The sequence below is a fragment of the Bradyrhizobium sp. SZCCHNRI3043 genome (assembly GCF_032377735.1).
Taxonomy (GTDB): Bacteria; Pseudomonadota; Alphaproteobacteria; order Rhizobiales; family Xanthobacteraceae; genus Bradyrhizobium.
In genome coordinates this window covers 112188-169358 of sequence record NZ_JAUHID010000009.1, presented here as the reverse complement: position 1 = coordinate 169358, position 57171 = coordinate 112188, and the positions used below count along the sequence as shown (strand labels likewise).

The following is a 57171-nucleotide window of genomic DNA, read 5'->3' as shown; positions in this document are numbered from 1 at the left end:
CGGCTCGCGGTGAGCAGCACCAGCGGCACGATCGCGAACGGCAATTGCAGGCTGAGCACGACCTGACTGAGGATCAGGAGCTGCCCGGTGGCCTTCTCGCCGGCCCAGATCGTCACCACCACGGCCGGCACGATTGCGATCATGCGGGTGATCAGCCGGCGCAGCCAGGGCGCGATCCGCCAGTGAAGAAAGCCTTCCATCACGATCTGACCGGACAGGGTCGCGGTGATCGTCGAATTCAGGCCGCAGCACAAAAGCGCGATCGCAAACAGCGTCGGTGCCAGCGTCGACCCGAGCAGCGGCGCCAGGAAGGAATGCGCCTGATCAAGCTCGGCGACGTCGCGTTGTCCGGTCCGGTGGAACGTCGCCGCCGCCAGGATCAGGATCGAGGCGTTGATGGTCAGCGCAAGGCACAGCGCGATGGTCGAATCGATCGTGGAGAGCGTGATCGCCTCGCGCTTGTCCTCTGGGCTGTCACCGTAGCCGCGGGTCTGGACCAGACCCGAGTGGAGATACAAATTGTGCGGCATCACGGTAGCGCCGAGAATGCCGAGCGCCAGATAGAGCATCTCCGGGTTGGCGACCAGCTGTCCGCTGGGGACGAAGCCCTTCACCACCTCGGCCCAGTCCGGCTGCGCCATCGCGATCTGGATCGCGAAGCACAGCGCGATGATGCCGAGCAGCGCGACCACGAACGCCTCGATCCAACGGAAGCCGAAGGCCTGCAGCGCCAGGATCAGGAAGACATCGAGCGCGGTGACGCAGACGCCGATCGACAGCGGCAGCCCGAACAGCAGGCTGAGACCGATCGCAGTACCGATCACCTCGGCGAGGTCGGTGGCCGTGATCGCGATCTCCGCCGACAGCCACAGCGGCAACGAAACCCAGCGCGGCGTCGAATCGCGGCACGCCTGGGCCAGGTCGCGGCCGGTGGCGACGCCGAGCCGGGTGCACAGCGACTGCAGCACGATCGCCATCAGGTTGGACAGCAGCGCGACCGACAATAGCACGTAGCCGAACTTGGCACCGCCGGCGAGCGAGGTCGCCCAATTGCCGGGGTCCATGTAGCCGACCGCGACCAGATAGCCGGGTCCGAGAAAGGCGAGCAGCTTTCGCCAGAGCGACCCCTTGGTTGCGGTTCGCACCGTCGCGAACATGTCGCCGAGAGAGGGCTCACCGCGCTCACCGCGCCAGCCGGAGCGGCTGTCGCTGGGCTGAACCAAGGCTTGCAGTTGCGAAAGATCTGACGGTTTTGCGTCCATTCCGCTATCCTGAACGAAACCGACCTTTAATGCAACTGATTTGCAAGTAGAGGAGCGCTGCAGGCTGGTGCCCGCGAGCGTTGGTATTAATCCAATACCATTCCATCATGGCAGCTGCTCGCCCTTGCCGATTCGCGAGAGCGCCTGAAGCACACACGAATCGGCGCGGCCGGGTCCCCGTCTCCCCACTGACCGGATCCAACATGTCTGCCAACCTTGGCCTCCGACCGATCTCCAACGCGCCTGTTCCTTGCAAGATCTGTGACGGTCCTGCCGACCTCTACGGCGTCGTCGACATGAACCGCCCATGCCAGACGGCGCATGCGTATCGCGCGCCGCTCTCGGGTGTGCCCATCTATTACCGGCGCTGCGCGGACTGCGGCTTTCTGTTCACCGACGCCTTCGACGACTGGAGCATCGAGCAGTTCAAGACCCACATCTACAACGACGGCTACGAAGCCGTGGATCCCGACTATCGGGTCAAGCGCCCGACCGACAATGCGGCGGCCGTCGCCCGCTTCTGGGCGCCACACAAGGCCGGCATGCGGGTGCTCGACTTCGGCGGCGGCAACGACGTGTTCTGCACCGGCCTGCGTGCTCAAGGCTTTGCGGAAGCGGTCACCTATGATCCGATGGTGGCCGAGCACGCCACCCGCCCCGATCGCAAGTTCGATCTCGTCACCTGCTTCGAGACGCTGGAGCACGTGCCCGATCCGCTGGCGACGATCGGAGCCATGGCGGCCTGCGTGGCCGAACCGGGCGCGGTGTTCTACTCGACGTTGACCCAGCCGGACGACTTCGACAGCCAGGGCATGTCCTGGTGGTACATCGCGCCGCGCAACGGCCACATCTCGATCTACACCCAGCATGCGCTGGCGCTGGCTTGGCACCGGTTCGGCTTCAAGACGGCGCCGCTGAATGCCGGCACCCATCTGGCGTTCCGCACGCTGCCCCCGGAATGGGGATTGGCCGAGGCACCGACCGCGGCATAGGCCGTCCGCAGCACGACGGCCGATACCGGAGATCAGGAAGCGGGTGGGCGCAAGGAGGCGGCGTGGTGATGATGGCCGCATCATCACATCAGGTTCCTCTTCATGCCTCCTTCTCCCGCCCTGCCCGCCGGCTTCCACCGCCTCGCCTGGTCGAACCTCACCGCGCAATCGGCCGAGCAGATCGCGCTCGCCGCAGCACCGATCGTCGCGGTGCTCGCCCTCGGCGTTGGCGAGGGCGCGACCGGCCTGCTGCAGACGGCGCTGACCGCGCCCTTCGTGCTGTTCGCGATCCCCGCGGGGCTGCTCGCCGACCGGATGCCGCGGCGGCTGCTGATGGCCCTGGCAGAGACGCTTCGCGCGCTCGCGCTGCTCGCGATCCTCATCGCCTTCGCGTCCGGCGCGCTCACGCTGCCGCTGCTGGCGGCGCTCGGATTCGCGGCGGTGTGCGGCACGGTCGCGTTCAGCGTCGCAGCGCCTGCCCTGGTGCCGAGCCTCGTCGCCCCGGCCCAGTTGGCGTCCGCGAATGCGCGCATCGAGCTTGCCCGCACCATCGCCTTTGCCACCGGGCCCGCGCTGGGCGGCATACTGGTCGGCTGGATCGGCGGCGCTCCGGCCTTCGGCTGCGCCGCGGCGCTCTCGCTGATCGCAGCCATGTGCCTGGCCGGCATCGCCGAGCCCGCCCGTGTGCCGGTGCCGCGCCGCCATCCGCTCGCCGACATCCGCGAAGGCGCCGCCTTCGTGCTGCATCATCCGCTGCTGCGGCCGGTGTTCGTCACCCAGTTCATCTTCAACACCGCGCATTTCCTGCTGCTCGCGGTGTTCGTGCCCTATGCGGTGCACCGGCTCGGCCTGTCGGCGGGAGGCGTCGGCACGGTGCTGTCGATGTTCGGCGTCGGCATGGTGTGCGGCGCGCTGCTGGCGACGCGCATCATGCGGCGGCTACCGTTCGGCACCGTCATCGGGCTCGGCCCCGTCACCGGCTTCGCCGCGGCGCTCATCATGGCACTGACCACGTTCGTCCCCTCGCCCTACCTTGCCGCCCTCAGCTTCTTCCTGCTCGGCGCCGGGCCGATCCTCTGGGTGATCTCGACCACGACGCTGCGGCAGTCGGTGACTCCGGCGGGCCTGCTCGGGCGGGTGTCGGCCATCAACATCCTGAGCTACGGCGCCCGTCCGCTGGGCTCGCTGCTCGGCGCGGTCGTCGGGGGCCGTTACGGCGCCGACATGTGTCTCTACCTCGTCGCCGCCATCTTCGGCCTGCAGGCGCTCGTTATCCTCGCCTCGCCGGTCGTCGCGATCGCGCGCCAGCCGGAGCCGCAGCCCGCCTAGCGATAGACCAGGATCGGCACGGTGGAATGCGTCAGCACCTTCAAGGTCTCGCTGCCCAGGATCGCCGAGACGCCGCGCAGCCCATGCGAGGCCATCAGCACCAGATCGCAATGCTGCTTGCGGGCGGTCTCGACGATCGCCTCATAGGGCTTGTCGTGCTCGACGCAGAGCGTGGCGCAGGCGACGCCGGCCTGCTCCGCGTCGTCCTTCACATGATCGAGGTATTTCGCGGTCTGATCGGCCACCAGCGACTTGTATTGCGCAAGCGCCTTGGTCGCAGCGTGGGGATCGACGACCAGCGAATGCAGCGGCGTCGACACCACCAACGCCGTGACCCTGGCTCCGGTCGCCTTGGCGAGCGCGACACCGTGCTTGATTGCGGCCTTGGAAAGGTCGGACCCATCGGTCGGCAGCAGAATATGTTTGTACATGAGCTTTCACCTCCCGGCAGAGGATGCTGGGCAGACTCGCTTCTGCGGGGCATTGACGTGGGTCAAGGGTGCGACATCTCGTCCGCCAGGTAGTTCTCGTAGGCCCGCGTGGCCGATGCGCTGCCGGCAAGTTCCGGATCGAGCGTGAAGAGATCCTGCGCGCGGCCGATGCCGCGCAGCGCGTAGCGTCCGGTCGACACCAGATAGCGGCGACCTTCGTCGTCGAGCCCCTCGCAGAACTCGGAGGATGCCAACAGTTCGCGATCGACCGAGCGGCACATCGAGGCGATGCGGCTGACCTCGTTGACGGCCGGTCCCACGACGGTGAAGTCGAGCCGGTCCTCGCTGCCGATATTGCCGTAGAACACCTCGCCGACATGCAGGCCGACATAGGCCGAGGTGACGGGCCGTCCCTCGCCGGCGCGCCGCGCGTTCAGCTTCATGATGTTCAGCCGAAAGCGATGCTCGGCGCGCAGCGCAGCGTGACGGGCCGAGGTCATGTCGCCGCCGGTGAAGATCGCCAGCACGCCGTCGCCGATCAGCTTCAGCACGTCGCCGCCCGCCTCGTAGATCGCGTCGATCGATGCCTCCGCATAGTCGTTGAGCAGCGGGATGATCTCGTCCGGCGAGATGCTCTCGCTGATCGCGGTCGAACTGCGCAGGTCGGAGAACCACAGCACCGCATTGATGCGCTCGGTGACACCGCGGGAGATCCGGCCGCGCAGCACCTGCTCCGACGCATCGCGGCCGAGATAGACGCGGCCAAGGGTTCGCACGATATCGACCTGCTGCGCGGATTTGATCGTCAGCGCGAGCAGCGGGACCAGGTCGCGCAATGCGCCGACCTGCGTGTCGGTGAAGCCGCCGTCACGTCGCGTCAGCCAGTTGGAATAGAAGCAGTCCATCTGGCCGAGCGTGCCGGCTTCCCCGAACCGGTGCACGAAGGCGAGATAGTGCCGATGTCCCTGGGCGGAAAGCTCCTCGATGACCGGAAAATCGAGATGCGCACAATTCGTGAAGTCGATGCTGAACTCGTCATGGCCGTTCTCCAGCATGTGGTGGAAGACCGAGCGCCGCCAATTCTGTGCCGCCTCTCCCTCATTGCTGGAGCCATATTCAAAGCTGTCGGCTTCGTTCGTGTCGAAATCGTTCCAGCGGAAGCCACGCCCCTCGAAAATCGGATGCAGCGTATCGATGATCGCAAGGCTGCGCGACAATTCAAGCCCGGCCACGCGGCAGCGCTCGCAGAAGCCGCGCAGGATCTCATTTTCCGGCATGCCGGTCAGGCTCTGAGCCACGAGCCAGTTCGCCACTTCGAGACGGGTCGCCGTGTCCATGGTTTCAGCTCACCAACGCGTCACGATCCGGAAAGCTTCAGGCAGGCCGGCTCACCACCTCGCCGTCCTCCTTGGTGAAGGAGGAGACGGGATGATCGAGCAGGTCGAGCACAAGTTCGGACGGGCGGCAGAGCCGCGCGCCCTTGCTGGTCACCACGATCGGCCGGTTGATCAGGATCGGATGCGCGAGCATCGCCTCGATCAGCTGGTCGTCGGTCCATTTGGAATCGCCCAGCCCAAGCTCGGCATAGGGCGTGCCCTTTTCGCGCAGCACGTCGCGCACCTTGACGCCCATCGCGTTGATCAGCGCAATCAGTTGCTCGCGGCTCGGCGGGCTTTTCAGATATTCGATCACCTCAGGCTCCTCACCCGAGGCGCGGATCATCGCGAGCGTGTTGCGCGACGTGCCGCAGGCCGGATTGTGAAAGATCGTCACGGGCATGGGCTGTCCAGTCGTTGCGTTCCAAAGGCACATTCCCGTGCCATGCGTCTCACCCCACGCATCGTGTCCCTGATGGTGCGGCCGCGATGCGGGAAATGGTCACTGTTACCACGGCGCCGCCGCCGGCCGGAATGGGAACTCCGCCGGTCGAGGGAAATCGCCGGCGCGCTGTGCAGACTGGCTGGCGGGAGCTGACCCATCGCGGCTCACACCACGTCGGCAGGAGCGAGCTTGCAGGCGCAGCCATCGGCCTCGATCTGCAGGGTCGGATGCTGGATGTTGAAGCGATGTGACAGCTCGGCGCAGACGCGATGCAGGAATGCATCATCCGTTCCGCCTGCCCGTACCAGATGCGCCGTCAGCGCGGTCTCGTTGGTGCTCATCGCCCAGATGTGGAGGTCGTGCACCTCGCTGACGCCGTCGAGGGAGGCGAGATATTCGCGCACCTCCGGAAGCGCGATGTCGCGCGGCACGGCGTCGAGCGCCAGATTGACGCTGTCGCGGGCGAGATCCCAGCCACTCAGGAGCACGACGAGCGCGATGACCAGGCTGACCACCGGATCGATCCACAGCCACCCCGTCCAGATCGTGACCAGCGCCGCGACGACCACGCCGAACGACACGGCGGCATCGGCGGCCATGTGCAGGTAGGCGCCGCGAATGTTGAGGTCGGTGTCGCGGCCGCGCATGAACATCATCGCGGTGGCGCCGTTGATGGCGATGCCGAGCGCGGCGACCCACAGCACGGTGGTGCCGGCCACCTCGCCCGGATTGCGCAGGCGATCGAACGCCTCGACGGCGATGCCGCCGACCACCACCAGCAGCAGCCCCGCATTGATCAGCGCCGCCAGGATCGAGGCGCGGCGATAGCCGTAGGTATGGCGGTCGGTCGGCCGCCGGCCCGCCAGCCATAGGGCGCCCCAGGCCAGGAGCAGCGACATCACGTCGGACAGATTGTGGACGGCGTCCGAGATCAGTGCCAGTGAATGCGCGGCATAGCCGAACACAAGCTCGGCGATGACGAAGGCCGTGTTGAGCGACACGCCGATCGCAAAGGCCGCACCAAAGCTCACCGGCGCATGGCTGTGGCCGGCATGGCCGTGGGCATGTGAGGGGCCATGATCATGGGAATGGTCATGGCCGTGATGATGAGAATGCGAGTGCGCCATCCAACGTGCCCCCGGGCGATCGCGCACCTCGCGATCGCCCGCTGCCTGATATAGACGGCCGCTCGACGGATACTATTACGTCGCTACTCGATCGGCCGGTTGAACTTGTTCGACTTCGGCAGCCCCTGCGCGATGCGCCCGGCATCGGCGCGGTTGCCGCGGTAGTCGGCCAGCTCCTTCCAGCTCAGCCCCTGGTCGCGGCCGGCGGAATCCTTCCAGGCCAGTCCCTGCTTCTGCTCGAAGGTGGTGACGTCGGAGAGCTGCGCGCTGGTGTATTTCTGCAGCCGGACGCCGCGGCCGCGCGCCATCTCCGGCACCTGGTCGAGCCCAAACACCACCATCTTGTGGTTGGTGCCGATGACCGCGACCTGATCGCCCGCGACCGTCGTGATCGCGCGCGCTTCCGCCGGCGCGGTCACGTTGAGCACCTGCTTGCCCTTGCGGGTGTTGCTGACACAATCCTCCTCCTTGACCACGAAGCCCTGACCGTCCGAGGCGGCAATGAGGAACTTGCGCTCCCCCTTGTTGACGAACATCGACACGATCGAAGCGTCCTGGTCGAGATCGATGAACATGCGGATCGGCTCGCCGTGGCCGCGCCCGCCGGGCAGCTTGCCGACGTCCAGCGAGTAGAACTTGCCGTTGCTGGCGAACAGCAGCACCTTGGAGGTGTTCTCGGCGAAGAACGCCTGGCCGAGCTGGTCGTCGGTCTTGAACTGCAGGTTCGACAGGTCGGCGACGTGGCCCTTCAAGGTGCGCACCCAGCCCTTGTCGGAGACGACGACGGTGACCGGCTCGCGCTCGATGAAGGCTTCTTCAATAGCGGCGAGATCGTGCTCAGGCGCGTCGGCGAAATTGGTGCGGCGCTTGCCGAGCGGCGTCTTCGGCCCGAACATGTCGCGGACCGTCTTGACCTGCTCGCCGACCTTGGCCCATTGCAGCTCCTCGGATCCGAGCAGCGCATTGATGCCCTTCAGCTCGCCGCGCAGATTCTTGTCCTCGGTGCGGATCTCCATTTCCTCGAGCTTGCGCAAGCTACGCAGGCGCATGTTGAGGATGGCCTCGGCCTGCACCTCGGTGAGCTTGAACGTCTTCATCAGCACCGGCTTGGGCTCGTCCTCGGTGCGGATGATCCTGATCACCTCGTCGATGTTGAGGTAGGCGATCAAATAGCCACCGAGAATCTCCAGCCGGTTCTCGATCTGCTTCTTGCGGTAGTTCGAGCGCCGCAGCAGCACGTCGCGCAGATGGTCGAGCCATTCGCGCAGGCACTCGGCCAGGCCCACCACCTTGGGGATGCGGCCTTTGATCAGCACGTTGAGGTTCAGCGGAATCTTGCTCTCGAGATCGGTGAGCCGGAACAGCGATTCCATCATCAGCGCCGGATCGACGTTCTTCGACTTCGGCTCGATCACGAGCCGCACGTCCTCGGCCGACTCGTCACGGACGTCGCCGACCAGCGGCAGCTTCTTCTCGTTGAGCAGCTCTGCGATCTTCTCGACCAGCCGTGACTTCTGCACGAGATAGGGAATCTCGGTGATGACGACGATCCAGGTGCCGCGGTTGCCCTCCTCCTGCTTCCACTTGGCGCGGACACGGAACGAGCCGCGGCCGGTGGTGTAGGCCTCGATGATCGACTCCTTGGAATCGATCACGGTGCCGCCGGTCGGGAAGTCCGGCCCCTTCACCCAGCGCAGCAGCGCGCGCGACTTGGCGTCAGGCTTCTCGATCAGATGCAGCGCGGCGTCGCAGAGCTCCGCGGCATTGTGCGGCGGAATCGAAGTTGCCATGCCCACCGCGATACCCTGGGCGCCGTTGGCCAGCAGGTTCGGGAAGCCGCCGGGCAGTACGACCGGCTCCTTCGACTGGCCGTCATAGTTCGGCCGGAACTCGACGCCGTCCTCGTCGATGCCTTCCAGCAGCAGCCGCGCGACGTCGGTCATGCGCGCTTCGGTGTAGCGATAGGCCGCCGGATTATCGCCGTCGATATTGCCGAAATTGCCCTGGCCGTCGACCAGCGGATAGCGCGAGGAAAAGTCCTGCGCGAGGCGGACCATCGCGTCGTAGATCGCCTGGTCGCCATGCGGATGGAACGAGCCCATCACGTCGCCGACGATCTTGGCGGATTTCTTGAACGCCGTGCCCGGGTCGAGCCGCAGCAGCCGCATGCCGTAGAGGATGCGCCGGTGCACGGGCTTGAGGCCGTCGCGCGCGTCCGGCAGTGCGCGGTGCATGATGGTCGAGAGCGCGTAGGCGAGATAGCGCTCTTCCAGCGCATCCCGGAGCGTCACCTCGTGAATCTCGGCTGGTTCCGGCGGAATCAGTGATTTTCCCATTCGCGTTGAGCTTTCAGTGGGTTAGCCCTTGAGCCTGAGCTAGCGTGAACGATTTGGGAACAGGCTTTATGCGATGATGCGCTGGGGCGCAATGTCGGCCCTGCCCGGTTCCCCGAGGAAAAAGCCGGGACTTCGGCCGCGGAACCGCAACCCGGCCCGAAAATCATGCAGTTCACGTGACGCCGACGCATGTCGCAACGCTCACGGATTGAGCAGCCGACCCGCGTCCCGTTGAGGTGCAACGATGTCGCACACGAGTCTGTGTAGCTGAGATCGTCACCCGCCGTCGCTAAGGTGACGGCGCTCATCCTCGCCGACGCAACGGCCCTGCGAGGAGAGCCATCGCGCCGCGCCTTGAACGCGGCAGATCCCATCCAGTGAGAAAGGCAGATGCTCCATGGGCTCAGGATTCGTGACGACATCGGACGGCACGCAGATCTTCTACAAGGACTGGGGATCGGGCCAGCCCATCGTCTTCCACCACGGCTGGCCGCTGTCGTCCGACGATTGGGACGCGCAGATGCTGTTCTTCCTCGACAAGGGTTTTCGCGTCATCGCGCACGACCGGCGCGGTCACGGCCGCTCCAGCCAGACGGAGACCGGCAATGAAATGGACACCTACGCCGCCGATGTCGCTGCGCTTGCCGCGAAGCTCGACCTGCGAGACGCGATCCATGTCGGCCACTCCACCGGCGGCGGCGAGGTCGCGCGCTACGTCGCCAAGCACGGCAAGGGCCGCGTCGCCAAGGCCGCGTTGCTCGGCGCGGTGCCACCGATCATGCTGAAGACGGCGAGCAATCCCGGCGGACTGCCGATCGAGGTGTTCGACGGCTTCCGCACGGCGCTCGCCGCCAACCGCGCGCAATTCTTCCTCGATATTCCGACCGGCCCGTTCTACGGCTTCAACCGCGACGGCGCCAAGGTTTCCGAAGGCGTGATCCGCAACTGGTGGCGCCAGGGCATGATGGGCGGCACCAAGGCCCATTACGATTGCATCAAGGCGTTCTCGGAGACCGACTTCACCGAGGACCTGAAGGCGATCGACGTGCCAGTGCTGCTGATGCACGGCGAGGACGACCAGATCGTCCCGATCGACGATTCCGCGCGCATCGGCATCAAGCTGTTGAAGCACGGGACCTTGAAGACCTATCCGGGATTTCCGCATGGCATGGCAACGACGCATGCTGATGTGATCAATGCCGACCTGCTGGCCTTCATCAAGGGGTAGCTCGATCATTGCACTTCGCCGAATGCGCATTCCGATGCCGATGAAGCGATAGATCTCAAATCTTGCTCGTCATGGCCGGGCTTGTCCCGGCCATCCACGCAGCACTGCACACGCCGAACGACGTGGATGCCCGGGACAAGCCCGGGCACGACGAGTTCGGGGCTACCATTGATCCACTATCTCAATTTCCGCGTTGGAGACGTCGTCCTGCCTTCTCGCGACGCGCTCCGCGCCCGAGCTATCAGGATCGATCACCCTCATCTAACAGAGGGCGCAGGGAAGGCCGGACCTCGACTGAGGCCCGTGGCCCGCCTGCGAAAAAAATGCAGGCGGCAGGTACCACAGGTCAGCCGGACGACCCGGCCCTCCCTGCGCGATGGGCTTACGAGTTATACGCAGTCTCCCCGGTGTCCGGCTTGTGAGCCACCGTCGCCCCTGGGATCATCACCCACGGACTTGGCGCCAGCATCGGGGCGCCAGGACGCTGCGATTTCCTCGTCCTGCCGGACACGTTCGTCCGCGCGCACATGCACGCTGCGATCCGACAGGCCACCGCTCCCCGCTTCCTACGTCTCGTGACGATCGCGATGCGCCCCTCATGTGGAGGCGGGATGCGCGGAAACATCGTCCTGATTTGCCCGACGACACAAGCCGTGCGGACTGCGGCAGATTGGCTCGACGGGCAATTGGCGCATGGGAGATCGTTCAATTCTGCATATCAGAAACGGGACCGCACGCAGCTCAGCGCGACCGCGGGAACCGATAGCGCCCAAGGCGCGTTCTCTCCGCATCAACGTAATGCGTATGCGATATCAACCGAAGCACGACCTGCTGGCGGGCATCTTTGCATGAAGAATTTTTCCGATGCGTCCTTTTCGCCTGACGTCATCGCGCTGATGACCGAAGCCCTCAACGCGTCGGTCGCCGCGCTGCCTGAGCCGGTGAGTTCGACGAACGTGAACCTGCTTGCGGAAGCCGTGCTGCGGGCCGCCAAGGCCGGCGAGCGCGACGTCACCGCGATGCAGCGGCTCGCGCTGCTCGAACTGCAGATCATGCCGCGCATGTAAAGCGGATCACAGGCTTTCCTACAGCCGTAAGGCATTCCCAACGCGCTCACTTCGGGACCTCTTGGTTCGAGATGCGCCGCACGCGGCGCTCCTCACCATGAGGACATCGGATCGCGCCTGACGCGCCGCCGGCCTCCTTCTTCCATCCCCCGGCCGCTGCGCCACGTCCCACCCGTTCGCAATTGACAAATCTATTCGTCAATGTCTAATTCCTATCACCGCCGACAGAGCGGAGCAAAACGGGGAGGATCTTCATGCGACGGCAGCTGCTCGCCTGCGCGTTCCTGGCAACGACATCATTCATCGCGACAGGCGCTTCAGCCCAGGTTTCTGACGACGTGGTGCGGATCGGCGTGCTCACCGATCTCTCGAGCTGGGGACGCGACAACAGCGGGCCGGGCTCGGTCGAGGCGGCCAAGATGGCGGTCGAGGAGTTCGGCCCCAATGTGCTCGGCAAGCCGATCGAGATCATCAGCGCCGATCACCAGATGAAGACCGACGTCGGAACGACGGTCGTGCGCGACTGGTTCGACAACGGCAAGGTCGACGCCGTCGTCGACATCCCCAACTCCGGCATCGCGATTGCCGTGCACAACATGGTGCGCGAGCACAACAAGATCGCGCTGCTGTCCGGTCCCGGCGCGAGCTCGCTGACCGACGAGCTGTGCAGCCCGAACACCGTGCATTTCACCTACGATACGTATGCGCTGTCCAAGGTGACGACCTCGGCCGTGATCGGCCAGGGCGGCAAGTCCTGGTACTTCATCACCGCGGACTACGCCTTCGGCCAGCAGTTGGAGAAGGACGCCACGCGCTTCATCAAGGAGCTCGGCGGCACCATCCTCGGCGGCGTCAAGCATCCGACCAACACCGCCGACTTCTCCTCCTTCGCGCTGCAGGCGCAGAGCTCCAAGGCCGACGTCGTCGCCTTCGCCAATGCCGGCCAGGACACCGACAACGCGATCAAGCAGTCCGGCGAGTTTGGCCTGGTGAAGGGCGGCCAGAAGCTGGTGGGCCTCCTGATGTTCGACACCGACGTGCATGCGATCGGGCTCGAGGCAGCGCAGGGCACCTACATGACCACGGCGTCCTATTGGGCGATGGACGAGGCCACCCGCGCCTGGTCGAAGAAGTTCTACGCCCGCGCCAAGGTGATGCCGACCATGATCCAGACCGGCGTCTACGGCTCGGTGCTGCACTATCTCAAGGCGATCAAGGCGGCCGGCACCGATGATCCCAAGGCTGTCATGGCGAAGATGCGCGAGCTGCCGATCGAGGACACCTTCGTTCACGGCGGCAAGTTGCGCGAGGATGGTCGGGTCATCCGCGACATGTACCTCGCCCGCGTCAAGAAGCCGTCGGAGTCGAAGGAGCCGTGGGACTATCTGGAGATCGTCAAGACCGTGAAGGGCGAGGATGCGTTCCGGCCGGTCTCCGAGTCCAAGTGCCCGTTGCTGAAGAAGTAGGAGCGCGCGCATGAGCGGAGCCGATACCAAGGACGGCGACAGCTATGATTGTGACGTGCTGGTGGTCGGCTCCGGCGCGGCCGGGCTGTCAGCGGCGGTTACCGCCGCCCATGCCGGGCTGAAGGTCCTCGTCACCGAAAAGGAGCCGCGGTTCGGCGGCACCACCGCGCGCTCCGGCGGCTGGCTGTGGATCCCCGGGACCTCGCTGGCGAAGGCGTGGGGCATCGACGAGCCGCCCGAGCTGGCGCGCAGCTATCTGCGTCATGAAGCCGGCAACAGTTTCGATGCGGCGCGGGTCGATGCGTTCCTGAGCAAGGGCCCGGAGGCGGTCGACTTCTTCATCGGCAAGACGGCACTCAAGTTCGACATGCCGCTGACCTTCCCTGACTATCACGCCGAGGCGCCGGGCGGCACGCAGGGCGGCCGCTCGATGGTGACGCGGCCGTTCGACGGCCGCGAGCTTGGGCGTCACATCGAGGATCTCGGCCAGCCGCTGCCCGAGCTCACCGTGTTCGGCATGATGCTCGGCTCCGGCAAGGAGATCATCCATTTCATGCGCGCGACCAAGTCGCTGGCGTCAGCGTTCTACGTCGCCAAGCGGCTGTCGAAACATGCGCTGGACGTGCTGCGCCATGGCCGCGGCATGACGCTCACCAACGGGAATGCGCTGGCGGGGCGGCTGGCGAAATCCGCGTTCGATCTCGGCATTCCCCTGTGGCTGTCGTCGCCTGTGGCGGAGCTGATCCGCGACGGCGATGCCGTGCGCGGCGCCGTGGTGACGCGGCAGGGCCGGCGCATCCGAGTGAATGCGCGGCTCGGCGTGGTGCTTGCCTGCGGCGGTTTCCCGCATGATGTCGAGAGGCGCAAGGCGATGTTTCCGCATGCGCCGACCGGCCAGGAGCATGTGTCGCCCGGCCCGGTCGGCAACACCGGCGACGGCTTGCGGCTGGCGGAAGCGGTCGGCGGCCGGGTCGAGGACGGCCTGCCGCATGCGGCGGCCTGGGTGCCGGTCTCCGTCACCACGCGCAAGGACGGCAGCAAGGGCGTGATGCCGCACTTCATCGACCGTGCCAAGCCCGGCGTGATCGCAGTGACCGCGGACGGCGTGCGCTTCGCCAATGAAGGCAATTCCTACCACGACTTCGTGCAGGCGATGGTCAAGGCGGCCAAGCCCGGCCGCGAGATCGCTGCCTGGCTGATCACCGATCACCGCTCATTGCGCCGCTACGGCCTCGGCTGCGTACCACCGTTCCCGATGCCGCTCGGGCATCATCTCAGCACCGGCTATCTCAAGCGCGGCGCGACGCTCGCCGAGCTCGCGCGCGTAGCCGGCATCGACGCGATGGCGCTGGAAGCAACCGTCGCCGCCTTCAACGCCGATGCGGCGCTGGGCCAGGATCCGACCTTCGGCAAGGGCTCGCGCGCCTACAATCGCTACCAGGGCGATGCGCTGCACGGGCCGAACCCGTGCGTGGCGCCGATCAAGGACGGGCCGTTCTACGCGATCAAGATGGTGATCGGCGATCTCGGCACCTATGCCGGCATCCGCACCGACGAGCATGCCCGCGCGCTCGATGCGCAGGGCCAGCCGATCGAGGGGCTGTATGCCGCCGGCAACGACATGGCGAGCATCATGGGCGGCAACTATCCCGGCGCCGGCATCACGCTGGGCCCGGCGCTGACCTTCGGCTACATTGCCGGCTGGCATCTCGCCGAACGCGCCAGGCAAAGGAGCCCCGCATGAGCGACAGTCAGATGTTGGCCGGCAAGCTCGCGCTGGTGACGGGCGCGGCGCACGGCAATGGCCGCGCGATCGCGCTGGGGCTCGCCGGCCGCGGCGCCGACGTGATCATCACCGACATCGACTTGGAGGGCGCCGAGCGCTGCGCCGCCGAGATCCGCGATCACGGCCGCAAGGCGTGGGCACATCGGCTCGACGTCACCGACGCCGCGGGCTGCACCGCATTGGCGGCGCAGTTGCGCACCGAGGTCGGCGCCATCTCCATCCTCGTCAACAACGCCGGCATCATCATTCGCGAGGGCATCGATTCAGCCCGCGCGCCACAGAACTGGCAGCGCGTGCTCGACGTCAATCTCAACGGCGTGTTCAACGTCACCTACGCGTTTCTCGCCGCGTTGCGCGCGACGCGCGGCACCATCGTCAACATCGCCTCCGTCGCCTCGTTCATCGGCATCAGCAACACGCTCGGCTACTCGCCCTCCAAGGGCGGGGTGAAGTCGCTGACTCAGGCGCTGGCGCGCGAGCTCGCCGCCGACGGCATCCGCGTCAACGCGATCGCGCCCGGCGTGATCGCCACCGCGATGACGGAGTCGACCCGCAACGATCCCGAGCGACTCGCCGGCTTCATGAGCCGCACGCCGCTCGGCCGCGTCGGCCAGCCCGAGGAGCTCGCGGGCCCCGTGGCGTTCCTGGTCTCGGACATGGCGTCCTACGTCAACGGCGTGACCTTGCCGGTCGACGGCGGCTTCCTGGCGGTGTAGGCACGGCGCCGGACCAGGGGGCACAACGAGACATGGGACGAGAGAGCCGCGGCATCCAGTCGATCGAGGTCGGCGGCACCCTGCTGCAGGCACTGGCGCGCAGCGGCGAGCCGATGATGCTGCGCGACCTCGCGCGCGAGGCCGGGCTGCCGCCCGCCAAGGCGCATCCCTACCTCGTCAGCTTCTCGCGCATCGGTTTGATCGAGCAGGACGAAACTACCGGACGCTACGAGATCGGCCCGCTCGCGCTCGAGCTCGGCCTGATCAGCCTGCGGCGGTTGTCGGCGGTCCGGATCGCGACGCCGAAGATCGCCGCGCTCGCCGGGGCCATCGATCACGCGGTGTCGCTCGCCGTGTGGGGCACCAACGGCCCGACCGTGGTGCGGCTGGAGGAGCCGAGCCATCCGGTGCACATCGTGATGCGCGTCGGCTCGATCATGGCGCTGCTGGAGACGGCAACCGGCCGGGCCTTCGCGGCGTTCCTGCCGCCCAAGACCGTGAAAGCCGCGCTCGACACCGGCCTCGATCGTCTCGGCGTCGGCTACAATCCCAAGCGCTCACCAAAGAGTCCGAAGGTCGCCGAGATGCTGGCCGAGGTGCGCGCGCAGGGGCTCGCGCGCGCCGTCGGCGATCCGCTGCCCGGCGTCAATGCCTTCGCCGCACCGGTGTTCGATCACGCCGGCCACGTCGCGCTGGTCATCACCGCGATGGGCCCGGCCGGCACCTTCGACGCCGGCTGGCAGTCACCGCTGGCGATGCGGCTGCGTGCCTGCGCGGCCGAGATCTCCAAGCAGCTCGGCCACGGCATCGCGCAGCCGTGAGCCTCAGGCCGCGACGGAGCGCTTCTCCGGCCACGGCTCGGCCCACGCCGGCAGCCGCATCAGGCCATCGAGCCAGCGCACGATGTTCGGAAACGACTCCATCGGCATCTCGGCCTCGCGCCAGTCGGTCGCCATCGAGGCCGCCGCGAAATCGGCGATGGTGAGCCTGTCGCAGGCGATGTGGCTGCGCGCCCGCAGATGCGCATCGAGCACGGCTGCGAAGGTCTTCAGGTTGGCGACCTTGCCGGCCAGCGCGGCACGGTCAGGCACACCGAGGCCGAACGTCTTTCGGACGATGTGCTCGAAATAGAACGGTCCGACCGCCGGCGCCCAATGGCAGTCGTTCCACGCCAGCCAGCGCAGCACCTCGATCTGCTCCTGCGGATCGCGCGCCGGCCACATGTCGCAGCTCTCGCGGATGCAGAGGTGCGCCATGATGGCGGTCGACTCCCACAGCACGGTGTCGCCGTCGACCAGCACCGGCGCCTTCATGTTGGGGTTGAGCGCGGCGAACTCCGGCGTCTTCATCCGGCCGGTGATCTCGATGAACTCGGCGGGAACGCCGAGATGCTTCACCAGCGCCAGCACGCGGCGCGGCGCCTGGGCCTTGATCCAGTAGATCTTCATGACGGGTCTCCATCTCCTGTGCCTTGAAGACGAACGTAGCAGCACCGGATCGACAGTGACGGAGCAAAAATTCAGCGGCGGTTCCGCCGACTCGTACGGTTCCCGTAGCGTCACATCGCGCGCACCGCCGCCCGTGCGGTGAGAATGCACCCCGGCAGGAACGTACCCTCCAGCGAACGCTTGCCCGACGCGCCGCCGCCGCCGAAGCCGGCCGCTTCGCCGACCGCATAGAGGCCGCCGATCGGCGCACCCGTGGTGTCGAGCACCCGGCTCTGCAGATCGGTCTTGAGGCCGCCGAGGCTCTTGCGGGTGATGAGTTGCATGTGAATGGCGATGTAAGGCCCGGCGCCCGGCGCCTGCAGCGGCGCAGGCTTGCAGGTGCGGAGCTTGTCGGGCCCCCATTGCCGCGCGTGCAGGATGCGGCGCAACTGGTCGTCGTTGTGGAGCTTGTCGCCATTCCCAAAGTTCGCGTCGAAGGCGTCGGCGGTGGCCTGCAGCACCTCCGGCTTCACGTCGCCGGTGCCGGTCAGCGCATTCATCTTGGCGGCGAGACCGGCCAGCGTCTCGTCGACCAGGAAGTGCCGGCTCTCGCGCTGCATCTGCCTGACCAGGCGATGATTGCCGAACAGGGTCTCCTTGAGGAACATCGGCATCTGCCGGTCGCGGATGCGCGGATTGTGCTCGGCGCCGGAGATGGCGAACTCCTTGGCGGCGATGCGCCAGTTCAACAGATGCCACGTATACGGTTTCTCCTGCGCCGCGACGCGCTGGCACAGATCATGGGTGTCGAAGCCGGTCACCAGCGGCTCCGGGCCGATGCGCTCGCCGCGATGGTTGAGCCATAGCGCCGATTTGCACGGCACCAGCGACAGGCCATGGCCGTCGAAATGCGGAAACGGATGCGGGATGCCGGCGGCGTAGTTCCACATCTCGCCGGCATGCGTGATCTCGGCGCCGAGCGCCTCGGCCGCGTGGTGATGCAGTTTGCCGTCGGAGAACGGATGCGCGCCATTGAGCATCGCCTGCGGCAGCGGCCGGCGCTTCACCCAGTTGGCGCGGGCCTCCGCATGGCTGCCATTGAGGCCGCCCATCGCCAGCACTGTCAGCGGCCCGGCGATGCGGATTTCGGCGCCCGTCTCCTCGTTGACGGCGACCACGCCCGATACGGCGCCGGCAGCGCGATCGAGGCTGACGACGCAGTGACGGTGCAGCACCATCAGCCGGCCGCCGCTATCGGCCGCACGCATCGCCTCGATCATCACGCGCGTGAGCCGCTGCGAGGTGCCCCAGACGATGTGATAGCGCGGCAGCGCGTTGCCGTTGCCGTGCCGGCCGCGCTCGACCCAGTTCACCGCCGGCATGAACGTCACGCCGTGCGCCAGCAGCCAGTCGTAGACCTCGCTGCGCGAATGCGCGACGTAATAGCGGGCCCATTGCAGCGGCCAGTGTTCGGCGGCGTCGAGCTCGCCAAACCTGATCCAGTCGCGCAACGCGATCTCGGGCGTATCCGGGATCTTCATGCGCGCCTGCAACGGCGTGCCGACCAGCGCCATGCCCCCGAACGCCCACAACGCCAGCCCGCCGAACCGCTCGGGCGTGTCCCGGTCCACGATGGTCACCGACTTGCCGGCGCGCAGTGCCTCCAGCGCGGTGACGATGCCGGCGAGACCGCCGCCGGCGATGACGACATCGGATTGCAGCGTCGCGCTCATGTCACGGCGCGATCTTGCGCTTGAGCATCCGCGCCACCGGCAGCGGGACGCGGTCGAGCGATCCCAGGAGGTGCGGCAAAAGCTTCAGCTTGAGGCCGGTCAGCGCCGGCGGCACCATGGCCTCGATCAGATGCGGCCCCGGCCGCGCCAGCGCCCCCTGCAACGCGGTGGTGAATTCGTCCGGCGTGCTGACGCGGGTCGCGCGCACGCCCATGCCGTCGGCGATCTGCGCGAGCTTGAGGACCGGTCCGTGAAGGTCGAGCTGCGCCCGCGCCTTCGGTCCGATCTCCTCGGCGCCGACCCGCTCCAGCTCGACGTTGAGCACCGAGTAGGACGCATTGTTGAAGATCACGGCGGTGATGTTGAGCCGCTCGCGCGCGATCGTCCACAACGACTGGATCGTGTACATCGAGCTGCCGTCGCCGATCAGCGCGATCACCGGCCGGTCCGGACAGGCGATCGCCGCCCCGATCGCATTCGGCAGCCCCTGCCCGATGGCGCCGCCGGTCAAGGTGATCAGATCGTGGCGCGGCGCGCCCGCGGTGAATTTCGACAGCATCAGGCCGGAGCTGATCGCCTCGTCGACGATGATGGCGTTCTCGGGCAGGAGATGACCCACCGCCTTGCAGACCTTTTCCGCGGTGAGCTTCTTGCCGCGCGGACGCCCGGGCCGCGAGGCCGGCGACAACGCCGGCGTGGCGCGCCCGGCCTCCAGGGCGGCGGCAAGCCTGGTCAGGCTGCACGCGGCGTGCTGCGCCGGCGTCGACAAGGTCAGCACCTTGCAGCCGTCATGCGGCAGATAGCTCTTCTTGCCGGGATAGGCGAAGAACGACACCGGCGCCTTGGCGTCGACCAGGATCAGCGTGTCGATCTCCTTGAGCTGGACCTGCGCCATCTCGGCGAGATAGGCGATGCGCTCGACGGCCGGCAGGCCCGCTCCACGCTGCATGCGCGTCGGAAAGGTTTCGGCGTAGACCTTCACACCGCAGGCCGCGGCGATGCGCGCGGCCGCCAGCAGCGATTCCTCGTGCAGCGCCGTACCACCGAGCAGAAGCGCGCTGCGGCCGCCCGCCTTGATCGCCGCGGCGACGGCCTGCACGGCGGAATCGTCAGCGGGCGCCGGCGGCTCGATCACCGGCGCCGGCTCGGCGACGCCGCCCTCACCCCAGGACACGTCGGCCGGCAGGATCAGCGTCGCGACCTGTCCGGGCCAGGAGCACGCCGCCTTCACGGCCGCCACCGCGTCGCGGCACAGCTCCGATGTCACCTGTGAGGTCCAGACGAATTCCGGCGAGACGTTGCGCGCGACGGTCTCGATATCGGACTGGAGCTGCGCGTCATAAGGGACATGATAAGTGGCGTGGTCGCCGACGATGTTGACGACGGGCACCTTGCCCTTGCGCGCATTGTGCAGATTGGCGAGGCCGTTGCCGAGGCCGCAACCGAGATGCAGCAGCGTTGCCGCGGGCGTGCCGGTCATCCGGGCGTAGCCGTCCGCCGCACCGGTCGCCACCCCTTCGAACAGGCACAGCACGGCGCGCATCTCCGGCGCGGAGTCCAGCGCGGCGACGAAATGCATCTCGGAGGTGCCAGGATTGGTGAAGCAGACCCGAATGCCGGAATTGACCAGGGTCCGTATCAGAGCTTGTGCGCCGTTGGGCATGAGAAAAGCCTGTTGCGGGGAAACTGCCGCAGCTCGGGGCGACTTGGCCGGCCCCGCCATGGCATTTCCCCTGTTTATATTTGCGCCATTTTGGAATTGACGGTCTCAGAAATCCAATGAATTGTTATGGCTTGATCAATGACTTCGGTGCATCGATGTACACTCCCACCCTGCGCCAGCTGCAGCAGTTAGTCTACCTCGCGGAAGAGCGGCATTTCGCCCGGGCGGCCCAGCGCGCCCACGTCACGCAGTCGGCGCTGAGCCGCAGCTTGCAGACCCTGGAGGACGCCGCCGGGATGCGGCTGTTCGACCGCAGCTCGCGCTCGGTGGAGATCACACCGGTCGGCGAGCGACTGGTGGCGCGGGCCCGCTCGCTCCTGTCGAGCGCAGACGACCTTGGCCGCGAGATGCGCCTGCTGCGCTCGGGAGATGCCGGCGAGGTGACGGTGGGCGTCGGCGCGTTCACCGGGCTGACGCTTCTGCCGGATGCCATGGCGCGGCTGTATTCGGAGCACCCGTCCGTGCGCATCATCGTGGTGCAGGACAATTGGCGCGCCCTGATGGAGGTGCTGCAGCAAGGAAAGCTCGATTTCTTCCTCGCGCACATCACCGACATCCGCGCCGACGACAGCCTCGACATCGAGCCGCTCGGCGGCCTTCCAGGACACTTTTACTGTCGGGCAACTCATCCGTTGGCGCGCCGACGGGAGCTTTCGGCACGCGAACTCGCCGGCCAGCACTTCGCCTCCGTTGCGCTGCCACCGGAATTCAGCAGGCGCTTGGAAGCGCTCATCGCTGCGCCGGAGGGCCGCGGCTTCGACGTCGCGCTCGAATCCGAGAACGCGAGCCTGCTGGTGCAAATGGCCATTCGGTCCGACATCGTGCTCGTCGCGGGCGATGCCGTTCTCACCCACGAGCTGGCCTCCGGGCAGTTGGTCCGCCTGAACGTGGCCGAACTGAAAGAGCCGCGCGCGTCGGACCTGCTGATGGCGCAGTTCGGCATCCTGCGGCTGAAGGGACGGACCCTATCGCCCGCAGCGATGATGCTGATGGACCTGGTGCGCGCGCAAGCTGCGCGAACGCTGACCGGACCACGCCGGCCGCCCGCTCCCCGCGTCGCACGTGACATGCATCGGTCTCGACCCGTCCCACGCAAGAAGCCGAGCACAACCGGACGTAATCAATCGCATCATCCCACCAGGGGCAAAGCCTGACTCGGTCGCCGGCCTTGCGCAATCATCTGCTGGCCGCGCTGCGGGACAGCTCCTGCAGAAGCCGTATCGCCTGCTCTCCCTGCGCTTCCGAGACGAACAGGTGATCATGATGAAAGGCCGAGACAGCGTTGACGCTGATGCCCGCCCCTGCGAGGCAGGTCGTGACCGCGGCGAGGAAGCCGACCGCATCGAGCTCTGATAGCACCGACAGCGTGATCAGGCGCGCGACGAACTGATACGGCAGCCCGACCTGCTCGGCGTCCTCGCGCCGGACGATCAGCGTGATCCCTTCGCGCTCTCGAAACACCATCAACGGCGTCAGCTCGACCGGGATGTCGTGATGCGTATCGACAGTGCAGAACACGAACAGGCCGTCCTGCAGCTCCGGAGCCATTGTGCGCAGCAGCGCATCGAGGTTGGGTTCGCCCGCCATGGATCCCAGTCAGTTCGCCGCGAGGCGCTCGCGACCATGCGGCACGGTGAAATCCTGCAGCGGCCCGACCGGGACGATGCCGGTCGGGTTGATGGTGCGATGGCTCTCGTAGTAGTGCCGCTTGATGTGCTCAAAATTCACTGTCGCGGCAATCCCCGGCCATTGGTAAAAATCGCGCGTGTAGGCTGAAAGATGCTGATAGTCGGCGATGCGGCGGATGTTGCACTTGAAGTGGCCGACATAGACGGAATCGAAGCGGATCAGGGTCGTGAACAGCCGGATGTCGGCCTCGGTCATGGTGTCGCCGAGCAGGAAGCGGCGGGTCGACAGCCGCTCCTCCAGCCAGTCGAGCGTGGCGAACAGCGGCCCGATCGCCTCCTCATAGGCTCCCTGCGTGGTCGCGAAGCCGCATTTGTAGACGCCGTTGTTCAGCGTGTCGTAGACGCGCACATTGATGGCGTCGATCTCATCGCGCTGGGCTTGCGGATAATAGTCACCTTGCCTGGCGCCGACGCCGTCGAACGCCGAGTTCAGCATGCGGATGATCTCGGATGACTCGTTGTTGACGATGGTGCGGTTTTGCTTGTCCCAGAGCACGGGCACGGTGACGCGGCCGGAATAATGCGATTCCGCGGCGGTGTAGACCTGATGCAGAAGGCCGGCGTGATTGACGCTGTCGGCCACGACGCCCGGCCCCTCGGCAAACGTCCAGCCCTGCTCGCGCATCAGCCAGTGCACGACCGATACCGAAATCATGTCATCGAGCCCCTTCAGCGCGCGCATGATCAGGGTGCGGTGAGCCCACGGGCAGGCCAGGCTGACATAAAGATGGTAGCGGCCCGCTTCGGCCTCGAAGCCGCCGGTGCCGGACGGGCCCGGACGGCCGTCAGCCGTGACGAAGCTACGGAACGCCGAATCCTTGCGGATGAAACGGCCCCCGGACGCCGCCGTGTCGTACCAGACGTCGTGCCATTGGCCGTCGACCAGGACTCCCATGACGCTCTCCTCCCACAGCGTGGCCTGGGCGGAGGGCCGCAATGTGCCGCCCTTTTGCCTTGGCCCCTCGCATGACAGGAGTACACATCACTCCGCCGCTGCGCCAGCGGAGAGCCCGCGCTTCAAGGCACGGCTCCGCCGAAACACGCGGTCACGACTGGAACGGGATGGTGCGGCCCGGCTGCGCCGCCTGTTCCCGCGTATAGGAGACGCCGTGCACCTTCACGCCCGCGGCATTCAACAGGGTGATGATTCCGCCGCGGTTCGACAGCGCGACCGGCGCGACGATGGGCACCACCAAGGTGGCGCCGCGCGCGATCGTGCCGCTCAGTTGCATGGCGTTCTTCTGCCTGTCCTTGATCTGCCAGCCGGTGAGATCGACGTCGACATCGGCGGTGTTCAGCAGCGTGACCGTCTCCTGCTCCGGCGTGCGCACGTCGTTGACATAGGCCGCGATGATCCGCACCAGCCCATCGGGCACGTCGAGCGGCGGAATGTGGTCACGGTCGGGAGGCGTATGCGGCGCGTTCGGGTGATCGGGATCGGGCGGAAGGATGACCCCTCCGCTGGCATCGTCCGAATGCCAGGCCTGGGTCTGGAATTTCAGGAAGACGGCGACCCATTGCTGCTGGTCGGGAAACTCGAAGAGCAGTCCGCCATCCTGCCAGGGACCGTTGTCCTTGGCGTATTTGCCGGGCGGATTGCCCTGGTTGAAATGGATGTCGTGGATGCCGCGGCCTGGCTTGAAGCCGAAATAGCGGTCGGCCTTGTCCTCCGGTCCCCATGCGACGCCGAAGGCGTAGATGAGAGCCGTCTCGTCCGACATGGCGCGCTGAACGTAGGCGTCGATCTTCTCGTTGAGATCGTTGTCGGGGCCCGCGGCCGACAGCGGCAGCGGCTTCAGCTCCCACGGCTGCATCAGATTGCCCCGGATGAAGTCGAGCGCCACGCCGCCGGGCTTGCTCTCCAATGGATGCAGCCCTTCCGAAAACGCCTTCAGGCCATCGACGATCGGATGTTCGAAGCGCGAGCGGACCAGGAATTCGACCTCGCTGCCATCCTGGGAGCGGACATTGATGGCGATGCGATAGAGCTCACCGTCGGCGGAGACCTGCACCTGATAGTGCGGACTGCTTCCCGTCGCCAGACGATTGTTGATGGGCCGACCCTTGAGAAGCGAATAGTCGTTCAATGGCATGGTCGTCTCCAACTCTGTCCGTAACGATATCTAGGACGAGAACAGCAATCGATCGCGTTCGGCCTGCGACCCCTCGACATAGAAGCGCTCGAACCAGGCCGGCTTGCCGGACAATGCGGTCGGCTTGCGCAGCGTGATCGCGGCAGGCGCGGATGCAGCGCGCTGCCGCTCGGACTTGCCGTGGAACGCGTCGCGCATCCGGTTGCGAAACTGCAGGTGATCGAACACGCGGGTGGCCTCGATCGCATAGGACGTGGCGATCTTTCGGTCCTCGATCATGATGAGATGGTCGCCGTTGCCCTTCTCGCCGCTCGGCGAGAAGTTGCTCGATCCGGTGAACACTTTCGCGGTCGGCAGGCTGAAATCGGTCACCAGGAACTTGTGATGGATGTTACGGCCCTTGCCGCCGGACCATTCGCTGCGGAACGGCTCCGGCGCCTTGCTCGCGAGATAGGCGAAATCGACGAGACCGATCGAGCCGTCGGGCTTGCGCAGCTCCAGGGCGCCGCGCTTGTCGACGGTACCGTAGCTGAAGATCGGCCGCTCCATCACGCGGTCGAACGCCTCCTTGGTCGGACCGTCACCGAGCTGGCTCAGAAATGCGACCGAGTAGAACACCGACGAGGTGGCCTGATCGATCGCGGCCCGGATCGGATTGAGCGAGAGATCAGTGGCCTGATGCGGTGAGAAGCAGAGCTGTACGGTCGGCTTTCCCTCGGTGTGGACGGCGTGCCACTTCTTGGAAAAATCATTCGTCCGGAAGGCCGAGGGGTCCTCGAAGGCGATGTCGAACATCTCGCCGAACAGCCCGGCGACATCAGGCGAATGAAAAACCAGCATGTTGTTGGCCTGAATATAGAGGCCGCGGAAGGTGAAATTGGTCGAGCCGCACAGCACCTTCTCGGGCTTGCCGTTGCGGCGCGTGATCAGGACCTTGTTGTGCTGGAGATTGCTGAAATGCGTGCGCAGCACGGCAGCACCCGCCTGCTTGAAGCGCTTGGCGCTGCGCGATTCCGCGCTGCCGGGCAGCTTGTGGCTGTTATCCTTGGCGTTGGAGTCGTCGATGATCGCGCGCAGCCGCGGGCCGAACTGCTCCAGCAGACCGATCACGTCGGGCTCATTGAGGTCATAGGCCATCACGTCGAGCGTGAGCCCGGGATCCGCCAGGGCTTCTTTCAAGAAGCCGAACAGGAGGTCGTAGGCCTCGAATCCCAGCCACTCGTAGACGCTGTCGCCGGCCTCGTTGGCGAGGTCGAGCTTCTCGAAGCTCGGCCCGTCGCGGCTCTCGACGGGGATGATCTCGGCATTGTTGCCGAACTGATCGCGATAGGCCTGAGACGAGGCGAAGTTGCGGGTGAAACCGATGTCGATGAGGCCATCATAGGTCACGGCGCTCTGCGTGATGTCGAGCGAGAGGCTGGTCCCTGCCACGAGCGTGCCGTCGTTGCGCATGTGCTGCTTGGCGACGCGATACGTATAGACTCCGTCCTTGGGCCGGTAAGGAAAATGGATCCAGCGGAATTTCTGGAACGGCGCCTCGGTCGACGGGAAATTCCGGTTGCCGTCGACCTCCGCGCCGGCCCCGGCCGGATAGGAAAACGCGATCCTGTTGCGCAACTGGGAAAAATCCCGCGCGCCCGGCGACTTCACCTCGATCGAGAATCCGACCAGATCGGGTTCGGGCTCGGCGACGTCGAAGCCGATCATCGTCATGCGCTCTCCACGCCACAGCTTGGACGTGAACCCGTTGCTGGATTTGCTGTTCTCGAAATCGCACATGATCGAAATGCCCCACGGTGATGAAAAAAGGCGCGCACGAAACGCATCTCGCCGAAGGGCTACAATCTTCGCCATGAGCCGCGGACGACGCAACCTCAAAATGATGCGAAACTGGTCATCAACCAGGATTGTTGCATGATCCTACGTCGGTCATGTGAAGGCGGATGTGAATGACGTCACAGTCGGAGACGGTATCCGGATCAGCTTTGCCGTGATGCCGGCGCGTGTGTCGTCAGTCTCGACGTTGGCGAATAAGCGCGAGGGCACATGACGACGAGCGTCGAAAACCGAGCCCTATCGCGGGGCGGGCCTAGCCCGCGTCACGGCGTTGATGAAGCCCTCGCGGGCGTCGGAATGCCCCTGCCCGCGCGGCTCCAACACGTGACGCAGCAGGAACAGGCCGGTCAGCCGGAAACCGTCGAGAAGATCCTGCTGCGACCAGCCATGGCCCTGCTCGCTCTCGCGCAGGAAGGGCGGCAACGGCAGCAGCCGGTCGGCCCATGGCGCGCCGGCCGTGCGCGACACCGCGCCGCCCGACTTCGGGGATACGTAGATCAGGTCCGAGGTCTCGCCGGTCGCAGCGCAGGAGTCGAGATCGAGCCCGAAGCCGAGTTCGGCGAGGATCGCCAGCTCGAAGCGTACGATGTGGACGGCGGCGCCACCCGCATCCTCGAAATCATCGAGCGCATGTTCGAGCCGCAGATACATCTCCTCGTGCGGATCGCGCTCCGGCAACAGCCGGGCCAGCGAGGCAAGATGCGTCACGCCGTAGGCGCCGTGTTGCGCGGAGATCAGCCCCGCCGCCCGCAAGGTCAGCGCGTCGATGGCGTACATGCCGAGATGCTCGTCGAGCCGCGCGCGCCAGATCGCGCGCACCGTGTTGCCCGGCTGCAGCACCGGCCGCATGCGCTTGCCGCTCGCCCCGCGCACGAGACCGAGATGCCTGCCATGTTCGCGGGTCAGCAACTCGACGACGGCCGAGGATTCGCCGTGCCGCCGCACGCCCAGCACGATGCCATCGTCGGTCCATTCCATGAAGCGAGCGGTCCCTCGGCAAACACCGTCATTGCGAGCGAAGCGAAAGCATCCGGCACAGCGCAGGACGTCCGGATCGCGTCACGCGCGAGGCGTCGCGCGCGGTCGCAAATTCCGCATGATCGGCGGCATCAGCCCAGCCGTGTCACGCGTTGAACCAGCCGCGCGCATCGCCCGTGAACGAGTAGTACAATCCCATCGTCGTCAGCGCGCAGGAGATGACCTCGATGCCGGCGTCGAGCGTCATGCCCTTCTGACCAATCACCTGCACCAGGAAGATGTCGGACAGCACCAGCGCCGCCAGCAGCACCCAGCGCGGCCAGTTCTTGCGGCGCTCCGCCGCCAGATAGACGAAATAGAACAGCAGCAGGATGACCACCCCGTTGAGCACGGTCTGCGCGGTGATCATGTCCTCGGTTATGTCGAAGGTCGGCGTCCGGTCCGAGACGGCAACAGACAACGCATCCAGCATCAGCGAGATGTAGAGCAGCACTTCGAACCACAACACGTTGCGCGGCACGCTCATTGTCATTCCCTGGGGAACTCGAGCCCCATTTCCCGGTAGCGGTCGGGATCGTCGCCCCAGTTCTCGCGGACCTTCACGAACAGGAACAGGTGCACCGGCACACCGGTGATCTCTGAGATTTCCTTGCGCGACTGCGCGCCGATCGACTTGATCGTCGCGCCGCCCTTGCCGAGCACGATCTTGCGCTGGCTGTCCCGCTCCACGAAGATCGTCTGCTCGATCCGGATCGAACCGTCCTTGCGCTCGGTCCAGCTGTCGGTCTCGACGGTGGACTGATACGGCAGCTCCTGATGCAGATGCGAATAGATCTTCTCGCGGGTGATCTCGGCCGCGAGGTGCCGCATCGGCGCGTCCGACATCTGGTCCTCGGGATAGTGGAACGGACCGGGAGGCACCATCTCCGCCAAGGCCCGCCTGAGATCGTCGACTCCGTCGCCCGAGATCGCCGAGATCATGAAGGTGCGCGCGAAGGACAGCTTCTCGTTGGCAGCCGCGACCAGCGCCAGCAGCTTCTCGCGCGGCACCAGGTCGACCTTGTTGATCACCAGGATCTTCTCGTGCGCGACCGCGGCCGCCTTGTCGATGATGGACTGCGCCTCGTCGTCGATGCCCTTCTTGGCATCGAGCAGCACGCAGACGACATCGGCGTCATGCGCCCCGCTCCAGGCCGTCGTGACCATGGCGCGGTCCAGCCTGCGCTTCGGCGCGAAGATGCCGGGGGTATCGACCAGAATGATCTGGGACGCCCCCTCGATGACGATGCCGCGGATCAGCGCTCGCGTCGTCTGCACCTTGCGCGAGACGATCGTGACCTTGGAGCCGACCAGCGCGTTGACGAGCGTCGATTTGCCGACGTTGGGCGCGCCGATCAGCGCAACGAAACCGCAGCGGGTCTGGACAGACGGCACGGATTGCTGTTCAGCCGTCATTGCTGCCGCCGCTGACGCCTTCGCGCTCGATCATGACCGATGCCGCCACCTTTTCTGCCGCCCGCTTGGAGCCACCGACGCCTTCAGCGGGCTCCAGGCCCGGCAGGTCGACGGCGACGCGGAACTGCGGATCGTGATGCGGGCCGGTGCGCTCGACCTCCCGGTACACCGGGGTCGGCAGGCCCTTGCCCTGGGCCCATTCCTGCAGCACCGTCTTCGGATCGCGCAGCGGGCGCCGCGGCTTGTGCATGCGCTCGGTCCAGTTGCGCTCGACGAATCCCGCGGCGGCCGCGTAGCCACCGTCGAGGAAGATCGCGCCGATCACCGCCTCGCAGACGTCGCCCAGCACCGACTTGCGCAACCGCGCCCCGGCGCCGGCGCCGACCGCGCCGAGCTTGATGTCGTCGAGCAGGCCGAGCGACTTGGCGACGTCGGCGCAACTCTCCTTGCGCACGAGATCGGCCAGCCGCTTCGACAATTCGCCCTCGTCCGCGCTCGGAAACGAGCGATACAGCATGTCGGACACGATCAGGCCGAGCACGTGGTCGCCGAGGAATTCGAGCCGCTGATAGCTGTCGCCACGCTTCTTGGACGACTTCAGCGCCGAGACGTGGGTGAAGGCGGTGCTGAGCAGTGACGGATCGGCGAAGTGATGACCGATGCGCGCCTCGATCGCGGCATTGGCGGCCTTGTCCGCGGCCTTGGCGCCCTTGGCCGCGCCGGTCCCCGCGCTTTTGGTGCGGCGACTGCCCTTCGCCTTGCTGCGCAGCTTGCCGTCGGGATCGGTCTCGGCAACAAGCTGGGCCGTGTCCGCCGCGTCCGGGCTCGCGATCGCCGATTCGGACTCGACGGTCTTCGTATCCGCCTTGAAGCTCGGCTTCGGATCGGTCTTGGAATCGGTCTTCGACTCGGTCTTGGGCTCGCTCTTCTGCTCAGGCTTGATCTCAGACTTCGGCCGCGACGCGGCCTTGGGCGTCGCCTCCAGCGCACCCGTGCCGGGTTGCGGGCTCGATGCGGCAGCCTGCGTCGTCTGGATTTCGGGTGAGTCGTCGATCATCGGACGAATTTGAAGATTCGATTCCAGCGCACCGATACCGGCCAGCGCCAGAACGCCCAGGCATGCTCGCCTTCGGCAATGGAAAAGAAGATCAGCTGCGCGCGGCCGACGATGTTCTCGAACGGCACGTAGCCGACCTGGCTGAGGAAGCGGCTGTCGGTCGAGTTGTCGCGGTTGTCGCCCATCATGAAGAAGTTGCCGGCCGGCACGGTATACACCGCGGTGTTGTCGACATAGCCGTTGTCGACGCAGTCGAGCGTCTCGTAGCTGACGCCGTTCGGCAGGGTCTCCTTCCAGCGCTTGACGCGCGCGGTCGAGTCGGGCTGCCCGCAGGGATCCTCGCCGATGAAATCGGAGAGCCGCTCGCGCTGCACCGGCTTGTCGTTGACGTAGAGCAGCCCTTCGCGCACCTGGATGCGGTCGCCAGGCAGGCCGATCACGCGCTTGATGTAGTCGGTGGTGTCGTCCTTGGGCAGACGAAACACGACGATGTCGCCGCGGCTCGGCTCCGAGCCGAACATGCGGCCCGAGAACAGCGGCGGCGACAGCGGAATCGAGTAGTGGCTATAGCCGTACGAATATTTCGATACGAACAGATAGTCGCCGACCAGCAGGGTCGCCTTCATCGATCCGGAGGGGATGTTGAACGGCTGGAATAGGAAGGTGCGGATCACCAGCGCAATCAGTAGCGCATGAACGACGACGCGAACGGTTTCACCGAGGCCGCTCTCAGTCTTGGTTCCGGAGGTCACGCTCATCGCTCTTTCAATGTCCCTTGGCGAATGGTCCGACGATTCGCCAGCCGTTGCCGAACACCCCTCCGCCCGCGAACACCATACCGTTCCGCGGCTTAAGGGAGTCTGTCCTGATTCTGGTGGTTAAGGCCAACTCCGGTTTGACCCAGAATCCGCCCGTGATGCAGCCGGTTCAATCCGGCGGGTTTTAGACGACTGCGCGGAGCCGCGCAATCAATCGCCGTATCAAAACTATATAACTCGCTGGAATCGATCGCATTTTTGTTTTTCCTGCGGGGCGGCCGCTCATCAGGATGTCTCGCGGCGCACCGCCGAAATTATGACGAAGGCTTGCGCCAGCGGCCAGTCGTCGGTGATCGACAGGTCGATGCGGGCCTCGTGGCCCTCAGGCGTCAGCGCCTTGAGCCGTTCGGCCGCGCCACCCGTAAGCTGCATGGTCGGCCTGCCCCCGGGCAGATTCACCACCCCCATGTCACGCCACCACACCCCGTGACGGATTCCGGTGCCGAGCGCCTTGGCGCAGGCCTCCTTGGCGGCGAATCGCTTGGCGTAGGTGGCGATCACCATCTTCTCGTTCTTGGCCCGCCGCTCGGCCTTGGCGCGCTCGGCCGCGGTGAAGATGCGGTTCAGGAAGCGCTCGCCATGGCGCCCGATGACCTCGCCGACCCGGCGGATGTCGATCAGGTCGGAGCCGATGCCGATGATCATGCTGATGTCCCCAGCCGCGCGCGGCCGCGATCCATCGCCGCGCGCATGGTCCGCACCGACTGGGGCAAACCCACGAACAGCGCCTCGCCCATCATGAAGTAGCCGATGTTGAGCTCGACGATCTCCGGCAGGGCCGCGATCCGCTCGGCGGTGGCATAGTCGAGCCCGTGTCCGGCATGGACTTCGAGCCCGGCCGCATAGGCCTGCCGGGCGCCGGTCACGATCCGCTCCCACTCGGCAGCCGCCTTGTCATCATGGCCGTCGGTGATGGCATCGCACCAGCCGCCGGTGTGGATCTCGATCACGGGCGCGCGCAACCGGGCCGCCATCTCGATCTGCGCCGGGTCGGCGGCGATGAACAGCGAGACCCGGATGCCGGCATCGCTCAGCCGGGCGATCGCCGGTGCCAGCGCCTTGTGCTGGCCGACCACGTCGAGGCCGCCCTCCGTGGTCAGCTCCTCGCGCCGCTCCGGCACCAGGCAGCAGGCGTGCGGCCGCGTCGCGAGCGCGATCCGCACCATCTCCTCGGTGGCCGCCATCTCGAAATTCAGCGGCTTGGAGATCTCGGCCTTCAGCCGCGCCATGTCGTCGTCGCGGATGTGCCGGCGGTCCTCGCGCAGATGCGCCGTGATGCCGTCGGCCCCGGCCTCGATCGCGAGCAGCGCGGCGCGCACCGGATCGGGGCTACGACCGCCGCGGGCATTTCGCAAGGTGGCGATGTGGTCGACGTTGACGCCGAGGCGCAGCTTCGGAGGATGTGACTTAGACGGATCGGACATGGGCCGGCTCGCAGGACTTTCGAGTAGACTACGGCTTGTTTAGCGCATCCCGGAGCAGAACGCCGCTGCCATCCCCGCAGATTAGCCATTCACCCGGTCGACCCGCGCCACGATGGTCTTGGCGCGCAACTGGTTGATGATCGCCGAGAGATGCTTGAGGTCATAGACCTCGAGATCGATCGTGAGCTCGGTGAAGTCAGGCGAGCGGCGGCTCATGCTGATGTTGTCGATGTTGCCGTCGTGCTCGGCGATCACGGTCGCGACCTGGGCGAGGCTGCCGGGCTCGTTGACGTTCTCGACGCGAATGCGCGCCGGGAAGCGCTGCGGGGAGGTCTCGTCGACATCCCAGCGCACGTCGAGCCAGCGCTCCGGCTCCTCCTCGAAATCCTTCAGCGCCGGCGACTGGATCGGATAGATCGTGATCCCCTCGCCCGGCGTCACGATGCCGACGATGCGGTCGCCCGGCACGGCGCCGCCATTGGGCGCGAACTTCACCGGCAGGCCGGAATTGAGCCCGCTGATCGGGATCGCAAACGGGCCGCGGTGGGGCTCGGCCGCAGGCGCGGCAGCCTTGGCTGCCGGCGCGGCGGCCGTCTTCTTGGCGCCGTAGCGCACGACGCGCTCTTCCTTGTAGTCCGGATACATCGCACGCGCGACGTCGGAGGCCTTGATCTCGCCGCGTCCGACCGCCGCCATCACGTCGTCGATCGAGGCGCGGGCCAGGCGCGGCAACGCCCCTTTCAGCTTGTCGTCGGCATATTCGAGCTTGGTGCGCTCGAACAGGCGCTCGACGATGCGGCGGCCGAGCCCGGCATATTGATCGCGCACGGCGGTGCGGGTGGCGCGCCGGATCGCCGCGCGGGCCTTGCCGGTGACGGCGAGCGTCTCCCAGGCCGAGGGCGGCGCCGACTGCGCGTCCGAGGTCAGCACCTCGACCTCGTCGCCGTTCTGCAGTTCCGACGACAGCGCGGCGAACTTGCCGTTGATCTTGCAGCCGACCGCGCTGTTGCCGACATCGGTATGCACGGCATAGGCGAAGTCGATCACGTTTGCGTGGCGCGGCAGCGCGATCAGCTTTCCCTTCGGCGTGAAGCAGAACACCTGATCGTGAAACAGCTCCAGCTTGGTGTGCTCGAGGAACTCCTCCGGATTTGCGCTCTCCGAGAGGATGCCGATGGTGTGGCGCAGCCACGCGAATGCGTTCGATTCGCGTTTGAGCCGTTCGGTCGGCGAGCCGATGTCGTCCTTGTAGAAGGCATGGGCGGCGATGCCGAGCTCGGCGATCTGATCCATGTCCTCGGTGCGGATCTGCAGCTCGACGCGCTGCTTGCCCGGGCCGATCACGGTTGTGTGTATCGAGCGATAGTCGTTCTGCTTCGGCGTCGAGATGTAGTCCTTGAAACGGCCCGGCACGACCGGCCAGGTCGTATGCACGATACCGAGCGCACGATAGCAGGATTCGAGATCCGGCATGATCACGCGGAAGCCGAAGATGTCGGAGAGCTGCTCGAACCCGATCGATTTGCGCTCCATCTTGGTCCAGATCGAGAACGGCCGTTTGCGGCGGCCAAACACCCGGGCCGTCAGGCCATGGTCGCGAAACTTGCGCGCCAGCTGGCTCTCGATTTCGCCGATGAGATTGCGGTTGCGCTCCGCCAGCGCATCGAGCCGCTGCATCACCACGCTGTAGGCCTGCGGGTCGAGCGTCCGGAACGAGAGATCCTCGAGTTCCTCGCGCATCTCCTGCATGCCCATCCGGCCCGCCAGCGGCGCGTAGATGTCGAGCGTCTCCTCGGCGATGCGCCGCCGCGACGCCTCGGGCACGAACTCCAGCGTGCGCATGTTGTGCAAGCGATCCGCGAGCTTGACCAGCAGGACACGCACGTCGTCGGCGATGGCGAGCAGCAGCTTGCGCAGGTTCTCGGCCTGCTTGGCCTCGCGCGAGACCAATTCGAGCCGCTTCAGCTTGGTCAGTCCCTCGACCAGGGCGCCGATCTCGGGCCCGAAGAAGCGATCGATCTCGGCGCGGGTCGCCTCGGTGTCCTCGATCGTGTCGTGCAGCAGCGCCGCGACGATGGTCGCGTCATCCAGCTTCAGGTCGGTCAAAATGGCCGCGACCTCGAGCGGATGCGTGAAATACGGGTCGCCGGACGCGCGGGTCTGCGACCCATGCGCCTTCATGGCGTACACATAGGCGCGGTTGAGGAGATCCTCGTTCGTATCCGGATTGTAGGAGCGGACCCGTTCCACCAGATCGTACTGCCGCATCATGCGGGAGCGCGGCTTCTGCGGCCGCGGCCGCTCAGCCGGCGGCGGAGGCGCCAACGCGGCCGATTCGGCCGCCGCCTGCATCTGCTGAGGAATGTAGCCCGAAACCACCATGGAAAATGACTAAACCTTTATCTTCGTGACCAAATCTGCCGGACGGCAGGCGCTGGCCGCAGCCCTATGGTAATCACGGAATCACGTTCAAATGCAAAGGCCCGGACGCGGTCCGGGCCTTCACAATCTCACAAGTGAACTGGAGCGCGCGCTGACGGCGACGAGGCCGTCACTCGTCCTCTTCGGGCTGCTCTTCCGGCGGAGCGAGGCCCTCGAGGCCCTTCAGCAGTTCTTCCTCGGTCATGCGCTCGACGGCGACCTCGGTGTCGTCGGCATCGACGCTGGCACCGGCCGAGCCGATCAGCGGCACCGTGTCCGGCTCCGGCTCGTCGACCTCGACGAACTTCTGCAGCGAATGAACCAGTTCTTCCTTCAGATCCTCGGGAGAAATGGTCGAATCCGCAATTTCGCGGAGTGCGACGACGGGATTCTTGTCATTATCTCTATCGATTGTAAGTTGTGATCCCGACGAGATCATGCGCGCGCGATGCGCGGCCAGAAGGACCAGGTCGAACCGGTTGTCGACTTTATCGATACAATCTTCCACAGTGACGCGCGCCATTGTCGCTCCGGTCCTTTGTGTGCTTAATATGCTGATTATGCTGGGCTAGTTATAGAGGCTGGCCGGTTTTCGCAAGGCTAAACTGGCGTCAGGTTTCGGTAAGGGGCAAGGTGTACCGAATTCGGCAACCTTGACTGGCGCTCCGTCCAGACCCGCGGAATTCGGGCGTTGGACAAGAAAACGCTTCATTACGTCGTCACAAGTGCGCCTTTGTTGCCCCGATCACTCCCGTTTGCGGTAACCTCACACCAGATGGACCGCCGACGCCTTGGCAGTATCTTGAAATGGAATGCGCGACCGACTGGAGTCGCGCCAAAAATAGAATCTAACTGAACGCGAGACACTGAATGTCATCTTCGACCAACAAGATTGCGCTCTTCATTGACGGCGCCAACCTATACGCCACGGCCAAGACGCTCGGCTTCGACATCGACTACAAGCGCCTGCTCAAGGAATTTCAGAGCCGCGGCACGCTGCTCCGCGCGTTCTATTACACCGCGATCATCGAAGATCAGGAGTACTCGTCGATTCGGCCCTTGATCGACTGGCTCGACTACAACGGCTATACGGTCGTCACCAAGGCGACCAAGGAATTCATCGACGCCAGCGGCCGCCGCAAGGTCAAGGGCAACATGGACATCGAGCTCGCCGTGGATGCGATGGAACTCGCCGAGCATATCGACCAGATGGTGCTGTTCTCGGGCGACGGCGACTTCCGCTCGCTGGTCGAAGCGATGCAGCGTCGCGGCGTTCGCGTCACCGTGATCTCGACCATCTCCAGCCAGCCGCCGATGATCGCCGACGAGTTGCGCCGCCAGGCCGACGTCTTCACCGACCTCATGGAGTTGCAGTCCAAGCTCGGCCGCGACCCGTCGGAGCGCCCCGCCCCGCGCGAGCCGCGCCACCATTCCCCGCAATTCCTCCAGCGCAGCACGACCGCACCGGCCGCACGCACCACCACGACCACCCCCACCACCGATGACGATTTCGACGACTAGGCGGCGGACGGACGCCACATCTGCGCCATCCACCCCGTCCTCGACCAATCCCGATCGAGACTGTCCGCTGTGCCCTCGCCTCGTGGAGTTCCGCGAGGCGCAGCGCGCGCGTGAGCCGTCGTGGTTCAACGCGCCGGTGCCGTCGTTCGGTGATCCCGATGCGCGGCTCCTGATCGTCGGGCTCGCGCCGGGGCTGCAAGGCGCCAATCGGACGGGGCGTCCCTTCACGGGCGACTACGCCGGCGAGCTGCTCTATGGGACGCTGCTGCATTACGGATTTGCGAAAGGCCGGTTCGAAGCTCGCCCCGACGACGGGCTGACGCTGGTGGACTGTCGAATCAGCAACGCGGTGCGCTGCGTGCCGCCACAGAACAAGCCGCTGCCGGCCGAGATCAACCAGTGCCGGAGCTTCCTCGGCGCCACCATCGCCGCGATGCCGCGGCTGCGCAGCATCGTCGCGCTCGGCCGCATCTCGCACGACACGCTGCTGAAGCTGCTCGGCTTGCGCGCGGTCGCGGCGCCGTTCGCCCATGGCGCCGTGCACCAGGCCGGCAGGATCAGGCTGTACGACAGCTATCACTGCTCACGCTACAACACGAATACCGGCGTGCTCACGACCGAGATGTTCCACGCCGTGTTCGCGCGCGTAAAGGCGGAGCTGGATTAGTTCGGCACGCCCCACCCTCACGCGCCAGATGCGCGGTTGTCCTTCAGCCACGCCAGCACGTCGCCCGCGTTCCTGTCCGGCGGAAACACCGGATAGAACACGTGGGTGATGCGCGCGGCGTCCACGATCATGGCAAGCCGCTTGATCATGGTCAGCCCGGCGATCTCCATCGTCGGCAACCGCAATGCATTGGTCAGCTCGAGCTTCTCGTCCGACAGCACCGGAAACGGCAGGTGCAGGCGCGAGGCCATCTCGGTCTGATAGGCATTGCTCTGCGTCGACAGACCGAACACATGCACGGCGCCCGCCGATTTCAACTCGCCGAACAGGTCGCGGAAGCTGCAGGTCTGCGGCGTGCAGCCGCGCGCGCCCGGGATCATGTCCCAGTCCTCGACCAGTGACACCTTGCCAGGTTCGCCGGTCCGCGGATAGGCGAACACCACGGTCCGTCCCGGCAGATCCGACAGCGTGACCAGCGTGTCGTCGGTCGCACGCAGCCCGATCGCGGGAATGATCATCCCGACCAGATGATCGGCTGCGCCGTCGTCGGTCGGAGCCGGAATCCGGCTCCAGTCGACGTCCAAGAGGTTCTTCTGATTCATCGGATGCTTTCCCAAGGCTCAGGCGTGCCGCCGAGGAGCGCACGGCAAAGGTCTCGTTAGCCGCGCGCCCGCAGCAGGCGCCCCTTCTCGCGGCCCCAGTCGCGCTTCTTCTCGCTCTCGCGCTTGTCGTGCAGCTTCTTGCCCTTGGCCACGGCGAGCAGCAGCTTGGCGCGGCCGCGCTCGTTGAAATAGAGCTTCAGCGGGATCAGCGTCATGCCTTCGCGCTCGACCGCACCCATCAGCTTGTTGATCTGCTTGCGATGCAGCAGCAGCTTGCGCGGCCGCTTCGGCTCGTGATTGAAGCGGTTGGCCTGCAGATATTCGGGAATGTTGGCGTTGATCAGCCAGATCTCGCCGTTACGCGAATCCGCATAGGATTCCGCGATCGTCGACTTGCCGCCGCGGACCGACTTCACCTCGGTGCCGGTCAGCGCGATGCCGGCCTCGATGGTGTCCTCGATCGCGTAGTTGAACCGCGCCTTGCGATTCTCGGCGGCGACCGTGATCTTGGGTTCGTTCTTTTCAGCCATCAGGACTTTTTCAGGAGATCACGGATCTCGGTCAACAGCTCGACCTCGGCCGAGGGCTTCGCCGGCGCCGCGGGGGCTGCCGCTTCGTTCCGCTTCAACCTGTTTATCACACGGATGATCATGAACAGCACGAAAGCGATGATGAAGAAGTTCAGGGTCAAGGTCAGGAACTGTCCATAGGCCAGCACGGCACCCTGCTTCTTCGCGTCCGCAAGGTTCCCCGCATTGACCGTCTTGGACAGCGGGATGAAGTAGTTCGAGAAATCGAGGCCGCCGGTGATGGCGCCGATGATCGGCATGATCACATCGGCGACGAGCGAAGTGACGATGGCGCCGAAGGCCGCGCCGATGATGACGCCGACGGCGAGGTCGACGACGTTGCCCTTCATCGCGAATTCACGGAATTCCTTCAACATGCTCGCGTCCCCCTCAGACTTGCGAGAAATCCTCGCGACCTTCGCCGATCCCGAGCTCCCTCGGAACCTAGTTGATCAGTCCGGCATGAACCATCGCCTCGCGCACCGCGACCCGGGTCGGCTCCGACACCGGCACCATCGGCAACCGCAGCTTCTCCTCGATCTTGCCGAGCAGCGACAGCGCGTATTTCACCGGCGCCGGGTTGGACTCGATGAACAGATTGGTATGCAGCGGCATCAGCTTGTCGTGGATCTTCAGCGCCGTTGCGACATCGCCCTTCTGCCAGGCCTTGTGGAATTCCGAGCACAGCCGCGGCGCGACATTCGACGTGACGGAGATGCAGCCATGGCCGCCATGCGCCATGTAGCCGATGATCGTTGCATCCTCGCCCGAGAGCTGGTTGAACTCCTCGCCCATCGCGGCGCGCTGCTGCGACACCCGTACCATGCTCGCGGTGGCATCCTTCACGCCGGCGATGTTCTTCAGCTCGAACAGGCGCTTCATGGTGTCGACGGACATGTCGATCACCGAGCGCGGAGGAATATTGTAGATGATGATCGGAATGCCGATCGCATCGTTGATCGCCTTGAAGTGCTGATACAGGCCTTCCTGCGTCGGCTTGTTGTAATAGGGCGTCACCACCAGCACTGCGTCCGCCCCCGCCTTCTCGGCGTGCTGGGCGAGCTCGACCGCCTCCTTGGTCGAATTGGAGCCGGCGCCGGCGACGACGGGCACGCGTCCCCGGGCCTCGGCGATGCACCACTCGACCACCTGCTTATGCTCGTCATGGCTGAGCGTCGGGCTCTCGCCGGTCGTGCCTACCGGCACGAGGCCGTTGGTGCCCTCGTCGATCTGCCAGTTCACCAGGCTGCGAAAAGCGGCCTCGTCCACGGAGCCGTTCTTGAAAGGAGTGACCAAGGCGGTGAAAGAACCTCGGAAATTCGTCTTGGCTACCATGAAACTCCCTCCCAAACGCCGTTTGGCCCCTGTACGAGCCACTTCATACCGGGTCTGCCGACGAGGCGGAAGGCCCGCCCGCGGTTGGGCTGCCTTCTCAACAGGCACACGGATCGCTCGAATCGCATTGCCGAGGCCCGCGATCACCCTTCGCCGAAGCCCCACGGCCCGCACGCCGCCCTTCGGTCGTGATTTCGCCGCGGTGTTGGCGCAGGTTGCAATCCTTCCCGGTATATTTAGGATTTGTTCACCTTTTCGATAGACCCATGTTGGTCAGGGGATCGAAGTCATCCGCCGCAAAAGGAACGCCGTGCCCTCTTCTGCCCGCGCCACTGCATTGCGATCGACCGCCCTGTCGGTGTCACTCTCGGTGTCCTTGGCCGCCGGCCTGACACTCGGATGGGCTCTCGCCGGACATGGCGCTCTCGCCAAGGACCAGGCTGCTGGGTCCAAGGTTTCGGGATCCAAGGCTCCCGCGGCCAAGGTTCCGGTGCCGAAGGCGCGTCCGATCGCGCGCAGCGCGGTTCCGAAGACGAATACCCACGAGGCCGCCGGGACCAAGAGCGAGGTCGACGCGCGGGCCGAAGCGAAGGCCGAGGTCAAGAGCAGCCTCAAAGGCGCCGGCGAGACGGCGCGCGCGGCACCGAAGGACATCACCCCCGGCGCGGCGGCTGCGAGCCTGCCGGCCCGCCAGCATGCCGCCCTGCCCGTCTCCCGCAAGCCTGTGGTGCCGGCTGCGATCGCCGCGACGTCCTCGACCTCGCAATCCGACAAGGAGGCGCTCGAAAACGTGATCGAGCTCGTCCGCAAGCGCAAGCCCAGCGATGCCACCGAGGTCGTGCAGGCGATCTCGGATCCCGTGGCGCGCAAGCTCGCGGAGTGGGTGATCCTGCGCAGCGACAACAACAATGCCAGCGTGGAGCGCTACCGCGCGTTCATCGCCGCCAACCCGTCCTGGCCGTCGCAGACCTTCCTGCGGCGCCGGCTCGAGGCCGCGTTGTGGGACGACAAGCGCGACGATGCCGTGGTGTGGTCCTGGTTCGAGAACGAATCGCCGCTGTCGGCCAAGGGCAAGTTCGCGCTGGCCCGGGTGATGCTCAATCGCGGCGACCGCGCCAATGCCGAGCGCCTGGTGCGCGATGCCTGGCGCAACGACGCGATGTCCGAGGAGACCGAGAACAACATCCTGGACCAGTACGGTGCCCTGTTGTCCGGCGGCGATCACAAGGCGCGGATGGACACGCTGCTGTATGGCAGCGAGCACGAGGCCGCCATGCGCGCTGCCCGGCGGCTTGGCTCGGGCCACGTGGCGCTGGCAAAAGCGCGAATCGCGACCTACCGCAAAGCCTCCAATAGCCAGAGCCTGCTCGAAGCCGTGCCGCGCGAACTCCACGGCGATGCAGGCTATATCTTCAGCCGCATCCAACTGCTGCGGCGCGACGAAAAATTCGCCGAGGCAGCGCAGCTGATGCTGAACGCGCCCAAGGATCCCGGCCGCCTGCACAATCTGGACGAATGGTGGATCGAGCGCCGACTGCTGGCGCGAAAGATGATCGACACCGGCGAATATCGCAGCGCCTATCTGATCGCGCGGGATGCGGCGCTGCCGAACCGCGATATCTACAAGACCGAGCAGGAATTCACCGCCGGCTGGATCGCACTGCGTTTCCTCAACGATCCGACCACCGCGACCCAGCACTTTGCGCGCATCGGCGTCGGCAGCGTCAATCCGACCACCCTGGCGCGGGCCGGCTATTGGCAGGGCCGCGCGGCAGAAGCGATGGGGCGCATGCAGGAGGCGCGCGCGGCCTATACGTCGGCCGCCGAGCAGTCCACGAGCTATTACGGACAGCTGGCGCGCGCGAAGCTCGGCCTGCCGCAGCTCGGCCTCAATGCGGCGCCGAGCGGCCGTGGACGCGGCGTCGAGCGGCTCGAGGTGGTGCGCGCGGTGCAGCTGCTCTACGAGCTCGACGAGGGCGAGGTCGCGATCCCGATCTTCGCCGACATGGGCGACAATGGCGACCCCGACGTGCTGGTCGGACTCGCGGAAATCGCCGCGCGAAACAGCGATGCGCGAGCGATGCTGCTGGTCGGCAAGGCCGCACTCAATCGCGGGCTGCCGTTCGACCATTACGCCTATCCGGTCACGGGCATTCCTGCGTTCCGCTCGCTGGGACCGGAGGTCGAGCCGAGCGTGGTCTTCTCGATCGCGCGCCAGGAGAGCGCCTTCAACCAGGCCGTGGTCTCGCCGGCACAGGCCTATGGGCTGATGCAGGTCACGCCGGATGCGGGTCGCTACGTCTGCAAGCGCGCGGGCGTCAGCTTCGATCTGAACCGGATGAAGACCGACCCGGTCTACAACGCGCAGCTCGGCGCCGCCGAGCTCGGCGGCCTGCTCGAGGACTATCGCGGCTCGTACATCATGACCTTCGCGGCCTACAATGCCGGCCGCGGCAGCGTCAGAAAATGGGTCGAGCGCTATGGCGATCCGCGCGATCCCAAGGTCGATGCCGTCGACTGGGTCGAACTGATCCCCTTCTCGGAGACCCGCAACTACGTGCAGCGGGTGATGGAGAACCTGCAGGTCTATCGCGCCCGCTTCGGCGGCGGCTCGCGGCTGCAGATCGAGGCCGATCTGCGCCGCGGCGCTGTGGTGGAGTAGCGAGTAGCGAGTAGCGAGTAGCGAGTAGCGAGTAGCGAGTAGCGAGTAGCGAGTAGCGAGTAGCGAGTAGCGAAGCCTGGGCTCCGCTCCGTCGTCAACCGCTATTCGCTACTCCCTATTCGCCATTCGCCCGCACTTACCAGTTGCGCTGGGCACGCACCAGCAGCGAGACCGAGTCCTGATCCTTCAACTGATAGGTCGTGGCCGGCTTGGCAACGGCCGCGACCGCCGGTGCGTTCACCACGCCGGTGAACTTCTGGTCCAGCCTGGTCCAAGCGACGTCAGCAGAGAAGGTCAGATTCTTGACCGGCGTCCAGCGCGTGATCACACCCACCGTCGAGATGTTGAAGTCGGGGTTGCAATTCGCAGGCGTGATACCGAGAGCGACCATGCCTGCACCGTTGCAGATCAGTCCCTTCGCGGTGTTGTTGTATCTGACGCCGCTCCAGGAGCCGTAGACCGCCGTATTCCAGAACGGATCCCAGTTGTGGGTGAAGGCCCCGCGGAAGCCGTAGGTGGTGGTCAACTGCTGCTGCGTATTCGCCCCGAACACCGAATCTGACACGCCCGCGAAGCCCAGGCTCTGGAAAGCGCCGGCCATGTTGCTGCCGCCATACATCGCGTAGTTGATCGGCGCGAGGCTCTGGAAGTTGTAGCGGCTGGCGCCGTTGGTGTAGACGCCCTGCAGATTGATGGTGTCGCCGGCGCCGGTCGGGATGTTCTTGATCGACAGGGCGAGCTGACCCGCATAGCCCCATTTGTCGGCCGGGTGGCCGGTCGTCTCGTTGGCACCGAAGAAGGCGGCGTGATTGTCATGCGCCGCGAACGACGCCTGGAACAGACCCCAGGCCTGATCGACGCGCACCATGCCGACGATGTCGGGCGCGACGTTGCCGCCGAAATTCGACGTGCCATAGCTGCCGGTGAGCACGCCGGCGGCCGTCTGTCCCGCCGTATTCCAGATCTGCGACTGCGAATACTGCGTCGCATCCTGGGCCGAGATCGCGGCCGTGATGCCCGAGCCGAAGTCCGCGGTGTAGGTGAACTGGTTGACGCCGGTGATGGTGCCGCCGCCGCCGGTCAAACCGTCGAAATTGTTGCCGGGATAGTTGGCCCAGGGCGCGTCGAACTGCGACACGGCCTTACCCATGGTGAAGCCGGCAAACTGGATGAAGGCGTAGAAGACACCGAGCCCGCCTTGCGCGATGTTGCCGTCGGCCTGCGCTCCAGGCGCGCCCGCCGTCGAATAGGCAGTCGCGCCCGTGGGGGAGCCGGTCCCCGCGTAGCTGCCCCCGGTCCACTGGAAGACACCATCGAAGAAGGTGCGCACGACGCCATATTCGGTCGCGGTGCGGGTGTCGATGTTGAGGTCGGCACGCGAACGCGTCGTGTAGTAGTTGCTGAGACGATTTCGCCCGCCGGCGACGCCGTTCACGGCATTCTGGAAGATCGTATTCGTACCGAAGCCTGCTTCGGCACGCAGAAAGCCGCCCAGCTTGATGCAGGTGTCGGTGCCCGGAATGTAGAAGAATCCCGCTCCGTACATGGAGCAGACCCTCACATACTCGACCGCTTTGGCCTTGATCGGAAGGTCGGCGGCCTGAGCCCCACCCATGGCGAGCAACGCCGCCCCTGAGCCCAGAACAAGGCTCCTCACAGTCTTCATACTAACCTCCAAATTGCTCAGTTCAGACCGGCCCGGCTCGACATCGAACGACCGCCCCCACGGTCAGCCCGTCTCCAGCTGCACCACAGTGCTCGCGCATAGCGTTGCAGTCGGAACGATCGAGAGGCGGACTTGGTGCTTTATCGGACCATTCTCGTGACCGGCCGGATCACGCATGTGGCGCGGCCGCGGCACGGCACACGGCTGCCAAATCTCCAAGAGTAATGTGTCGGGGAAGACTTTCGCCGCCGAATGCATGTCGCGGTCGTGGCGGGAATGCAGCAGGACGGGCGCCGAGAAGGGCGGCGAGCGCGAGTCTCCCACTTCTCCGGCCTGACCATCGCGGCACCCGCCCTCGTCTGCCCGAGGTCACGCAGGCCAAGCTTGGCTCAAACGTGCGGTCGAACCGAACGAACCCGGCGACCGCCTCTCACGGATGTTTGAGCCGGATGGCCACGAGTCGGTCGCGAAATTCCATCCAGATCGCATTGCGTCGCGTGGCCGCGCGGTGTGGTTCTCGGGCGGGTCTGCAGTATGTTTGTCAGCGACAGAGCGGAGCGGCGAGGAATGCGGGTCTCGGCGCTGGAGCACGCGCTGGCCAGGCAAAGAAAAACCCCCGGCAGTTGCCTGCCGGGGGCTGGTCAAACCGTCATGAAACGGTCTGGATCACCAGTTGCGCTGAGCGCGGAGCAGCAGCACAGCCGACTGCTGATCCTTGATCTCGTACACAGCGGCCGGCTTCGCGACGGCAGCAACCGCCGGCGAGGTCACCGAACCAGAGTGCTTCTGGTCGAGCCAGGAGTAGGCGAAGTCGGCCGAGAAGGTCAGGTTCTTGACCGGGGTCCAGCGCGTGATCAGGCCGATGGTGGCCAGATCGAAGTCCGGATTACAGGTCGAACCCGCGTTGAAGGCCGCGACAACGCCGGGGCTGGTGCAGATCAGGCCCTTGGCAGTGCCGTTGTAGCGGACGGCAGCCCAAGACCCGTAGATCGCAGTGTTCCAGGCCGGGTTCCAGTTGTGCGTATAAGCACCACGGATGCCGTAGGTCGTGGTCAGCTGCTGCTCACCGCCGGTCGTGAAGACCGAGTCGCCCACGCCCGCAAAGCCGATGCTCTGATAGGCGCCAGCCAGACCCGTGCTGCCGTACATCGAGTAGTTGTTCGGCATCAGGCTCTGGATGTTGTAGCGGCTCGCACCATTGGTGTAGACGCCCTGCACGTTGATCGTGTCACCAGGTCCGGTCGGGATGTTCTTGATCGACAGGGCCAGCTGAGCCGCCCAACCCCACTTGTCGGCCGGGTGGCCGGAGGTCTCGGACGCGCCGTAGTAAGCGACATGGTTGTCATGCGCCGCGAACGACGCCTGGAACAGACCCCAGGCCTGGTCGACGCGGACCATACCGACGAAGTCCGGAGCAACGTTGCCGCCGTAGGCGCTGGTGCCGTAAGCACCACCGATCACGCCAGCCGCCGTCGAACCAGCCACGTTCCAGAGGTTGTTCTGGTAGTAGGCAGTCGCATCCTGGGCCGAAACCGTGGCCGTGATGCCGGAGCCGAAGTCAGCGGTGTAGCTCAGCTGATTGACGCCGGTAACCGTGCCGCCGCCGCCGGCGAGACCGTCGAAGTTGTTGCCCGGATAGTTGGTCCAGGGCGTGTCGAACTGCGACACGGCCTTACCCATCGTGAAGCCGGCGAACTGGATGAAGGCATAGTACACGCCGAGCGAGCCCTGCGCGATGTTGCCGTCGGCCTGAGCGCCAGGCGCACCCGCCGTCGAGTAGGCGGTCGCACCGGTGGCCGAACCCGTGCCGGCATAGCCGCCCGAGGTCCAGCTGAAGGTCAGGTCGGCGAAGGTGCGGACCACGCCGTATTCGGTCGCCGTGCGGGTGTCGATGTTCAGATCTTCACGAGCACGAGAGGTGTAGTAGTTGCTGAGGCGGTTGTGTGCGCCGCCCTGGCCGCTGAACGTTCCGTTGAAGATGCTGTTGCTGCCGGCGACCACTTCGGCGCGCAGGTAGCCACCCAGCTTGATACAGGTGTCGGTGCCGGGGATGTAGTAGAAGCCCGCACCATACAGGGAGCAAACCTTCACATACTCGACCGCTTTGGCCTTGATCGGAAGGTCGGCCGCCTGAGCCGCGGACATGGCGAGCAGAGCTGCCGCCGAGCCGAGGACAAGGCTCTTAACCGTCTTCATTTAAACCTCCAAGTTGCTCTTTTGAGAAAGAACCGGACCAAGATCCCCCAGGACGATCCGCTTCCTCCGCTCCCGAAAAACCGCTTCAGCCGCTTCGCGCCATCGGACACACCCGCATCACGCGAGGGACTTAAGCGAACCACCTGTCACGGGACGATCGAGTAACCCCCCACCGTCGCCAGGAACTATGCCTTCGCTCATTCGGTAAGCAAAATAGTTTATGCAGTCAGGTAATTGAATGAAGCCGAAATGTGTCTTAAGGGCAACACAATGGCAGCTTGTTGTGCAGCGCACGGGGGACGACGGATGTCCTCCTAGATAAGTGATTTTGTTGCGGATTTTTTTTCTTTAGGGTCAAGCTTCGTACCGGAACTCCTGAGCAATGGCGCCCTTGAAGAACATGTCTGCCGCACCTGTGGAAGCGGACGCGCAACCGAAGACTGCCGAACATCTGCCGAAGAATCGCGACGCCATTCTTCGCTTCGCCAGGGAGATCTCCACGATCAACGTCCATCTGGAGGAGCTGAGGTACTTCTGGGCCAAGAGAATCGGCATCAGTGGCCCGCAATGGATGATCCTGATGGCGATCTCCGAACTGGATCAAGGCGAGGGAGTTGCCGTGAATGCGGCGGCCAAGCGGCTGCACGTCGACCCCTCCTTCGTCACGACGCAGTCGAAGCTGCTCGAGAAGAAGGGCTTCATGGAACGCAAGCCCGCCCCCAACGATGCGCGCGTGGTCCGGATGTCGCTCACCGCCAAGACATCGGAGCAGTTCGCCGAGCTGGAAGCTCAGCAAGCGCAGATCTTCGGCTTCATCTTCGAGGAATTCGACGCTCGTGAGCTCGCGACCTTCACGGACAAGCTGGCTGGCCTCAAGGACCGTTTCGAAAAGGCCAGCGCGCGACTCACGATGGGGCTCTGAGGCCCCCCCGAGGCGGTCACGGCCCAACCGCCTCTTACAGGCAGCGAGCGCAGACATGCGGTCGCGTCAGCCTGGAGGCCGCGGAGACCCCGCCAGACGCTTGGCGATCCAGTCGAAGACGAAGGCATCGGCTTCGAGCCAATCGGCGCCCGCGCTGGAGACGATCTTCAGGGTGATGTCCGGGTGCTCGCGCTTGATCTGCGCGATCAGCCGGGTTGCGATGTCGGCTCGAAGCCAGCCACGCTCCGGCACCGTCACCAGCAGCGGACACATGATCTGCCGCGCCGCCAGCCCATCGGCCGCGATCGACAGCCTGCCCCGCTCGCCCGCACCGGGTCGGCGCGACAGGAAGACGCGCTCGTGAATGTCCCACAAGCCGGCGTCGCAGACCGCCGCAGCATACCGCGGATCGAGTGCGATGCCGCGCGCGACAAAGGACGAGCTCCAGTCGTCGGCCAGGATCGCGATCCGGCCTTCGTCCACGTCATCACGGGACGTCACGTAGTCCGTCACGCTCGCGATGGCTGATTCGAGATCGCGACCGCCGACGATCTCCTCGAAGCGGCAGTCCGGTCCGCTGCCCAGCAGATCGACCACCAGCAACGCCAAGCCGCGCTGCTCCGCATGGGCTGCAAGCTTGAACAGGGACGTTTCCTTGCGACGGCCGGGCTCACCGATGCAGATGACGGTGGGCGCCCTGCCTGCCTCGCAGCGCGCCGGCAGGAAATAGGCTTCGAGCGAATAGTCCGCGCGCCAGGGAATCGTGACGACCTCTCCTGGCGGATCGGCGCAGCGCAGGAATTCGCGCGCACATTCGCGCATGCGGGACAGCACGACGGCCTGGCGGGAGCGTGAGCTGCTGAACGGACAGGCCGCAGCCTCATAACAATCGACCGCGCGCGACCATTTGCGAAACGCCAGCTCGGGACGGCCGCTGCTCACAGCGTCGGCGGCGGCAGCCTTCATTGCATCCGCGCAATGCATCCACTCGCGATACCAGGACTCGTCGTCGCTGGCGTCGATCCGCTGCGCAACCGCCAGACATTCCGCAAGCTCGGCCCGGCCCTCCGGCCGCGCCTCCAGCAACCGCGTGATGGCGCCCGCCAGATCGTCTTGCTCGGACCACGGACGCAGCACTCCCACAGAGCCTTCCGAACTCATCTTGGACTGATTCCTCGCTGGCGTGACGGTGTGGCCCCGTCATCTAGCGGTCATCGTGACCACCCGGGATTTCCCGGTCAAGCCGATGCGCAAGGAATTTTGCTCCGACCTTTGGTCTACGATGGATGCTTTGCGCTGACGCGCAGCGGTTGCACCGGTACGTTGCAACCGAAAGCCAACCTCAGGAACCGGGCGACGAGGAGATCCTGAAATGAAGAAACCTCCGGCGGGGCATCGCCAGAGGTTTCGTGGAGTCTAACATCATAGGATCGTCGAACTTGGATCGGCAGTGTCCTCTTGAGGAGGGATCGCTATCAGCGCGTGACAAAATTAGCTTATCAACTCATCTGTTTTCAACACCAATTTAAAAAAAATACCGACAGACTGTCAAGTTACTGAAAAGAAACTGATTTTCGATCAACGAGGCGTTCGGAATCCTCCTCATTGCCTCAGCCGCCGATTTTGATTTGTCTCAGTTGCCGATCTTGCATCGATCTTCGAGCGAGCCTGACTCGGGTGCTGGGCCGGAATGCGCTGCCACAAACAGCAAAAACCCCCGGCAGTTTCCTGCCGGGGGCTCTTGAATCCCGATCAGACGATCAGGATCAGAAGTTGCGCTGAGCGCGGAGCAGCAAGGACACCGAGTTCTGGTCCTTGAGCTGGTAGGTCGCCGCCGGCTTGGAAACCGTGGCCGAACCCGGGTACGCGATGTTGCCCGAGTACTTCTGGTCCAGGTTGGTCCAGGCCACGTCGGCCGAGAAGGTCAGGTTCTTGACCGGGGTCCAACGGGTGATCAAGCCGAGCGAGGAGATGTTGAAGTCGGGGTTGCAGGTGAAGCCTGCGCCCGCGATCGCACCCATCGCCGCGCTGCCGCAGATCAGGCCCTTGGCAGTGTTGTTGTAGCTCACGGCAGCCCACGAACCGTAGATCGCCGAGTTCCAGGTCGGGCTCCAGTTGTGGGTGTAAGCACCACGGAAGCCGTAGGTCGTGGTCAGCTGCTGCTCACCGCCGGTCACGAAGACCGAGTCGCTGACGCCAGCGAAGCCGAGCGTGCCGTAGACACCAGCCGTGCTGCTGCCGCCGTACATCGCGTAGGTGGTCGGCACCAGGCTCTGAGCGTTGTAACGGCTCGCACCGTTGGTGTAGACGCCCTGGATGTTGATGGTGTCGCCGGGGCCGGTCGGGATGTTCTTGATCGACAAGGCCAGCTGAGCCGCCCAGCCCCACTTGTCAGCCGGGTGACCGGTGAGCTCGGTGGCGCCGTAGTAGCCGGTGTGGTTGTCATGCGCCGCGAACGACGCCTGGAACAGACCCCAGGCCTGGTCGACGCGGACCATGCCGACGATGTCCGGAGCAACGTTGCCGCCGAACGAGTTGGTGCCGTAGGAGCCGCCGACGATGCTGGCGGCAGTGATGCCCGACACGTTCCACAGGTTAGTGGTGTAGTACTGGGTCGCGTCCTGCGCCGAGATCGCCGCCGTGATGCCCGAGCCGAAGTCGGCGGTGTAGCTGAACTGGTTGACACCGGTCACGGTGCCGCCGCCGCCCCACAGGCCGTCGAAGTTGTTGCCCGGGTAGTTGGTCCAGGGCGCGTCGAACTGCGACACGGCCTTACCCATGGTGAAGCCAGCGAACTGGATGAAGGCGTAGTACACGCCCAGGCCACCCTGCGCGATGTTGCCGTCGGCCTGTGCGCCAGGAGCGCCGGCCGTCGAGTAGGCGGTTGCGCCGGTCGCCGAACCCGAGCCGGCGTAGGTGCCGCTGGTCCAGGTGAACGTCAGATCGGCATAGGTACGAACCACGCCGTACTCGGTCGCGGTGCGCGTGTCGATGTTGAGGTCCTGACGAGCGCGGCTGTAGTAGTAGTTGCTGTGGCGGTTGTTGCCACCGGAGACGCCGTTCACAGCGTTGTTGTACTGGCCGTTGCTGGCGAACGAGGTCTCGGCGCGGACGTAGCCGCCGAGCTTGATGCAGGTGTCGGTGCCGGGGATGTAGTAGAAGCCAGCGCCGTAAAGCGAGCAGACCTTCACATACTCGACCGCCTTGGCCTTGATCGGAAGGTCAGCTGCCTGAGCCCCGGACATGGCGACGAGAGCGGCCGCCGAGCCCAGGACAAGGCTCTTGATCGTGTTCATAATGTTAAACCTCCAAGTTGCTCAGTCAGGGAAGGTTCCGCCTCCGCTGGGTGAGAGACACCCTTGGGGTTGGTACCGTTATCCCTCTTCGACCCGTCGCTCAGCCGCTTCGCGCTATGGGACACACCCGCATGAACGCGAGGGACTTGAGCGAACGACCTAAACGGGACGACGTCGGGATGCCCCCCTTCGTCGTGTGAGCAGAATTACCGAAGGCCTTTGCACACGCAACAAAGGAACCATCATTGCGGCGCCCAGGCGGCGCCTTTTCGGACTGGTGTTGCACAAAAGGCACGCGACCGTGGTTCTGCGGGAACACCTAACTTGCTGTTTATGTTATCGTTTTGTCACAACGCAATTTTGGGTGTTCAGGGCCGCGAGCACTCGCCCGCCAGGAACCCGCCCCAAGTCAGGCACCGGGGCCACGAATCCAGCCAAGGCGCTGAACGAGAATCGGACCGGAGGACAATGCCCTCTGCGCCCCCTGCCACCGGCCCGTCGTTCCAGGCGACCCTCTATATTGGTGACGCTCTATATCAGGGACCATCGAGAGGGCCTGCGCCGCCCGTCGACTTCCATGCCGTGCCGCGTCCGATCAAACGGCAGGCTCAGCTCGGATCGATCGCCAACGGTGGAGATCACCGTCCGGGGCCGATCCGGCGAAGACGCAGCCCTGTGAGGATTTCGAAACCGCATGCAATCTGCCGCTTGCGGCTCAGCGCGGCGTCGGGCATACCGACCCTCGCTGGAGACGTGGCCGAGTGGCTGAAGGCGGCGGTTTGCTAAACCGTTATAGGGTTGTAAAGCCCTATCGAGGGTTCGAATCCCTCCGTCTCCGCCAGCCGCCCGTCGGCGCGGCCAGCAGCCCCCTCCCCCTGATCATCCGCATCAAAGCCGAGCCGTTCACGCACCTGCCGGATCGCAACGGACCGTGGCCGCCGTGATCACGGTTGCCGCGCGATCACGCGCGGGCTCAATCGAACAGGCCACGGCTGATATTGATCACGAAGGCGGCGGGCACGCCGATGACGGTGCCGACGAAGCCATAGCCCAGCGCAGCCCACCATGACGCCGCGCCTCCTGCTCCCATCACGGCACCGTAGATGGCGCCGAGGCCCGCACAGAGCACGGTCACCACGACGAGGCGGCGGTCGTTGTGGGCCTCGACCCGCAAACGCTTCAACTCACGCCGGCTCTGCACCGCAGGCCCGGCCGGCTCGGTCGATCCGCAATGCGGGCACGCCACCGCGCTGAAGGAGACGCCGCTGCCGCAGTCATGGCAGTCGATCAGCTCTTGCCGCCGCGCCTGTCGCCGTGCCTGGCCCATGCCATCAATCCCACCTGCCTGCGTCACATCGGACGACAGATAGGAGATTCATAGGCGCGCGACGAGGCCCGCTTCCCACGAGAATGAACGATCGGGCGCGGGTCACCCCAGCGCTCCCGGTTCGCGGCCGGCGAACTGGCTCGTGCGGCATGGCTCGCACCGAAAGCGAGATCCGCCAAGTCGCGGCCGAGTTCGCTCAGTGCGCGGTCATCCAGGCGCGCGCCTCACGCTGCGCGGTCGCGATCTCGGCATCCGACATCTGCTCGGCGACCTCGCGGCGCATTGCCACGGCGTCGACGCGCCCCCTGAGGGCGGCGAGATTGAACCATTTGTGCGCGGCGATCAGATCGACCGCACCGTCGCGACCGCTCGCATAGAGCATGCCGAGCTCGAACAGGACATCGCCGCTGGCGCCCTGCTCCGCAGTGGTCACATCATCAAAATTGAGTTGTCCCTGAAACATCGTCGCTCTCCTTCGCCCGAGGAGGCGGCCGGTCACCCGAGCACGCCCCCGTCCAACTGTTCAACGCCTGGTTATCCCCATGCCGTCTCGCGGCTTATGCGCGAAGGATGACCGATCAAGTTTGAAAGGCAGTTTAAACATCGTGCTGAACGAGCCCTGAACGCGGAACCCCGCATTTTCCCGGGACGGCTTCAATGCATTGATTCGAAATGGATTCTTCAACTCGGCAAAGAGCGGTTTACCGTTCTGTTTGGCAAACCCCTAACCATCCGCGAAAGCGCTTCACCGCTCCGGGGCAGAGCGCACCACGCAGGCGGTCAACAGCCGCACTGGGACCGGACACGTCTTGACACAGGGTGCGGGAGATTGCGTAGCGCACTGCGGCACGAGTACGCCGAGCTGCTAATAAGGTCGTTCGTCTATGGGAGACTGGGAGGCACGCAGTCGCCGGAGGCGCGGGTGCTCAGGGATCGAGGGCGTCGGCGAACACGTCAGGATCAGATCCCACTCTGGCTGATAGCCGCTCGTGAGATTGCAGACCGGAAACGCGATCTGCACCGAACGAAGAAATCCTGTTTCTTCTGCCGGACCGCACCGCGAGCGAAGCCGCTCTCGAGTTCGATCCGACCGTTGACCTGATGTCTCGCCGACACCCTCTATCGTCTGTTGGAGCTTCAGGAGATCTGCCCGGCTCGCGAGGAGCTATGCCGACCTGCGTTCCAACGACGTGCCGGCATCAGCTGCCGGACTCATCTCGCAAGGACTGCGAGAGTTACTTCTTCTTGGCGACCTTCTTGGTCTTCTTGGCAGTCTTCTTCGCCGCGGTCTTCGCGACCTTCTTCACTGCCTTCTTCGCCTTCTTCGCTTTCTTGGCCATGTTGCCCTCCGATGTGAGATGGCTTAGTCGATGCGTGCACTCGGGAATCGAGCTGCACTCCTCATCGATACACCAACGAGTGAAAAAAAACAGCTTCCGGCTTAAGGAAGTGTTGACAGGCGCGCGCGCACGCGGCTGACGCAACGCGCGAAGCAGTGCGAGGTTCGACATCGCAAACGCGCACGCGGCTGCGCGCGACGCCAAGCGCGCTACTGATAGACATTGCAGGAAAAGCCTACGCTGCAAGCATTTTCTGAACTGCTACATGACAGCGCGAAAGCGGCGGCGTGCACATCGCAAGGCGCGGACTCGCACGATGAAGGCGGCGCGCGGACTCTGAGTCGTAAATTTTGGCAACGAAAAAATTTTCATTGCACACGCCCTCGTGTGCGTTCGAACGCTCGGCAATGGTGGCTTTTTTGCGAATCGCGCGCAGCGATTCGCGAAGTCGTCGGGTCAAACAAAACGGCGCGCACCGTGTGCGCGCCGCTGGAACGAAGACGAGCGATCGCCGTTTCAGATGCCGAGCTTGCTCTTCAGGATGTCGTTGACCGCCTGCGGATTGGCCTTGCCGCCCGACGACTTCATCACCTGACCGACAAACCAGCCGGCCAGCTGCGGCTTCGCTTTCGCCTGCGCCACCTTGTCCGGATTGGCGGCGATGATCTCGTCGACCACCTTCTCGATCGCGCCGAGGTCGGTCACCTGCTTCATGCCGCGGCTCTCGACCAGCTCGCGCGGATCGCCGCCCTCGCTCCAGACGATCTCGAACAGGTCCTTGGCGATCTTGCCGGAGATCGTGCCGTCGCCGATCAGCGCGACGATCGCGGCGAGCTGGCTTGCCGACACCGGCGAGGACGCGATGTCGCGGCCTTCCTTGTTGAGCCGGCCGAACAGCTCGTTGATCACCCAGTTGGCGGCGAGCTTGCCGTCGCGCGCCCGGTCGGACAGCGCCTCCAGCACGCTCTCATAGAACGCCGCGCTCTCGCGCTCGGCCACCAGCACCGAGGCGTCATAGGGCGAGAGGCCGACATCGGCGATGAAGCGCGCCTTCTTCTGATCCGGCAGCTCCGGCAGTGCCGCCTTCAGCTCGTCGACGAAGGCCTGGCTGAACTCGAGCGGCAACAGGTCCGGATCCGGGAAGTAACGGTAGTCGTGCGCCTCCTCCTTGGACCGCATCGAGCGCGTCTCGCCCTTGTCGGGATCGAACCTCCGGGTTTCCTGCTCGATCGCGCCGCCGTCCTCGATGATCTCGATCTGGCGCCGCGCCTCGGCCTCGACCGCCTGGCCGATGAAATTGATCGAGTTGATGTTCTTGATCTCGCAGCGGGTGCCGAGCGGGCCGCCCGGCTTGCGCACGGAGACGTTGACGTCGGCGCGCAGGCTTCCCTTCTCCATGTCGCCGTCGCAGGTGCCGAGATAGCGCAGGATCGAGCGCAGCTTGGTCACATAGGCCTTGGCCTGCTCGGCATCGCGGATGTCCGGCTTGGAGACGATCTCCATCAGCGCCACGCCACAGCGGTTGAAGTCGATATAGGACAGCGACGGCGACTGGTCGTGCAGCATCTTCCCGGGATCCTGCTCGAGGTGCAGGCGCTCGATGCCGATCGTGGCGGTCTTGCCGCCGTCGAGCTCGACCGCGACCTCGCCCTCGCCCACGATCGGGTCCTTGTACTGGCTGATCTGATAGCCCTGCGGCAGGTCGGGGTAGAAATAGTTCTTGCGGTCGAACACCGAGCGCAGGTTGATCTTGGCATTGAGCCCGAGCCCGGTGCGCACGGCCTGCCGCACGCACTCCTCGTTGATGACCGGCAGCATGCCCGGCATCGCCACGTCGACCAGCGAGACGTGGCTGTTGGGATCGCCGCCGAACGCGGTCGAGGCACCCGAGAACAGCTTCGACTTCGAGGTGACCTGGGCATGGATCTCCATGCCGATCACGACCTCCCAGTCGCCGGTGGCGCCCTTCATCAGCTTGCCGCTGGTTGCCGTCATGGCCCTCAACTCCCCATCAGCGCGGAGACGATCCGCTCAAATTCGATATCCAATGCATCCTTGGCGACGGGCTGCCCGGCCTGCCGATACCAGTAGGCGGCATTGCCGAGATCGCCTTCGACGCGATGCAGATGCGCGTGCACCCAGGCCGCGTCGCGGCCGGTCTCGTCCTGAATGATCTTGTGCGAGCGGTCCCAGTCGCCCTTCGCCAGCCACCACAGGCCGGTGAGCACGGGCGACAGTCCGGCCGCGGGCGCGTCGCCCGCGAGGCTCGTCTTGAAATCGGCGACGCTTACCACCACCGGACCGGCGTGAAGCGTCCCGCCGCCTGCTCGATGACCTCGCCGAGCGAGAACAGCGTCTCCTCGTCGAACGGACGGCCGATCAGTTGCAGCCCGAGCGGCAGCCCCTGACTGTCCTTGCCGGCGGGCACGGCGATGCCTGGCAGTCCCGCCATGTTCACGGTCACCGTGAAGATGTCGTTGAGATACATCTCGATCGGGTCGGCGCCGCCCTTCTCGCCGATGCCGAAGGCGGCCGACGGCGTCGCCGGGGTCAGGATGGCGTTGACGCCCTTGGCAAAGCAGTCCTCGAAATCCTTCTTGATGAGGGTGCGGACCTTCTGCGCGCGCAGATAATAGGCGTCGTAATAGCCGGCCGACAGCACATAGGTTCCGATCATGACGCGGCGGCGGACCTCGGCGCCAAACCCTTCGGCCCTGGTGTTCTCGTACATCTCGCCGATGGACTTCCCCGGCACGCGCAGGCCATAGCGGACGCCGTCGTAGCGGGCGAGGTTCGAGGACGCCTCGGCCGGCGCCACGATGTAATAGGCCGGCAGCGCGTATTTCGTGTGCGGCAGCGACACCTCGACCAGCTCGGCACCGGCCGCCTTCAGCCACGCCGCGCCCTCGCTCCAGAGCTTCTCGATCTCGGCCGGCATGCCGTCGAGCCGGTACTCCTTGGGAATGCCGATCTTCATGCCCTTCACTGACCTGCCGATCGCCGCTTCATAGTCCGGCACGGGGATGTCGACCGAGGTCGTATCCTTCGGATCGTGGCCGGCCATCGAGCGCAGCAGGATCGCCGCATCCCGGGTCGTGCGCGCAATCGGCCCGGCCTGGTCGAGCGACGAGGCAAAGGCGACGATGCCCCAGCGCGAGCAGCGGCCATAGGTCGGCTTGATGCCGACGGTGGCGGTGAACGCCGCCGGCTGGCGGATCGAGCCGCCGGTGTCGGTTGCGGTCGCGCCCATGCAGAGCAGCGCGGCCACCGCCGAAGCCGAGCCGCCGGACGAGCCGCCCGGCACCAAGGTGGTGTTGGAGCCCTCGCGGCGCCACGGGTTGCCGACCGGGCCGAAGCACGAGGTCTCGTTCGACGAGCCCATGGCGAACTCGTCATTGTTGAGCTTGCCGAGCATAACCGCGCCGTCGCGCCAGAGCTGCGAGGTCACGGTTGACTCGTAAGGCGGCACGAAATTGCCGAGGATCTTCGAGCACGCCGTGGTGCGGACGTCCTTGGTGGCGAACAGATCCTTGATCCCCAGCGGAATGCCGGCCAGCGGCCCGCCTTCGCCCTTATTGATCCTGGCGTCGGCGTCGCGCGCCATGGCGCGCGCCTGATCCGGCGTCTCCATCACGAAGGCGTTGAGGGCGCGCGCGTCCTCGATGGCCTTGAGATGAGCGTCGGTCAGCTCGAGCGACGTGAAGGTCTTGCTCGCGAGCCCCTTGCGGGCCTCGGCGAGCGTCAGCGAAGTCAAATCGGTCATTTGTTGATCGGGCTGCAGAAGAAAGGAGAAAGCGTCTTGTCGTCGGCCGGGTCGTCCGCGAAGAACTTGTTCTTCGCAGGGGAGGCTTTCTTGGTATTGGCGGCCGCTTCGAGCTGGTCGAGAATCTCGTTCACGGCCTTGTCCGGATCGGCGGCCTTGCCCTGCCGCTCCATCGCGTCGAGATAGTCCATATAGGCCTTGTAGGCCGCTTCATCGTCGCAGAGCAGGCACATGGCGTTGGCTCGCTTGTCGGTTACGGCTCGGGTCGATCGCGCCGGAGCAGCGACCAATCCAACCCCTTGGCTATTCCACGACCTTCGGCACGAGGAAGAAGTGGTTCTCGGTCGCCGGCGCGTTCTTGACGATGTCGTCGGCGATCTCGCCGTCATTGACGACGTCCTGACGCTTCTTCATCGCCATCGGCGTCACCGAGGTCATCGGCTCGACGCCCTCGACATTGACCTCCGACAGCTGCTCGACGAAATCCAGCATCGCATTGAGTTCGCCCTGCAGATGCGGGACTTCGGCGTCAGTGACAGCGATCCGCGCCAATTGCGCGATCCGGCGGACGGTGGCGGCATCGACCGACATTATATAGGGCCTCACGGGACAAGGTGAACCCGCCCTATAGCAGAGCCCGCTTTCGCGCCGCAACCGGCAGCCGTTGGACTTTCCTGGGGCAACATCCCGCCCGAGGTGTCAGCCCGCCATGCTCCGCAGCCGCGCCAGAGCCTGTTCGGCCAGGCTCCGCGTCAGCTCGGCGGCCGGCACCTCGCGCCCCAACGGCAGCGCCTGGCCGGCCCAGAGATTGGTGAAATCCACCCTGCCCTGCTTCTCTGCCGCGGCCTTGAGCGGACCGAGCGCGGTCGCGGCATGCGGAAACGCCGGCGCATCCGGCGAGATCGGCCCGACCTCGCGCATCACCCGGTTGGCGACGCCGCGGGCGAGCCGGCCGGTCATCACGTTGGTGATGACGGTGGATTCGTCATCGGCGGCGGCAAGCGCGGCGCGGGCCATGACGCTGACCTTGGACTCGGGGCAGCGCAGGAAAGCGCTGCCGATCTGCACGCCGGATGCACCGAGCGCAAACG

Annotated in this window: 51 protein-coding genes and 1 tRNA gene (2 of these 52 running past the window's edge); 14 read left to right on the top strand and 38 right to left on the bottom strand. The window is 65.4% G+C overall.

Annotated features, from left to right (window positions below; translation table 11 throughout):
• Window positions 1–1262: the 5' portion of an Nramp family divalent metal transporter gene (locus tag QX124_RS19785; RefSeq protein ID WP_315786322.1), read on the bottom strand. Its footprint begins 115 nt before the window's first position; the window shows 1262 of its 1377 coding nt (coding positions 1–1262); the start codon lies at window positions 1260–1262; the stop codon falls past the left edge of the window.
• 203 nt (window positions 1263–1465) lie between these two features.
• On the opposite strand from QX124_RS19785, the gene QX124_RS19780 reads away from it, so the two are divergent.
• Both QX124_RS19780 and QX124_RS19775 read left to right on the top strand, forming a co-directional pair.
• The gene (locus QX124_RS19780) at window positions 1466–2254 is read left to right on the top strand and encodes a class I SAM-dependent methyltransferase (RefSeq protein ID WP_315740232.1); all 789 of its coding nucleotides are present in this window, start codon (window positions 1466–1468) and stop codon (window positions 2252–2254) included.
• Between the two features lie 102 nt (window positions 2255–2356).
• Window positions 2357–3583: an MFS transporter gene (locus QX124_RS19775; RefSeq protein WP_315798027.1), complete on the top strand. Its 1227-nt coding sequence runs from the start codon at window positions 2357–2359 to the stop codon at window positions 3581–3583.
• On the opposite strand, the gene QX124_RS19770 is transcribed toward QX124_RS19775, so the two are convergent.
• The 5 genes from QX124_RS19770 to parC form a co-directional block, all read right to left on the bottom strand.
• Window positions 3580–4014: a universal stress protein gene (locus tag QX124_RS19770; RefSeq protein WP_315798026.1), complete on the bottom strand. Its 435-nt coding sequence runs from the start codon at window positions 4012–4014 to the stop codon at window positions 3580–3582. The two genes, QX124_RS19775 and QX124_RS19770, sit on opposite strands and share 4 nt — an antisense overlap.
• Before the next feature lie 62 nt (window positions 4015–4076).
• A complete protein-coding gene (locus QX124_RS19765) occupies window positions 4077–5351 on the bottom strand; it encodes an adenylate/guanylate cyclase domain-containing protein (protein WP_315798025.1) in 1275 nt (424 codons plus the stop codon).
• Window positions 5352–5388: 37 nt separating this feature from the next.
• Window positions 5389–5793 (bottom strand): arsenate reductase (glutaredoxin), encoded by a 405-nt coding sequence (gene arsC / locus QX124_RS19760; RefSeq protein ID WP_315775174.1) that lies wholly within the window; start codon window positions 5791–5793, stop codon window positions 5389–5391.
• A gap of 206 nt (window positions 5794–5999) precedes the next feature.
• The gene (locus tag QX124_RS19755) at window positions 6000–6962 is read right to left on the bottom strand and encodes a cation diffusion facilitator family transporter (protein WP_315740237.1); all 963 of its coding nucleotides are present in this window, start codon (window positions 6960–6962) and stop codon (window positions 6000–6002) included.
• 83 nt (window positions 6963–7045) lie between these two features.
• Window positions 7046–9298 carry a DNA topoisomerase IV subunit A gene (gene parC / locus QX124_RS19750; protein ID WP_315740238.1) on the bottom strand — a complete coding sequence of 751 codons (2253 nt, stop codon included), beginning with the start codon at window positions 9296–9298 and terminating at the stop codon, window positions 7046–7048.
• A gap of 397 nt (window positions 9299–9695) precedes the next feature.
• Here parC and QX124_RS19745 point away from each other — a divergent pair, with 397 nt between their 5' ends.
• The 6 genes from QX124_RS19745 to QX124_RS19720 all read left to right on the top strand — a co-directional run bounded on the left by QX124_RS19745 (window position 9696) and on the right by QX124_RS19720 (window position 16382).
• Window positions 9696–10526 (top strand): alpha/beta hydrolase, encoded by an 831-nt coding sequence (locus tag QX124_RS19745; RefSeq protein ID WP_315798024.1) that lies wholly within the window; start codon window positions 9696–9698, stop codon window positions 10524–10526.
• 611 nt (window positions 10527–11137) lie between these two features.
• On the top strand, window positions 11138–11593 hold the full coding sequence (locus QX124_RS31895) for a hypothetical protein (protein WP_409997716.1): 456 nt from the start codon (window positions 11138–11140) through the stop codon (window positions 11591–11593).
• Between the two features lie 254 nt (window positions 11594–11847).
• Window positions 11848–13059 (top strand): ABC transporter substrate-binding protein, encoded by a 1212-nt coding sequence (locus QX124_RS19735; RefSeq protein WP_315798023.1) that lies wholly within the window; start codon window positions 11848–11850, stop codon window positions 13057–13059.
• 10 nt (window positions 13060–13069) lie between these two features.
• Window positions 13070–14803, top strand: coding sequence for an FAD-dependent oxidoreductase (locus QX124_RS19730; protein ID WP_315798022.1), 1734 nt, complete (start codon window positions 13070–13072; stop codon window positions 14801–14803).
• Window positions 14800–15561 carry a glucose 1-dehydrogenase gene (locus tag QX124_RS19725; protein ID WP_315740242.1) on the top strand — a complete coding sequence of 254 codons (762 nt, stop codon included), beginning with the start codon at window positions 14800–14802 and terminating at the stop codon, window positions 15559–15561. The genes QX124_RS19730 and QX124_RS19725 overlap by 4 nt, the downstream gene beginning before the upstream one ends.
• Window positions 15562–15593: 32 nt before the next feature.
• Window positions 15594–16382, top strand: a complete 789-nt coding sequence (locus tag QX124_RS19720) for an IclR family transcriptional regulator (RefSeq protein ID WP_315775181.1) — start codon at window positions 15594–15596, stop codon at window positions 16380–16382.
• A 3-nt stretch (window positions 16383–16385) separates the two neighbouring features.
• Here the strand turns inward: QX124_RS19720 and QX124_RS19715 are convergent, their stop codons facing one another.
• The 3 genes from QX124_RS19715 to QX124_RS19705 form a co-directional block, all read right to left on the bottom strand.
• The gene (locus tag QX124_RS19715; RefSeq protein ID WP_315798021.1) at window positions 16386–17009 is read right to left on the bottom strand and encodes a glutathione S-transferase family protein; all 624 of its coding nucleotides are present in this window, start codon (window positions 17007–17009) and stop codon (window positions 16386–16388) included.
• Window positions 17010–17119: 110 nt separating this feature from the next.
• Window positions 17120–18721, bottom strand: a complete 1602-nt coding sequence (locus tag QX124_RS19710; RefSeq protein ID WP_315798020.1) for an FAD-binding protein — start codon at window positions 18719–18721, stop codon at window positions 17120–17122.
• A gap of 1 nt (window position 18722) precedes the next feature.
• A complete protein-coding gene (locus QX124_RS19705; protein WP_315798019.1) occupies window positions 18723–20384 on the bottom strand; it encodes an acetolactate synthase large subunit in 1662 nt (553 codons plus the stop codon).
• 155 nt (window positions 20385–20539) lie between these two features.
• On the opposite strand from QX124_RS19705, the gene QX124_RS19700 reads away from it, so the two are divergent.
• A complete protein-coding gene (locus QX124_RS19700) occupies window positions 20540–21598 on the top strand; it encodes a LysR family transcriptional regulator (protein ID WP_315798054.1) in 1059 nt (352 codons plus the stop codon).
• Between the two features lie 22 nt (window positions 21599–21620).
• Here the strand turns inward: QX124_RS19700 and QX124_RS19695 are convergent, their stop codons facing one another.
• The 13 genes from QX124_RS19695 to rpoZ form a co-directional block, all read right to left on the bottom strand.
• The gene (locus tag QX124_RS19695) at window positions 21621–22031 is read right to left on the bottom strand and encodes an ACT domain-containing protein (protein ID WP_315798018.1); all 411 of its coding nucleotides are present in this window, start codon (window positions 22029–22031) and stop codon (window positions 21621–21623) included.
• Window positions 22032–22040: 9 nt separating this feature from the next.
• Complete coding sequence (locus QX124_RS19690) at window positions 22041–23027, bottom strand: glutathione S-transferase family protein (RefSeq protein ID WP_315784459.1); 987 nt, start codon at window positions 23025–23027, stop codon at window positions 22041–22043.
• Between the two features lie 151 nt (window positions 23028–23178).
• The gene (locus tag QX124_RS19685; RefSeq protein WP_315740249.1) at window positions 23179–24225 is read right to left on the bottom strand and encodes a DUF2278 family protein; all 1047 of its coding nucleotides are present in this window, start codon (window positions 24223–24225) and stop codon (window positions 23179–23181) included.
• Window positions 24226–24255: 30 nt separating this feature from the next.
• On the bottom strand, window positions 24256–25938 hold the full coding sequence (locus tag QX124_RS19680) for a phospholipase D-like domain-containing protein (RefSeq protein ID WP_315798017.1): 1683 nt from the start codon (window positions 25936–25938) through the stop codon (window positions 24256–24258).
• A 360-nt stretch (window positions 25939–26298) separates the two neighbouring features.
• Window positions 26299–27039, bottom strand: coding sequence for a DNA repair protein RecO (recO, locus tag QX124_RS19675; RefSeq protein WP_315784462.1), 741 nt, complete (start codon window positions 27037–27039; stop codon window positions 26299–26301).
• A gap of 145 nt (window positions 27040–27184) precedes the next feature.
• The gene (locus QX124_RS19670; protein ID WP_315798016.1) at window positions 27185–27565 is read right to left on the bottom strand and encodes a hypothetical protein; all 381 of its coding nucleotides are present in this window, start codon (window positions 27563–27565) and stop codon (window positions 27185–27187) included.
• A gap of 2 nt (window positions 27566–27567) precedes the next feature.
• A complete protein-coding gene (gene era, locus QX124_RS19665; RefSeq protein ID WP_315798015.1) occupies window positions 27568–28494 on the bottom strand; it encodes a GTPase Era in 927 nt (308 codons plus the stop codon).
• Window positions 28484–29551, bottom strand: coding sequence for a ribonuclease III (gene rnc / locus QX124_RS19660; protein WP_315798014.1), 1068 nt, complete (start codon window positions 29549–29551; stop codon window positions 28484–28486). Before rnc ends, era begins: the two co-directional genes overlap by 11 nt.
• On the bottom strand, window positions 29548–30309 hold the full coding sequence (gene lepB / locus QX124_RS19655) for a signal peptidase I (protein ID WP_315740255.1): 762 nt from the start codon (window positions 30307–30309) through the stop codon (window positions 29548–29550). The genes rnc and lepB overlap by 4 nt, the downstream gene beginning before the upstream one ends.
• 285 nt (window positions 30310–30594) lie before the next feature.
• On the bottom strand, window positions 30595–31014 hold the full coding sequence (gene acpS / locus QX124_RS19650; protein WP_315758597.1) for a holo-ACP synthase: 420 nt from the start codon (window positions 31012–31014) through the stop codon (window positions 30595–30597).
• On the bottom strand, window positions 31011–31793 hold the full coding sequence (locus QX124_RS19645) for a pyridoxine 5'-phosphate synthase (protein WP_315798013.1): 783 nt from the start codon (window positions 31791–31793) through the stop codon (window positions 31011–31013). Before QX124_RS19645 ends, acpS begins: the two co-directional genes overlap by 4 nt.
• Window positions 31794–31874: 81 nt before the next feature.
• The gene (locus tag QX124_RS19640) at window positions 31875–34175 is read right to left on the bottom strand and encodes a bifunctional (p)ppGpp synthetase/guanosine-3',5'-bis(diphosphate) 3'-pyrophosphohydrolase (RefSeq protein WP_315798012.1); all 2301 of its coding nucleotides are present in this window, start codon (window positions 34173–34175) and stop codon (window positions 31875–31877) included.
• A 169-nt stretch (window positions 34176–34344) separates the two neighbouring features.
• On the bottom strand, window positions 34345–34737 hold the full coding sequence (rpoZ, locus tag QX124_RS19635) for a DNA-directed RNA polymerase subunit omega (protein WP_006612728.1): 393 nt from the start codon (window positions 34735–34737) through the stop codon (window positions 34345–34347).
• A 347-nt stretch (window positions 34738–35084) separates the two neighbouring features.
• On the opposite strand from rpoZ, the gene QX124_RS19630 reads away from it, so the two are divergent.
• Together QX124_RS19630 and QX124_RS19625 are read left to right on the top strand one after the other, a co-directional pair.
• Complete coding sequence (locus QX124_RS19630; protein ID WP_315740259.1) at window positions 35085–35735, top strand: NYN domain-containing protein; 651 nt, start codon at window positions 35085–35087, stop codon at window positions 35733–35735.
• On the top strand, window positions 35716–36402 hold the full coding sequence (locus QX124_RS19625; protein ID WP_315758600.1) for a uracil-DNA glycosylase: 687 nt from the start codon (window positions 35716–35718) through the stop codon (window positions 36400–36402). Before QX124_RS19630 ends, QX124_RS19625 begins: the two co-directional genes overlap by 20 nt.
• Window positions 36403–36419: 17 nt before the next feature.
• Here the strand turns inward: QX124_RS19625 and QX124_RS19620 are convergent, their stop codons facing one another.
• The 4 genes from QX124_RS19620 to dapA all read right to left on the bottom strand — a co-directional run bounded on the left by QX124_RS19620 (window position 36420) and on the right by dapA (window position 38908).
• Window positions 36420–37004, bottom strand: coding sequence for a peroxiredoxin (locus tag QX124_RS19620; RefSeq protein ID WP_315758601.1), 585 nt, complete (start codon window positions 37002–37004; stop codon window positions 36420–36422).
• Between the two features lie 56 nt (window positions 37005–37060).
• The gene (smpB, locus tag QX124_RS19615) at window positions 37061–37534 is read right to left on the bottom strand and encodes an SsrA-binding protein SmpB (RefSeq protein WP_315711387.1); all 474 of its coding nucleotides are present in this window, start codon (window positions 37532–37534) and stop codon (window positions 37061–37063) included.
• Complete coding sequence (gene mscL, locus QX124_RS19610; RefSeq protein WP_315740262.1) at window positions 37534–37950, bottom strand: large conductance mechanosensitive channel protein MscL; 417 nt, start codon at window positions 37948–37950, stop codon at window positions 37534–37536. The genes smpB and mscL overlap by 1 nt, the downstream gene beginning before the upstream one ends.
• Window positions 37951–38017: 67 nt before the next feature.
• Window positions 38018–38908, bottom strand: a complete 891-nt coding sequence (dapA, locus tag QX124_RS19605) for a 4-hydroxy-tetrahydrodipicolinate synthase (protein WP_315798011.1) — start codon at window positions 38906–38908, stop codon at window positions 38018–38020.
• 310 nt (window positions 38909–39218) lie between these two features.
• Between dapA and QX124_RS19600 the strand changes: the two genes are divergently transcribed.
• The gene (locus QX124_RS19600) at window positions 39219–41570 is read left to right on the top strand and encodes a lytic transglycosylase domain-containing protein (protein WP_315798010.1); all 2352 of its coding nucleotides are present in this window, start codon (window positions 39219–39221) and stop codon (window positions 41568–41570) included.
• A gap of 136 nt (window positions 41571–41706) precedes the next feature.
• Here the strand turns inward: QX124_RS19600 and QX124_RS19595 are convergent, their stop codons facing one another.
• Both QX124_RS19595 and QX124_RS19590 read right to left on the bottom strand, forming a co-directional pair.
• Window positions 41707–43236: a porin gene (locus QX124_RS19595; protein WP_315740265.1), complete on the bottom strand. Its 1530-nt coding sequence runs from the start codon at window positions 43234–43236 to the stop codon at window positions 41707–41709.
• Between the two features lie 666 nt (window positions 43237–43902).
• Complete coding sequence (locus QX124_RS19590; protein WP_315740266.1) at window positions 43903–45432, bottom strand: porin; 1530 nt, start codon at window positions 45430–45432, stop codon at window positions 43903–43905.
• A gap of 400 nt (window positions 45433–45832) precedes the next feature.
• Here QX124_RS19590 and QX124_RS19585 point away from each other — a divergent pair, with 400 nt between their 5' ends.
• Entirely contained in the window at window positions 45833–46354 is a 522-nt protein-coding gene (locus tag QX124_RS19585; RefSeq protein ID WP_315740267.1) for a MarR family winged helix-turn-helix transcriptional regulator, read from the top strand.
• A gap of 66 nt (window positions 46355–46420) precedes the next feature.
• On the opposite strand, the gene QX124_RS19580 is transcribed toward QX124_RS19585, so the two are convergent.
• Window positions 46421–47497 carry a hypothetical protein gene (locus tag QX124_RS19580; RefSeq protein ID WP_315740268.1) on the bottom strand — a complete coding sequence of 359 codons (1077 nt, stop codon included), beginning with the start codon at window positions 47495–47497 and terminating at the stop codon, window positions 46421–46423.
• Between the two features lie 623 nt (window positions 47498–48120).
• Window positions 48121–49650, bottom strand: coding sequence for a porin (locus QX124_RS19575; RefSeq protein WP_315740269.1), 1530 nt, complete (start codon window positions 49648–49650; stop codon window positions 48121–48123).
• A gap of 747 nt (window positions 49651–50397) precedes the next feature.
• Here QX124_RS19575 and QX124_RS19570 point away from each other — a divergent pair.
• A tRNA-Ser gene (locus tag QX124_RS19570) sits at window positions 50398–50491 on the top strand.
• Between the two features lie 132 nt (window positions 50492–50623).
• Here QX124_RS19570 and QX124_RS19565 read toward each other — a convergent pair.
• The 8 genes from QX124_RS19565 to QX124_RS19530 all read right to left on the bottom strand — a co-directional run.
• The gene (locus tag QX124_RS19565; protein WP_315784481.1) at window positions 50624–50977 is read right to left on the bottom strand and encodes a hypothetical protein; all 354 of its coding nucleotides are present in this window, start codon (window positions 50975–50977) and stop codon (window positions 50624–50626) included.
• Window positions 50978–51173: 196 nt separating this feature from the next.
• Complete coding sequence (locus QX124_RS19560) at window positions 51174–51440, bottom strand: hypothetical protein (protein WP_315740271.1); 267 nt, start codon at window positions 51438–51440, stop codon at window positions 51174–51176.
• 1393 nt (window positions 51441–52833) lie between these two features.
• Window positions 52834–54312 carry an Asp-tRNA(Asn)/Glu-tRNA(Gln) amidotransferase subunit GatB gene (gatB, locus tag QX124_RS19555; RefSeq protein ID WP_315798009.1) on the bottom strand — a complete coding sequence of 493 codons (1479 nt, stop codon included), beginning with the start codon at window positions 54310–54312 and terminating at the stop codon, window positions 52834–52836.
• 5 nt (window positions 54313–54317) lie between these two features.
• Window positions 54318–54614, bottom strand: a complete 297-nt coding sequence (locus QX124_RS19550; RefSeq protein ID WP_315740273.1) for a hypothetical protein — start codon at window positions 54612–54614, stop codon at window positions 54318–54320.
• Window positions 54605–56080: an Asp-tRNA(Asn)/Glu-tRNA(Gln) amidotransferase subunit GatA gene (gene gatA, locus QX124_RS19545; RefSeq protein ID WP_315773130.1), complete on the bottom strand. Its 1476-nt coding sequence runs from the start codon at window positions 56078–56080 to the stop codon at window positions 54605–54607. Before gatA ends, QX124_RS19550 begins: the two co-directional genes overlap by 10 nt.
• The gene (locus QX124_RS19540; protein ID WP_315740275.1) at window positions 56077–56313 is read right to left on the bottom strand and encodes a hypothetical protein; all 237 of its coding nucleotides are present in this window, start codon (window positions 56311–56313) and stop codon (window positions 56077–56079) included. Before QX124_RS19540 ends, gatA begins: the two co-directional genes overlap by 4 nt.
• A 70-nt stretch (window positions 56314–56383) precedes the next feature.
• Entirely contained in the window at window positions 56384–56671 is a 288-nt protein-coding gene (gene gatC, locus QX124_RS19535; RefSeq protein WP_315773127.1) for an Asp-tRNA(Asn)/Glu-tRNA(Gln) amidotransferase subunit GatC, read from the bottom strand.
• Window positions 56672–56779: 108 nt separating this feature from the next.
• Window positions 56780–57171: the 3' end of a nitronate monooxygenase family protein gene (locus tag QX124_RS19530; RefSeq protein WP_315798008.1), read on the bottom strand. The gene runs 685 nt beyond the window's last position; 392 of the gene's 1077 nt are visible here — the last part of the coding sequence; its start codon lies off the right edge, out of view — the gene reads right to left on this strand; its stop codon occupies window positions 56780–56782.

Coding starts and splice junctions, on each gene's coding strand:
- QX124_RS19770 (WP_315798026.1), bottom strand. CDS start 4,014: ATGTACAAACATATTCTGCTGCCGACCGATGGGTCCGACCTTTCCAAG.
- dapA (WP_315798011.1), bottom strand. CDS start 38,908: ATGGTAGCCAAGACGAATTTCCGAGGTTCTTTCACCGCCTTGGTCACT.
- QX124_RS19765 (WP_315798025.1), bottom strand. CDS start 5,351: ATGGACACGGCGACCCGTCTCGAAGTGGCGAACTGGCTCGTGGCTCAG.
- QX124_RS19640 (WP_315798012.1), bottom strand. CDS start 34,175: ATGGTGGTTTCGGGCTACATTCCTCAGCAGATGCAGGCGGCGGCCGAA.
- QX124_RS19735 (WP_315798023.1), top strand. CDS start 11,848: ATGCGACGGCAGCTGCTCGCCTGCGCGTTCCTGGCAACGACATCATTC.
- QX124_RS19620 (WP_315758601.1), bottom strand. CDS start 37,004: ATGAATCAGAAGAACCTCTTGGACGTCGACTGGAGCCGGATTCCGGCT.
- QX124_RS19585 (WP_315740267.1), top strand. CDS start 45,833: ATGTCTGCCGCACCTGTGGAAGCGGACGCGCAACCGAAGACTGCCGAA.
- recO (WP_315784462.1), bottom strand. CDS start 27,039: ATGGAATGGACCGACGATGGCATCGTGCTGGGCGTGCGGCGGCACGGC.
- QX124_RS19575 (WP_315740269.1), bottom strand. CDS start 49,650: ATGAACACGATCAAGAGCCTTGTCCTGGGCTCGGCGGCCGCTCTCGTC.
- QX124_RS31895 (WP_409997716.1), top strand. CDS start 11,138: ATGCGCGGAAACATCGTCCTGATTTGCCCGACGACACAAGCCGTGCGG.
- QX124_RS19775 (WP_315798027.1), top strand. CDS start 2,357: ATGCCTCCTTCTCCCGCCCTGCCCGCCGGCTTCCACCGCCTCGCCTGG.
- QX124_RS19780 (WP_315740232.1), top strand. CDS start 1,466: ATGTCTGCCAACCTTGGCCTCCGACCGATCTCCAACGCGCCTGTTCCT.
- QX124_RS19755 (WP_315740237.1), bottom strand. CDS start 6,962: ATGGCGCACTCGCATTCTCATCATCACGGCCATGACCATTCCCATGAT.
- rnc (WP_315798014.1), bottom strand. CDS start 29,551: ATGATCGACGACTCACCCGAAATCCAGACGACGCAGGCTGCCGCATCG.
- gatA (WP_315773130.1), bottom strand. CDS start 56,080: ATGACCGATTTGACTTCGCTGACGCTCGCCGAGGCCCGCAAGGGGCTC.
- arsC (WP_315775174.1), bottom strand. CDS start 5,793: ATGCCCGTGACGATCTTTCACAATCCGGCCTGCGGCACGTCGCGCAAC.
- QX124_RS19565 (WP_315784481.1), bottom strand. CDS start 50,977: ATGGGCCAGGCACGGCGACAGGCGCGGCGGCAAGAGCTGATCGACTGC.
- QX124_RS19540 (WP_315740275.1), bottom strand. CDS start 56,313: ATGTGCCTGCTCTGCGACGATGAAGCGGCCTACAAGGCCTATATGGAC.
- mscL (WP_315740262.1), bottom strand. CDS start 37,950: ATGTTGAAGGAATTCCGTGAATTCGCGATGAAGGGCAACGTCGTCGAC.
- QX124_RS19705 (WP_315798019.1), bottom strand. CDS start 20,384: ATGCCCAACGGCGCACAAGCTCTGATACGGACCCTGGTCAATTCCGGC.
- lepB (WP_315740255.1), bottom strand. CDS start 30,309: ATGAGCGTGACCTCCGGAACCAAGACTGAGAGCGGCCTCGGTGAAACC.
- parC (WP_315740238.1), bottom strand. CDS start 9,298: ATGGGAAAATCACTGATTCCGCCGGAACCAGCCGAGATTCACGAGGTG.
- QX124_RS19725 (WP_315740242.1), top strand. CDS start 14,800: ATGAGCGACAGTCAGATGTTGGCCGGCAAGCTCGCGCTGGTGACGGGC.
- QX124_RS19695 (WP_315798018.1), bottom strand. CDS start 22,031: ATGGCGGGCGAACCCAACCTCGATGCGCTGCTGCGCACAATGGCTCCG.
- QX124_RS19710 (WP_315798020.1), bottom strand. CDS start 18,721: ATGAGCGCGACGCTGCAATCCGATGTCGTCATCGCCGGCGGCGGTCTC.
- QX124_RS19720 (WP_315775181.1), top strand. CDS start 15,594: ATGGGACGAGAGAGCCGCGGCATCCAGTCGATCGAGGTCGGCGGCACC.
- QX124_RS19680 (WP_315798017.1), bottom strand. CDS start 25,938: ATGACGATGATCGGCTTCGACGTCGCCGAGCCCGAACCCGATCTGGTC.
- QX124_RS19700 (WP_315798054.1), top strand. CDS start 20,540: ATGTACACTCCCACCCTGCGCCAGCTGCAGCAGTTAGTCTACCTCGCG.
- QX124_RS19685 (WP_315740249.1), bottom strand. CDS start 24,225: ATGCCATTGAACGACTATTCGCTTCTCAAGGGTCGGCCCATCAACAAT.
- gatC (WP_315773127.1), bottom strand. CDS start 56,671: ATGTCGGTCGATGCCGCCACCGTCCGCCGGATCGCGCAATTGGCGCGG.
- era (WP_315798015.1), bottom strand. CDS start 28,494: ATGACGGCTGAACAGCAATCCGTGCCGTCTGTCCAGACCCGCTGCGGT.
- QX124_RS19645 (WP_315798013.1), bottom strand. CDS start 31,793: ATGTCCGATCCGTCTAAGTCACATCCTCCGAAGCTGCGCCTCGGCGTC.
- QX124_RS19595 (WP_315740265.1), bottom strand. CDS start 43,236: ATGAAGACTGTGAGGAGCCTTGTTCTGGGCTCAGGGGCGGCGTTGCTC.
- smpB (WP_315711387.1), bottom strand. CDS start 37,534: ATGGCTGAAAAGAACGAACCCAAGATCACGGTCGCCGCCGAGAATCGC.
- QX124_RS19730 (WP_315798022.1), top strand. CDS start 13,070: ATGAGCGGAGCCGATACCAAGGACGGCGACAGCTATGATTGTGACGTG.
- QX124_RS19560 (WP_315740271.1), bottom strand. CDS start 51,440: ATGTTTCAGGGACAACTCAATTTTGATGATGTGACCACTGCGGAGCAG.
- gatB (WP_315798009.1), bottom strand. CDS start 54,312: ATGACGGCAACCAGCGGCAAGCTGATGAAGGGCGCCACCGGCGACTGG.
- QX124_RS19630 (WP_315740259.1), top strand. CDS start 35,085: ATGTCATCTTCGACCAACAAGATTGCGCTCTTCATTGACGGCGCCAAC.
- QX124_RS19745 (WP_315798024.1), top strand. CDS start 9,696: ATGGGCTCAGGATTCGTGACGACATCGGACGGCACGCAGATCTTCTAC.
- QX124_RS19715 (WP_315798021.1), bottom strand. CDS start 17,009: ATGAAGATCTACTGGATCAAGGCCCAGGCGCCGCGCCGCGTGCTGGCG.
- QX124_RS19670 (WP_315798016.1), bottom strand. CDS start 27,565: ATGAGCGTGCCGCGCAACGTGTTGTGGTTCGAAGTGCTGCTCTACATC.
- rpoZ (WP_006612728.1), bottom strand. CDS start 34,737: ATGGCGCGCGTCACTGTGGAAGATTGTATCGATAAAGTCGACAACCGG.
- QX124_RS19590 (WP_315740266.1), bottom strand. CDS start 45,432: ATGAAGACGGTTAAGAGCCTTGTCCTCGGCTCGGCGGCAGCTCTGCTC.
- acpS (WP_315758597.1), bottom strand. CDS start 31,014: ATGATCATCGGCATCGGCTCCGACCTGATCGACATCCGCCGGGTCGGC.
- QX124_RS19690 (WP_315784459.1), bottom strand. CDS start 23,027: ATGGGAGTCCTGGTCGACGGCCAATGGCACGACGTCTGGTACGACACG.
- QX124_RS19625 (WP_315758600.1), top strand. CDS start 35,716: ATGACGATTTCGACGACTAGGCGGCGGACGGACGCCACATCTGCGCCA.